The sequence below is a fragment of the Pseudomonas iranensis genome, from assembly GCF_014268585.2.
Lineage (GTDB): Bacteria > Pseudomonadota > Gammaproteobacteria > Pseudomonadales > Pseudomonadaceae > Aquipseudomonas > Aquipseudomonas iranensis.
In genome coordinates, this window is sequence record NZ_CP077092.1 from 3946975 (window position 1) to 4002356 (window position 55382).

The following is a 55382-nucleotide window of genomic DNA, read 5'->3' on the forward strand; positions in this document are numbered from 1 at the left end:
TGCAGCTTCTGGCCGACAAAAAACCGCGCGCCCTGCCCCGGCAGATACACGCCGGTTATGCGCGTGCCGGCCTGGACGTCGACAAAGGATTGCTGCATCTGCGCCTGCCAGCCGGCCAATTGCGCTGAAGTGACCCGAGGACCGGCAAGGCGTTTGATCTCATCGACGCTGGTGCTGACCAGATCGTCTCGCGAGATGTTGCGCCGGTAGATCAGCTCCAGTGCAAACGGCTGGCCGTCCGCCAGAGGCCGCGCGGCACTCCACAACCGCGCGCTGTAAACATCGAAGCCGAACACGCTGAAATCGCCACTGCCGATGATTTGCGCCCCTGGCACTGCGTCCTGCCAATTGGCCCACGTCGGCGTCAGCAACAGCGCCCACAAGCCGATGCCACAACAGCCACGTACGAGCTTGGGTGTTCTGTTCATCGCCGTATCGTCTCCGCTGCATTGTGATGATCAAAGCATAGCCGGATTCGCGCCTGAATTTTTGTATACAAAAATTGCGAACATAGGCAGCAATCTTTAATCGGCAGTGCTAACGTGGCTCATCCTGACCCGATGGAGACACCCGCGTGCTGATCCTCAAACTGCTGCTGATTCCCGGTTTTCTCCTGCTGATTTCCCTGGCGGGCAAACGTTGGGGGCCGAGCGTGGCCGGGTGGCTGTCGGGATTGCCGGTGGTGGTCGGGCCGATTCTGTTCTTTCTGGCGATCGAACAAGGTCCGCAGTTTGCCGCGCAATCAGCGGTCGCGGCGCTGTCGGCGATGTTCGCGATGATCGCGTTCTGCATCACCTATGCGCAGGTGGCGCAGCGGGCGAACTGGCCGTGGGCGTTGACCATTTCACTGGCGGTGTGGGCCGCGCTGGCGACGGTGTTGTCGGTGATTCCGGCGTCCTTGCCGTTCTCGGTGATTGCGGCAGCGGTGGCACTGCTCGCTTCGCCTTATCTGTTCCCCGAAGTGCAGCCGGTGTTGAACGGGCCAGCACCGAAGTCGGACAAACTGATTTGGCGGATGATCGCCGGTGCGGCGCTGACGCTGGTGGTGACGATGCTCGCCAGCACCGTCGGCGAACGCTGGAGCGGCCTGCTCGCGGTGTTCCCGGTGCTCGGCAGCGTCATGGCGGTGTTCTCGCAACAAACCCGCGGCCCGGCGTTTACCGCTGCGTTACTGCGCGCAACGGCGACCGGCATGTATTCGTTTTCGGCGTTCTGCCTGGTGTCGGCCTTGACGCTGCCGACCATGGGCCTCAGCGGCTTCGCAGTGGGAGTGGCAGTGTCGGTGGCCATGCTCGGGGTGACCCGGCGTCTGCTGGCGCGGCCAGTGGCCAAGGCGCAAGCGCAATAACCGCCCGGACGAATCGCGCTGGAACGCCCGGCATGCTCCATGGGATGATCGCCCGCCTCGCGCGACCATTCACCGGAGATTTCAGATGTCATTGTTAAGCAAAAAAGCCGTCGTCCTGATGCTGGCGGCCGTCGCCGGTTTCGCCGCGATCAACGCGCACGCCGCCAAGGAAAAGGTCAAAACCGAGAAGGTCTCGCTGCTCGACGGCAAGTTTGCCTTCGTCCTGCCCAAAGGCTTTGTCGCTGACCCGCTGCCCGCCAGCCCGAGCGGGGCCAAGGGCACGATGTACACCAACCAGACCACCAAGACCGTGGTCATCGCCGCCGAAAACCAGATCCCGGCTGGGCAGAACGTCAAGGACAACGACGGTGAGTTTCTCGACGGCAGCGTGTCGAGTTTCATCGACGATCAGCGCAAGGCCCTGCCGGACTTCAACAAACTCAGCGAGAAAAGCCTGACCCAGAAAGGCACCGGCCTCGGACTGCGGCAGGTTGACAGCACCGCCACCCAGGGCGGTGGCCAGACGCTGAACACCACATTGCTGGCCGGCTCGGGGACGAAGATGGCGCTGGTGCAAGTGATTTCCCGCGCCAGCGACAAAAAAGGTCACGATGCCCTGATCAAAGCCATCGTCAAGGATTGAGCCGCTGCAACCAGCCATTCAGGTCACGCAACTCGGCAGCAGTGATGCTGTGGCCGACGCCCGGATACGCGTGAAACTCGGGCTGGTAATCGAGCTTGTGCAATAGCGCGTTGGCCTCGGTGCCGTGACGGTAAGGCACCGGATCATCAGCGGTGCCGTGGCCGATAAATATGCTCAGCGGCAGTGGCGCTTGCCCGGGCTTGAGTTCGGCTTTGAGCACCGGCAACAAGCGCCCGCTCAACCCGGCAAACCCGCCCACGACCGCTGGCGCGCGCAGGCCCACTTCGTAACTCATCATCGCGCCTTGGCTGAAGCCGATCAGGTACACCTTGTCCGGCGCGGCGTGATATTTCTTCGCCGCCTGGGCGATAAAGTCGCGCAGCTTCTGGCCGCTGACCTTCAGATCATCGGTCTCGCCGTTGTAGGCGCCTTCACCTTTCTTGCGAAACCACTGGAAACGTCCTTCACCCAATGTCATCGGCGCGCGCACGGAAAGGTAGTTGTACTGCGCCGGCAGCTGAAATTTCATGCCGATCAGATCGGCCTCGTTACTGCCATAACCGTGCAGGAAAATCACCAGCGGACGTGGTTCAGCGTCGGCGTGGACCTGTTCGAGGTACTTGAGTGGCAGATCGGATTGCAGGGTGGTTTGCGCGTGAACGGCGGTGGATGCGAGCAGGGTCAGCAGGGCGAACAATTTCAGCATTGCAGCGTTCCTTCACAGAGTGTCGGGTTCGCGGGGAGCCTAACATCCTCGGCTGAGGATCCAAATTTTGTGGTGCGGCTGATGGCCCTTTCGCGAGCAGGCTCGCTCCCACCGTTGAAATGCGTTCCCCCTGTGGGAGCGAGCCTGCTCGCGAAGAGGCCCGCACCTTCACCGCAACCTGTCAGTCGTTCGTCAGCTTGCCGGTACGAAACGGCACCCGCCCCGCCACTTTCGCCTGCCAGATCCCCGGCTCGGTATAACGCCCGCGATCAATCGCGAACAGCACCCCGCTGGTGCCGGCGCGCACGGTGGTCACGCGATCCTGCAATGGGTCAACAACCTCGAACAGCGCATCGCCCTGCTCTACCCACTCGCCGGCATTGCGCAAGAAACTGACCACGCCATGGTGCGGGGCGAACAGGTATTCGGTGCCTTCGAACGGCAGACCTTCACAACATTCGCTCGGCGCCGCCGGCCAGTCGCCGCTGATGAAACCCTGCTCGGCGAGAAAACCCAGGATCGCTTCGCAATTGGCCTGAGCCTGATCGACGCGGGTGTCGCCCATGCTGCCCAGCTCCAGCGTCGTCGCCAGATTCGCCGCCGGAATCGCCGCGTCCGGGAATGCTTTGGCCAGACGCAGCCACGGCGTCGAGCAGGATTCATCGAACGAGCTGCCGCCGGAGTCCTCGCAGAGCAACGCGACGCCGGCCTGCAACCGCGCCGCCAGCGATTGCCATTGCGGCCAGTGTTGCGGCAGCGCGTAGAGGTGAATCGCAGCGTCGAAGTCGCAATGCAGATCGAGGGTGATGTCGGCGTCGCAGGCGTGGCGCAGCAACAAGCGGTGCAAGGCTTCCAGTTGCGAGGCCGGCGCCGGCAATTCTTCGAAGACCTGAGCCATAGCCTGGCGGATCAGCGCGACGTTGGCCTCGTCATCCGCGCCCAGACGCTCGCCAACCAGCGCCGCGACCGGGGCGCTGAGTTCGACGAATGCGCGGTTGAAATTCTTGCCGCTGCCCAGTTCGAAGCGGCCCATGTGATTGCCTTGCAGATGCTGATCCAGGCCGATCGGATTGGCCACCGGCACCAGTTCGATAACGCCCTGCAAACGGCCCTGCCGTTCCAGTTCGTTCAAGCGCAGCTTGAGTTCCCACGCGGTGCGCATGCCCGGCAGTTCATCGGCGTGCAGGCTGGCCTGGATATACACCTTGCGGCTGCCGGCGCCGTAGCGAAAAACGCTGAGGGAGCGCTCGCTGCCCAAGTGGCTCCAGGGCAGAACGTGGTCGATGCGTTGCATGGAAAACTCCTTAATAGCTGGGTTACGCAAATCCCTGTGGGAGCGAGCCTGCTCGCGAATGCGTCAGGTCAGACGATGACGATGTCGAATGTCAGACCGCTTTCGCGAGCAGGCTCGCTCCCACAGAGAATTTCCATCAATAAAAGAACATAAAAAAAGTGGCCACCGCGCAAACGGGGCCACTTTTTTTTCACGGCGTATTAATGGCCGTATACGTCAAAGTCGAAGTACTTGTCCTGGACTTTCTTGTACTCGCCATTGGCGCGGATTTCGGTGATGGCTTTGTTGAATTGCTCAGCCAGTGCGGTATCGCCCTTGCGCACCGCGATCCCAGCGCCGCCGCCGAAGTACTTGGCGTCTTCGTAGGTCGGGCCGACGAATTCGAAGCCTTTGCCGGCGTCGGTTTTCAGGAAACCGTCGCTGAGGTTGACCGAGTCGGCCAGCATCGCGTCGATACGCCCGGACACCATGTCGAGGTTGGCTTCCTGCTGCGAGCCGTAGCGCACCAGTTCGATCCCGGCCGGAACCAGCACTTCGGTCGCGTAACGGTCGTGAGTACTGGCGCGCAGCACGCCGACTTTCTTGCCCTTGAGTTCGGTCAGCGGGTCTTTCACGCCCGAGCCTTCCTTCATCACGAAGCGTGCCGGGGTGTGGTAGTACTTGATGGTGAAATCGACGTTCTTCTTGCGATCGTCAGTGATGGTCATCGACGACAGGATCGCGTCGATCTTCTTCACTTTCAGCGCCGGGATCAGGCCATCGAACTCTTGCTCGACCCACGTGCATTTAACCTTCATCTGCGCGCACAGTGCGTCACCGATGTCCACGTCAAAACCAGTGAGTTTGCCGTCAGGGGTTTTCATCGAGAATGGCGGGTACCCGGCTTCGATACCGATGCGGATCGGCTTGGCGTCTTCGGCCACGGCGGTCAGGGACAACATCGACAGTGCCAGGGCACCGAACATCACTAGCTTTTTCATTTATTACTCCCGTGCGGAGGCTTTTATTGGCAGCTTTCGAGTCAGCGTTCGGTCATGGCGTTCTAACGGCAAAAACCGACGTGGCCGGCAGTCTATGGCGGCGCGCAGGGAGGCAATTGTTTTTAAGCGACAATTACTTACAGAACATCGGCGCACGCATTGACGAGGGTCAACGCGTGCGCCGTGGTGGTGCGAAGGCTGTAGGACACTGCCCTTTTCAGGTCAGAAATATGCGTTTTTTTTGCTCCGGACTCTCTATGTCCCGACACGAGATGCGGAGCGTCCATGGCGGCGAGATCGAAGCGTCAGCAGGCGCAGCTGATCGCGGTGTTGGTTGCTGAAACCGCGTTCAATTCGAAACCCTCATCGAGCCATCCGGTGACGCCGCCGATCATCTCCTTGACCGGATAGCCCAATGCCGCCAGCTTCACCGCAGCCTTGTTCGCCCCATTGCAATGCGGCCCGGCACAATAGACTACGAACAAAGTGTGTTTCGGGTAATCGGCCAAGCGCTCCGCCGTGAGCAAGCGGGTCGGGATATTGATCGCGCCGGGCACATGGCCGCGCTCGAACGCCAATGGGCCGCGCACATCCACCAGAACAAAATCGACCTCCCCGGCCTCGTGGCTACTGAACACGTCGGAACAATCGGTTTCGAAGGTCAGACGATTGCTGAAATGCATCAGGGCAATCGCCGAAGGGGCGGCGGGGATTTCGCGAACGAGGCTGGTCATGCTGTGTTGCTCCTTTGTCTGTGGGGATGAACAGACTTTATCGAGACGGCGCTTGCCGCTACAGTGGCGCGCAAGACACCGACCGGGAGTTTTCCGCCAAATGCCCACTCAGCCCAATCTGGTTGCCATTCTGGCCTACGACGGCCTCTGCACATTCGAGTTCGGCATTGCCGTCGAGATCTTCGGCCTGGCCCGGCCAGAGTTCGACTTCCCTTGGTACGAACACGCGATTGCCGCGGTCGACAAAGGCCCGATGCGCGCCATGGGCGGGATTCAGGTGCTGGCCGATGGTGGCCTGGAATTGCTCGCCGCAGCGCGCACCATCGTCATTCCCGGCTGGCGCGACCGCAATGCTCCGGTACCGTCAGCGCTGATCGACGCATTGCGTCGGGCGCATGACCGAGGCGCGCGGTTGCTGTCGATCTGCTCGGGCGTGTTCGTGCTCGCCGCCAGCGGCCTGCTCGACGGCCACCGCGCCACCACGCACTGGCGCTACACCGGTGAACTGGCGCAACGCTTCCCGGCGATCGAGGTCGATCCGGACGTGCTCTACGTCGACGCCGGTCAGCTGATCACCTCCGCCGGCAGCGCCGCCGGCATCGACGCCTGCCTGCATCTGGTAACCCGCGACTTCGGCACGCAGGTCGCCAACGCCGTCGCGCGGCGCTTGGTCATGTCGCCACAACGCACCGGCGGCCAGGCCCAATTCATCCCCACCCCGGTCAGCCGGACACCCCGCAGCGACCTGTCGCGCGTCATGCAATGGGCCCGCGAACGCCTGCACGAACCGCTGGAAGTCCGCGATCTGGCCAGCGAAGCGGCGATGAGCGAGCGCACTTTTTTGCGGCGCTTCACCGAAGCCAGCGGGCAAACGCCCAAGGCGTGGCTGCAACATGAACGCCTGGCGCGAGCGCGGGAGCTGCTCGAGAGCACCCATCAACACACCGAGCAGATCGCCCAGCGCTGCGGCTATCGATCGGTGGAGAGCTTTCGAGCGGCGTTCCGCAGCGTGGTGGGCGTACCGCCGTCGGTTTATCGGGAGCGGTTTGGGCGGTCGGGTAAGGCGATTTGTTGACCTGTCTGGTCATGGATTTGATCTTTTTGCAGTTGTAACAACTGCAACACTTTCAGACGCGTCCTACATCCATCACTCCTTCGTTGCTTTAGCGTCCGCTTCGTTTTTAAACAGCGGACAAGGACGCTCATGGCTCGCAAGAAAGACATCCCCCGGATCCAGAACCCGCCAGAGGGAGACGGACACCACATCACCACCCGCTACATGACTGCCAGCGAACTTGCTGCGCGCGAGGCCGCACAAGGCGCTTATGAAGACATTCCGGCTCGGCAGCAGGCCCACGAAGATCGACTTGGCCACCAGGTCATACATGAACAGCAAAATATAAGCGGCTGTGTTTTCGTGAAAAGTTGCAAGCTGCCGAACGGCGTCATCAATGATGCCAATCCATCTGGATTTATACCGGTAGGGAAAATTTCGGATTATGGAACGCTGTCCTTGCTAGCGGGGCATGAACGCGACTCGGCCGGGAATATCGCACTCAAGACAATTGGCGCGACCAGTTTGCAAGCGTCGATCGGAGCTTTTGCTCTCGGCAGCTCTGGCAGTCTGAGCACCAGCACTGCCGCCGCAAGTACCACAAGCCTGGCCACCGGCGGTGTCGTCGCAGGCGGGTTGCTCGGGTTGGTTGCGCTGCTGTGGCCATCGAGTCTCGCCGATAGTGCTCTCTACACAGAAGAGCAACTACAGTCGCTCGAGACAGCTCGGACTCGGGTTCGATTGCATGTGGAACAGCAGCCCGATGGGACGTTGAAAGGATACGGATACAACACTCAAACGCGCAGCGACTGGGAAATGATTCCAGTCGTTCAGTTCGTCAAGCAAGGCGCCTCGCACGTCGCAGATTTTGGGAATGGGTCGACCTTACTCTGGACTCCCTCTGTAGACTCATCACGCGGATCGGCAATTCCGCCGTTGGAGGGTGCGCCGCAGGTTCCACACATCTGGATATACCCGCCGACCGAGCAGGCGGACAAAATCATCGTCAATCCGGTTTACCCGCCTGAATACCAGGACTTTATTCTGGTCTTTCCGGCGGACTCCGGAGTACAGCCTCTATATGTTGTGCTTTCAAGACCTACTCTTGGCGGTGACATCAAATATCACCGGCCTCCCGTAACTCTCCCAGCATTCCCGGATACCTATCCCGTCAAATCCAAAAGCAGTGTTCAAGGTGGTGGCGGCAAGCGCAGCAGATGGAAAGACAAGAAAGGTCGAATCTATGAATGGGATAGCAAAACAGGGGCTATAGAACTCTATAACAAGCAAGGCAAACATCTAGGTGAGTTTAATCACGAAACGGGCGAGCAAATCGATCCTGCCAATCCCGAGCGATGGACTCCAAAGTGAAGAGGAATAAAAATATGTATTTATGGATTAGTGGTTTTTTACCAGACGAAAGCGAGGACGATACGCTGAAATTCGAGCTGTCGGTCCACTCGAAATCTGAGCGTCCGATATTGGCCGTAATGGGCTGGCCAGAACTCAGTCTAAGTCCCGACGGAGAATGGCTGCTGACTGCGGACCAAACTCAACGAATCAGCGAAATACTTGGAGAGCAATTGCCGAAGGAGCTGGACTTATTCATCGGCGTCAGGGGCTAGCGTCGACGATGAGCCTCATCTATCAAGATTCATCTATTTCCCGCGACGTGGCGATGAGACTTATTGCAAGTGGTGTCGCCGAAAATATGGCAGCAGGATTAGTATCCATCGGTATGAGCGAGGAAGACCCAATGTGGGCCCAGTCTTTCTGCCTCCAATATCTCTCCAGCGAAACCGAAGCGATCGCTGCCTCTGCCATCACCGCCCTGGGCCATATCGCTCGTCGACATGGAAGACTGAATACCGAAACCGTTTTGCCGGCGCTCGAAAACGTAAGGCGTCGGATGCCCTCGTTGCAGGGCGTCATTGAGGACACGATTGACGATATAGAGATGTTCACCTGAGCATCCGAAGTTGCAAGCGTCTGGATGAGGGTTACTTCATCCAGACGCACGTCAGACCTCAATCCTCCCGCGTCAAAACCTCCAGCAACTCAATCTCAAACAGCAGATTCGAATTCGGCGGGATCTTGCCCATGGTCCGCTCGCCGTACCCCAGATGCGCCGGTACCAGCAATTTGCGTTTGCCGCCGACCTGCATGCCCATCAGGCCCTGATCCCAGCCTTTGATCACGCGGCCAGTGCCAATCACGCACTGAAACGGTTTGCCCCGGCTCCAGGACGAGTCGAATTCAGTGCCGTCTTCCAGCCAGCCGGTGTATTGGGTGGTGATCAGCGCACCTTTCACCGCGGCTTTGCCGTCGCCCGGTTGCAGGTCGATGATTTGCAATTCGTCTGTCATGTCGTTGGCTCTTGAGATGTTCGCAGGCGGCGTTTTTCGCAGAATCCGGCGTCGATGGCAATCCATGGAACCGAAAACACGCCTTGCCGCTCACATGTGTATCGACATCGTATGACGACAAGGATGCTTAGATGACCGACTCTCGATTGCTGCGCAGTTTCATCCCGCCCTACATTCTCAACCGCATCATTGCCCACGGTTCCGAGCCGCAGCGCAACGCCGCGATGCAGACGCTCAACCACGTGCGCAGCCTGCTGCCCAATCCCGGCCGCCCTTCGCAGCCGCCAGCGCGGGCGATTCTGCCGGAGGCGAGCAAGCCTGGCCTGGCCCGGCGCAGCGTGCATGATGCGCAGAACAAAATGCTCTTGCCGGGCATGCCGGTGCGCCTCGAGGGCCAGCCGGCATCGGGGGATCCGGCGGTCGACGAGGCTTACGATGCGCTGGGCGCCAGCTATGATTTCTTCTGGAAGGTGCTCGGTCGCGACTCGATCGATAATCAGGGATTCGCGCTGATCGGCAGCGTGCATTATGGCCAGGGCTACGAGAACGCATTCTGGAACGGCGCGCAGATGGTTTTCGGTGACGGCGATGGCGAAATCTTCCAGCGCTTCACCCGCTCGCTCGACGTCATCGGCCATGAACTGGCCCACGGCGTCACCGAAAGCGAGGCCGGGCTGATTTATGCCAACCAGTCCGGCGCGTTGAACGAGTCGCTCTCGGACGTATTCGGCGTGTTGACCAAGCAATACACCCTCGGCGAGACCGCCGAGCAGGCGGACTGGTTGATCGGCGCCGACCTGCTGATGCCACAGATTCAAGGCAAGGGCCTGCGCTCGATGTCGCACCCCGGCACGGCATACGACGACCCGATGCTGGGCAAGGATCCGCAACCGGATCACATGCGCAAGTTCGTCATCACCAGCGAAGACAATGGCGGCGTACACATCAACTCCGGCATTCCCAACCGCGCGTTTTACCTGGCAGCCCGAGCGTTTGGCGGCTTCGCCTGGGAAAAAGCCGGACGCATCTGGTACGACACACTGTGCGACGACCGTTTGAGCCAGGACGCAACGTTCGACGCGTTCGCAAAACTGACGATCAACCACGCCGGCGAGCGCTTCGACGAAGAAGCAGCCGACGCAGTGCAGCAAGCCTGGGCGCAGGTCGGTATCGAATAATCCGAGGAGACCGTATGAAAACGCTACCCGAGCTGGATAAAGATTCCGTTTTACGCGTATCTCGCCAGGGTGGCGTTGCAGCGATTCACAGCCTGAGCCGCCCACGGGAAATCGAATTTGCCCAGTGCGACATCAATCAGCGTTCCAGGATCTGCTCGGTGCTTGAGGGTTGCCTGCCACTCGATAGCAGTGAATCGGGCCGTGGGGATCAGCGCTTCTACCAGATTGAAGTGCGCTATCAGTCCGGGGAAATGGTGTTGAAGGTGCCGGAGGATCGGGCGCCGGGGGAGTTGGTGCATTTGTGGGACAAGGGGGAGCTGCTCTGATTCACGCTGGCGGCTCTTCTGCGTCGACAAGTGACGATGTGCGCGGGCCAAAGCCCGCGGTCTGGCCGAATACGACACCGTTGAACGTGTGCGTACAGCACTCGCAGCTCGGCGTCATGTCCTGCGCCTTCAGTTCCGGATTGACCATTTGCAGGAGATTTTGCTCGTCGACGTACAGCCCGTTGAAATAACTGGACTCACCCAGTCGCACGACTTCTTCGCGATCCTTCTCATGGATGGCAACCATCCAGAACACCGGCGCTGATTGATCCAGTCGCGCCACAGCTTCGCTGAAAATGGCATCCCAAGAACCGCCCACCCGAGACAGCAGGAAGCGAAACAACGGCGTGTAATCTCGACCGTATTGTTTGCCTGCGTGCATCGAACTTCGCATGCCTTCGTCACGGCTTGCAGCTTTGCTGTTGCGCTGATCGCGATAATGCGCAACTGATTCATGGCGACGAACACCCCACGTTCGAGTGTTCACTTTGCGGTAGAGCGGTTTCTTGTCCAATCCCTTATTCCTCATCCAGACGTCCGCTGTTTTACCGGAACGGCGTTTGAATGCAATCAGCCATCCGTGGCCAATTGTAAAACCGGGCCTATCGCTCGACCGGCTGCATCTCGACAATCGTGCCGTTGGTGATCATCACCATCACGTACTGGTCATTGATCTGCACCCACTGCGCCTGGTCGATCGGCGCTTTCAGACCTTTGGCTTTCCAGTTCTCCAGAGCCTTGTCTTTGCGCTGGTACATTTCCGGCGCGCGGTCGTTGACCTTCAGCTGGCGGTCGCTGGTCGGCGATTGCACGGCGGGTTCGCTGGAGGTTTGCGCCGCTTGAACAATGGGTGTGATTCCGGCAATGCCCGCAACAAGGGCCAGGCTGGCGATTAGGGTTTTGCTGTTCATCGGTGAACCTCTTTCGGATAGGTAGTACCTGAACTCCGACTGCGCGGCGCGGGAAACATTCCTTGTTTTTTGCCGGAGGTGGCCGTTAGAGGGCCTTGTCCATCAGAGCGCCATCGCTGACAACTCGAATCGACGCACCGCAGCTCCCACAGGGCTGGTGCTACATCACAGTTTTTGACCTGAGCTCCACTTCCACAAGACTTGGCGGACGCTGATTCTCTGATCACCACCGATCCCCTGTGGGAGCGAGCCTGCTCGCGAATACGCCGGCACATCCGCCATCGTTGCCATCTGAAAATGCGCGCCAAGCACCGGAAGCATTGATCCGCCCCACGCATCAATCCATGCCAACAATGCAATTAACAGATTGTTACATCTGCGCCACCATCCACCTCAATAAAAACCGTGCGCCGCTTCTCCGGAGCGCACGTCATAAAAGCGGTGGAGTACTTTTCAATGACAGCCTCAATTCCTACCAACGGCTCGCGGGCCGGTGCCATCTTCCGGGTGACCTCGGGCAACTTCCTCGAACAGTTCGACTTCTTTCTGTTCGGCTTCTACGCCACGCAGATCGCGGCGGTGTTCTTCCCGGCGAGCAGTGAGTTCGCCTCCCTGATGATGACTTTTGCGGTGTTTGGCGCAGGCTTCCTGATGCGTCCGCTCGGCGCCATCGTGCTCGGCGCGTACATCGATGATGTCGGCCGGCGCAAAGGTCTGATCGTCACCCTGTCGATCATGGCCAGCGGCACGATATTGATTGTGCTGGTGCCCGGATACGAAACCATTGGCCTGTTCGCCCCGGCACTGGTGCTGATCGGGCGACTGCTGCAAGGCTTCTCGGCCGGCGCGGAACTCGGTGGTGTTTCGGTGTACCTGTCCGAGATCGCTACGCCGGGCCGCAAAGGCTTTTTCACCGCTTGGCAGTCGGCCAGTCAGCAAGTGGCGATCATCGTTGCTGCCGCGCTGGGCTACGGTCTGAACCAGTGGATGGAGCCGCAAGCCGTGGCCGCCTGGGGCTGGCGCATTCCGTTTTTCGTCGGCTGCATGATCGTCCCGTTCATCTTTTTCCTGCGCCGCAATCTGGCGGAAACCGAAGAGTTCGCCGCACGCAAACACCGTCCAAGCATGCGCGAGGTGTTCCGCACCCTCGGCCAGAACTGGGGCGTGGTGCTCGGCGGGATGTTGATGGTCGCGTTGACCACTACCGCGTTCTACCTGATCACCGTGTACGCGCCGACTTTCGGCAAAACCGTGCTGCACCTGAGCACTTCCGACGCGCTGCTGGTGACGCTGCTGGTGGGTGTGTCGAACTTCTTCTGGCTGCCGATCGGCGGCGCGTTGTCCGACCGCATCGGTCGTCGTCCGGTGCTGATCGGCATGGCCCTGCTGGCACTGGCCACGACTTATCCGGCGCTGTCGTTCCTGGTGCAGGCGCCGAGCTTCACCAACATGCTGCTGTCGCTGCTGTGGTTGTCGTTCATCTATGGCTTGTACAACGGCGCGATGATTCCGGCGCTGACCGAAATCATGCCGGTGGAAGTGCGCGTCGCCGGTTTTTCCCTGGCCTACAGCCTGGCCACCGCGATCTTCGGCGGTTTCACCCCGGCGATGTCGACTTTCCTGATCCAGTACACCGGCGACAAAGCCGCGCCAGGTTACTGGATGAGCATCGGTGCCCTGTGCGCGCTGTGCGCCACGCTTTATCTGTACCGCCGTGCCGGTGGTCGTCTGCAACCTGTCGCGGCCTGAGGAAAACTCGCCATGAAAAAACTTTTTACTGTCACCGCCCTGCTCGCCGGTCTCGCCTTCAACGTCGCGGCCCAGGCCGAAGAACTCAGCGTGATGACCTCCGGTGGTTTCACTGCCGCCTACAAGATCCTCGGGCCGAAATTCGCTGCCGCCACCGGTAACACCCTGACCACCAGCCTCGGCCCGTCGATGGGCAAGGCGCCGGAAGCGATTCCCAATCGTCTGGCGCGCGGCGAGCACGCCGACGTGGTGATCATGGTCGGTTACGCTCTTGATGAGCTGATCAAACAAGGCAAGGTCGACCCGGCCTCCCGCGTTGAACTGGCGGATTCGCGGATCGGCATGGTGGTGCGTGAAGGCGCGGCGAAACCGGACATCAGCAGCGTCGACGGCCTGAAGAAAACCCTGCTTGATGCGCAGTCGGTGGCCTACTCCGACAGCGCCAGCGGCGTGTACATCGAGCAGCAGCTGTTCAAGAAACTCGGCATCGAAGATCAGTTGAAACCGAAAGCCAAGATGATCGCCAGGATCCCGGTCGGCTCGGTGGTCGCCACTGGCGACTATCAGTTGGGCTTCCAGCAGGTCAGCGAATTGCTGCCGGTGCCGGGCGTGAGCTTCGTCGCGAAGATTCCGGAATCGGTACAGTCGGTGACGCGTTTTGCCGCTGGCATTCCGGTCAAGGCCGAGCACCCGCAAGAAGCCAAGGCCCTGCTCGCCTACCTCGCTGCACCGGCCGCTCAGGCTGACGTGCAGGCCACCGGACTGGATTCGGTCAAGCGTTGATCATTGGCGGCTGGACGCGCATTTCCACGACCAGCCGCTCCAGTTCCAAAGCCGCCGGGGTCAACGTGCGATCCCGGCGCTTGATGATGCCGACACTGCGCATCACCTGCGGCTCAATCAGCGGCACCCGCGTCAGGATCGGATGATCCGGCCCGGGCATCGCCATCAACGGCACCGCCGCCACGCCCAGCCCCGCCTCCACCAAGCCGATCATCGTCGTCACATGCCGCGTCTCGCAGATGCTCTGACGCTGCGGCACTACCCCGCCCAAGGCCTGATCGAGCAGAAAGCGATTGCCCGAAGTCTTGTCCAGCGCAATGTAATCCTGCTGATAGAACTCGTCCCAACTGACGCTGCTGCGCCCGGCCAGTGGATGATCGCGACGACAGGCGACAACGTAGCACTCCTGCACAAGCGGTTCGAACTCGACTTTGGCATCCTGCGTGCCGAGGAAACTCAAACCGAAATCCGCCTCGCCATTGACCACCGCACTCAACACATCGTGGGCGCTGGAATCGAGGACTTTGACCTTGATCCGTGGGAACTGCTGGTGATAGCGCGCGACCACGCGGGGCATGAAGTAGTACGCCGCCGACGGCACGCAGGCGACGGTGACATGGCCCAGACGCGTCGAGGCGACTTCGCTGATGCCGAGCAAGGCAATGTCGAGATCATCCAGCAAGCGCTCGACGCTGGGCATGAAGCCGCGCCCGGCCTGGGTCAGGCTGACCTTGCGCGTGGTGCGCTGGAACAGTTTCACGCCGAGGGCGTCTTCGAGCTTTTCGATGCGCCGGCTGAGCGCCGGTTGCGACAGGCGCACGGTGTCGGCAGCCTTGCGAAAACTGCCCTGCTCGACCACCGCGCGAAAGGCTTGCAGGTCGTTGAGGTCGAAGTTGATGGCCATGGTGTTTCCGGAAATTGATGCGCAGGGGTTATAAATGTAACCAGTTGATGCAAATTATTACAGGCCTGATAGAAGCTGCCCTCGTGGGCGCGAGCCTGTTCGCGAATGCGGGGCATCAGTCAATGCATAGGTGACTGACCCACCGCATTCGCGAGCAGGCTCGCTCCCACATTGGATCTCGAATGGTCTGGAGACCGCGTAACCCTTATCCTTGTCACCCTCGCCGTACCCGCAGTCAGGAGTCGTTCCAATGCCCCATGAAGGCAATCTGTTGCAAGCCGCTGTCGTGTTTCTGTTCGCGGCAGTGCTCACCGTGCCTTTGGCCAAACGTCTGCAACTGGGCGCGGTGCTCGGTTATCTGTTTGCCGGGGTGATCATCGGCCCGTCGGTGCTCGGCCTGATCGGCAATCCGCAAAGCGTTGCGCATATCTCCGAGCTGGGCGTGGTGTTGCTGCTGTTCATCATCGGCCTGGAGCTGTCGCCGCGCCGCTTGTGGGTGATGCGTAAATCCGTGTTCGGCGTCGGTCTGGCGCAGGTGCTGTTGACTGCATCGGTGATCGGCGTGCTGGCGCTGTCAGTGTTCGGCCAGCCGCTGAACAGCGCCATTGTGCTGGGCCTCGGTCTGGCGCTGTCCTCCACGGCGTTCGGCCTGCAAAGCCTCGCCGAACGCAAGGAACTGACCAGCCCCCACGGGCGTCTCGCGTTTGCGATTCTGCTGTTCCAGGACATCGCCGCGATTCCATTGATCGCCCTGGTGCCGATGCTCGCCGGCGTCGATCACCACACCAGCACCGCCGACGATATTCGTCACAGCTTGCAGGTGCTCGGCGGCATTGCCGTTGTGGTGATCGGCGGGCGGTATCTGTTGCGTCCGGTGTTCCGCGTGGTGGCGAAAACCGGGCTGCCGGAAGTGTCCACCGCCACCGCGTTGCTGGTGGTGATCGGCACCGCGTGGCTGATGGATCTGGTCGGCGTGTCGATGGCGCTGGGCGCGTTTCTCGCCGGTCTGCTGCTGGCGGACTCGGAATATCGCCACGAGCTGGAAGCGCAGATCGAACCGTTCAAGGGCCTGCTGCTCGGGCTGTTTTTCATCAGCGTCGGCATGGGCGCCAATCTCAGCCTGTTGTTGAGCGCGCCGATCACCGTGTTGGGACTGACTCTGCTGCTGATCGGTCTGAAATTGCCGCTGCTGTTCGTCGTCGGACGTCTGGCAGGAGGATTGAACAAAATCAGCGCAATTCGCCTCGGCATCGTCCTCGCTGCCGGCGGTGAGTTTGCGTTTGTGGTGTTCAAGATCGGCCGCGATCAAGGCCTGTTCGAGCCGCGTCTGTACGACATGCTGGTGCTGACCATCACCCTGTCGATGGCGCTGACGCCGTTGCTGCTGTTGATCTGCGCACGGCTGGTCAGCCCGAAAGTGCAGCCGGTGGAAGTGCCGGAGAAATTCCGCGAAATCGACACCGAAGCGCCACGCGTAGTGATTGCCGGCATGGGCCGGATGGGCCAGATCGTGGCACGGATTCTGCGCGCGCAGAACATCAAGTTCGTTGCGCTGGACACCTCGGTGGAAACCATCGAACTGTCGCGCAGCTTCGGCGGTGTGCCAGTGTTCTACGGCGACCCGATGCGCCCGGAAATCCTTCACGCGGCGAAGGTTGGCGAAGCGGAGTATTTCGTCATCGCCACGGACGATCCGGAGACCAACATCAAGACTGCCGAGGTGGTGCACAAGCTCTATCCGCACATGAAAATCATCGCCCGCGCGCGTAACCGTCAGCACGTGCATCGCCTGGTGGATGTCGGCGCGGAAGCGATTCGTGAGACCTATTATTCGAGCCTGGAAATGAGCCGGCGCACGCTGGTCGGCCTCGGTCTGACCCAAGCCCAGGCCGATGCGCGGATCAAGCGTTTCAAGCATCACGACGAACAGGTGCTGGAGGCGCAACACGCCGTCTACGACGACGCCGCCAAAGTCCTGCAGACCGCCCAGGAAGCCCGGGCGGAACTGGCCAAATTGTTTGAATCGGATCAGCTCGAAGAAGAAGCGCGCAAGTCCTGATCGTGCCTTGCGCAGATCCAACTGTGGGAGCGAGCCTGCTCGCGAAAGCGTCGTGTCAGTCACCCAATACTTCACTGACAGATTGCATTCGCGAGCAGGCTCGCTCCCACAGGGGATTGGGTCAGGCCCGTTCCAGCGCGGGGGCGGGCTCGACCGGCGCGACTGCAAACCGATCCGCCAGAAACGGTGTGATATCCAGCGGCAGCGGCTCGTCATTCACCAGTTTATCCAGCAGCACACCGGTAATCGCCGACGTCAGAATGCCGGTGCGGAAGTGCCCGCAAGCATTCAGATAACCCTCCACCCCACGCATCGGCCCGAGGATCGGCAACTCATCCGGCGACCCAGGACGCAGTCCCGCCCAGGTGCGCTTGAGGTTGACGTCCACAAGCTTCGGCAGACAGCGCACCGCGCCCTGCACCAGCCCGGCGATTTCCGGGTAGGTGGTGGTGACGTCGAACCCTTTGTCTTCGGTGGTGCTACCAATGAGGATTTCGCCGTTGTCCTTTTGCGCCACGTAGCAATCGCTGGTGGTCAGGCAGCCATTGAGGATTTTCGGCATGCGCTCGGTCAGCAGGATCTGCCCTTTCACCGGTTTCACCGGAATGCGAATCCCCGTGGCCCACTCGCTCAAATCCGCCGCCCAGGCACCGGCGGCGTTGATCAGCGTCTTGCAGTGAAACACGCCCGCTTCTGCCGTCTGCACGCCGGTCACACGAGTGCCGTGATGCAACACGCCGGTGACGTTGGTGTTGACGAAGATGTCGACGCCGTTCTGCCGCGCGCCTTCCATGTAGGCATCGGCGAGGCGGAACGGACTGACCTGATGATCGCAGAGAAACTCCAGCGCCCCGCGCGCCTCATGGCTGACACTCGGTTCGGCCGCGCGCAACGCCGCTTGATCGAGCCAGCGCACCTGATCGGCCAGATGCGGAATGCAGCCGACGATGTGCTCGGCATACAGCCGATCTTCGTCGTCATAGATCACGAATTTCAATCCGGTCTTCTCGAACTTGCAATCCGTGCCGTGGTTGTCTTTCAGCTCGCGATGCAGCGCCGGGTACAGCGCATTGGATTGCAAGGCAAAATCGAAAAACGATGCTGGCAAAATATGCGGCGTACTGGCGTCCACCGCTACCGCAGCGCCCTGGGTCTCGCGCTTGCGGTTGGCCGACATCATGCGAAAGAAAATCACCCCGCAGCCGAGGCCGACCGATTCGCCGATCGCCCATAAACCACCCGCCGAAGCGCGGGTCGCGTTGCCGGGGCGCTTGGCGTCGATCAGCGCAACTTTCAAATCTTTGCGCTTGGACAATTGGTAGGCACAGGAGGCGCCGATCACGCCGCCACCGGCAATGACCACGTCGTAGAACTTACTCATGGCAAGCGCCCTCCGTGCCGAGAGACTGGAACGCGGAAAACGGTACCGGATCGATTGGAAAGCGTGGGCGCAGCCAACCGACATCCTGACGTCCGGTGGCCTGGCGCAAGCGATCGCTGCAATAGCCGACGCACATCCGCCCCTGACAATCGCCCATGCTCACGCGGGTGCGCATTTTCAGGCTGGCGATGTCTTGCACACCCTGCTCCAGCGCCAGATCGATGTCGGCGCGGGTTGCGTGCTCGCAGCGACAGATCACCGTGTCGGCTGCGGGCAAAGCAATCTGCCCGACACCGCGTTCGGTGTAGCGATCCACCGCCGCACGAAAGCGCACGATGGCTCTGAGTTTGCTTGCGTAGCGATCACGGCGCACCCGGGCGAGCTCGGCGTCGAGCACGCCGCGTTGCAGCAGGATCGAAGTGGCGGCGATCTTGCCGGCGAGCATCGCCGCTTCGCCGCCGCGGATCCCGCCCATGTCGCCGGCCAGATGCACATGCGCCACGCTGCTTTGCTGCCAGACATTGGCGTGCGCACGCAGGTAGCCATCGGCGCTGAAGCCGTGATCAAGGCCCATCTGCTGGCTCAATTGCGTGCGCGGAATAAAACCGTAACCGACCGCCAGCGTCTGCGCTTCGAAACGCTCGACCCGCGAGAGATCCGCCTCCCACGTCGGCGAATACGGCGCGACGCTGACGCTTTTCAATTCGCCGTCGCCATGGGCCTCAACCACGCCCCAGCCGTAGTTCATCGGGATGCCGTGCAACTTGAGGTAAGCGAGCATGCTCAACCCGTCGAGGAACAGCTGCGGCTTGTTCAGCAGCGCCAGACTCTCGCGGGCGATCTTGCCGAATGCGCAAGCCTCATAGACGCCGGCGACGCGCACGCCAGACGCATGTAACTGGGTCGCGACAAGCGGCAGCAACGGCCCGGTGCCGGCGATGATCACCGGCCCTTGCGGCTTGACCACGCCACTCTTGATCTGCAACTGCAGGCCGCCGAGCAGGTTCACCCCCGGCAACGTCCAGCCGGGAAACGGTACGCTGCGTTCATGGCAACCGGCGGCCACCAGCAGTTGCGGATAAGCCATCTCGTGCAGTTGCTCATCACCGTCGAGCACCACCACTGCGCGGGTGCCTTCGGCGCCGACCACCCGATGGTTGAGGCGCACGTCGATCAGCCCGGACTGCTGCTGGAATTCACCGTACAGTTTGTCCAGTGCTTCGGAATAACGCGGCCCGAGATAATCCAGTTGCACGCCATCGCGCAACGGCCCGCGATAAACCACACCGCCGAGGCGCGAAGCCTCTTCGAGCAAGGTGCAGCGCACGCCGTGGCGCGCCAGTTCGATGGCCGCCGCCATCCCCGCCGGCCCGCCGCCGACAATCAACGGTTGCAGGCTCATACAACCTCCTGCGCGACGACGCGGTTGACTCGGGTTTCGATCTGCATGCCGTCGCGTACCACGGTCTGGCAGGCGCGGCGCTTGTGGCGACCGTTGATTTTCACCAGACAGCACTGGCACACGCCCATGCCGCAATAGGCGCCGCTGATCTGATCGTGGTCATTGCGTGCGATCTGGCGCACGCCGAGGGACTGGATGACGCTGAGAACGGTTTCGCCAATGGCGGCGCTGACCGCTTGGCCGTTGATGTGCACGGTCATATCCGCCTGCACCAAGGGCTGGATATCGAAGGTTCTTTCTAGGCAGTTCATTACGGTGTTCGTCCGTGAAGATTCAGTTGAGGTTGTGTCAGCTCCTTGCTGCACTACGCCTCGTCGACGCTTTTATTGCTGTGTTTTCAACGTCGACGCGGATACTTCGTCAGCGCAACAAGGTGCGCGACAAGCACTGTAGCTCATACCTCAGCAAAGGCCTGGATCATTTACGGTAGGCGATATCGCCAGGCGAAATATTGATCCAGGCCAGTGAAAATGGCGGGATGGAAACGGTTAGTTGGAGAAGACGAACTGGCCTTTGATCTTCTTTGCGCCGAACAACGCAAGGTCCGGGAACAGCAGGTTTTTCAGCCAAGCGACGTAGAAGATCATCGCCAGCGTGATCGCCACGCCGACCACCGTACCGATCGGGTCATCCGCATATTCCTTGAACATGCGCGGCATCTGGCTGATCGAGAGCATCACGTACACCGTATAGGCATGGGCCGCGTTGCGATAGAAACCCCAGGCAAAAAGCAAAGGCACGCCACCGGCGAACAAACCAAGTCCGATGGCGAAACCGGTGCTGATGGTCAGCCCGAGGAGATAGCCGCCCACCAGACCGATCAGCGCCTGAACGTAAGTCAGTCCAAGAAGGATTTTGATCTTGCCGGCGTGTCGTTCAATCAGATTCGGATCGGGGCGTGAGCCGATCAGGTACGCCAGCGCCTTGTCTTTCAGCGCACCACCGGAGAATGCCTTGAACGTCTCGGTTTTCGAGCGACCGGCATCGAGCATTTCGCTGACCTGGCGTTTGGTTTCCTTCTTGTCCAACGTATTCTTCCTTAATTGAAAAATCGGGGGAGTGAAGCTAGGGCACTTCGCGAACCGATTGTCGCTTTGTTGAGTTGCCGAAAGCAAAAGGCTCAGGCATGCCGGCCCTTGCGCAGTGGATAAACGCAATTTGTCGATCATGTTTAAATCACACGTGCTGTTACGGCATCGGACCTACAACGCCTTGCGTCGCTGCCTACGGGTGCATCAGAATCCGCCGGCTTACACGGCTATCGGTAGGGCTATATCGTTTCCCTGTCACTGCAAAACAGTGATCGGGTTTGGTAGCCCGTTTCTTGATAGTTGTATGGCGTCCCTTTAGGCGGCCCCTCTTTTGAGGCTCAGCTCTTCATGGTGACCATGCGTGGGGCTCATTCGTGAGCGCCGGGGTTAACTATCTTGACCGGTCTACCAACCTGCGCATGGCCGCCACCCTTCGTTTGGTAGCGATAGTGACGGCTCTTCATTCCTTCAAGATAGAGAGTCATCCATGTTCAAAGTAACGCCAAACCCGCCAGAAGCCGATTCGATCCCGTACGACCCCGCTCTGGAGCCTCAGCGCATAAAAGACGCCGCCGCTCGCGCCATCAACTTTTATCTCGATCCTCAAACCCTCAAGACTACGATTCCCAATCGTCAACCGGGCCGGATCTTTCTCGTCGACCCAACGGTGGACGAGGAAACCTTGCTCCTCGAAGCCTGTGAATCGCTGGCTGCGGCGAACGACATGGCCCGCGAAATAAGCAACGTCATCGAGCCTGCACAGCGCCGTTCGCTGCTGATGTTGCAGCAATTGATCATGTTGAGTGAGCTGGTCGTCAATCGCGTGCTCAACAGCCGACGCGTGTCGAACTAGCCGCAACCGGGGTATGAGGGGGCGTGCTCCCTCACTGCCAGCGTGCACGTCACCCCGTGGCGCTCTCTCTCACACCAAGCGGCTCTCATCGGAGTTTCAGCTGATGTCACACACACCTTCCAATCCGCCGGCCAGGATCAACGCCACGCCGTACAGCCCCAATACTCTGTTCATGGTCAACCCGCAATCCGACACCGAATCCCTGCTGGTCAACGCGTGCGAATCCCTGGCGTCCGCCACGGTGATGCTCGGTGACTTTGCCGGGATGCTCGAAGGCTCACGGCGCAATACCCTGTTGGGCATTGCGCAAGTGGTCATGTTGGGAGAACTGGCCGTGAACAAAGCGCTGGATAATGTCGTGCCGACCGAGTGATTCGCCAAGCTTGCGTTTGCAGTTCCCAAACGCAAAAAAGCCGCTTTCACCCGAAGATGAAAGCGGCAGAGGCATCCTGCCTCAGAGGGATCAGTGCACGAACAGGGCGATCAGGATGATGATCGGGATCGGTACGCCGAGGAAGAACAGCAGTAATGAGCGCATGGTGACTCTCCTTTTTAACGGACCGGAGTGGTAGTGGTGTAGGTGTCGACTTCAACGTACTCGACCGCATCGCGACGACGACCGCCGAAGGTGGCTGCCAGGCTGGCGAAGAACGCACCGGCCAGCAGCGCGACGAACATCCACAGCGAGGTGTAGGCAGCGACTTTCGCGGCGGTGTCGGCAGCTTGCTGGGCTTTCAGTTTCGCGTCAGCGATGGCTTTCTGGGTGTTGGCGTAGATTTCGTCGACACGACGTTCAGCATCGGCCTGGCTCAGGTTGGTACGTTGCGACACCAGTTGTGCGAGGTAGGTGCGGTCTTCGGCGCTGAGCTGACCGTTGGCCAGGCTCTGGGCGAAGATGCGGGTCACGGTGCCGCGTGCGGCGTCATCGCTGACGGCAGCCGGACGGTCGTCACGGAACAGGCTGTCGACGAAGTAGCCGTACTGATCGCTGTCAGTATTGGCTGCGGCAGAACCGGCGGCCTGGCTCATGGCACCGGCAGCACCGCCGACGACGTTAGCCCCAGCCTGCACACCGCCGCTGACGACGCTGCTGACCGAACCGACCACCAGCACAGCGGTGACCAGCGTGGCGACGCACCAGGCGAGGAAGCCGTGGGCGGTGTCGCGGAAGTAGACTTCGTCACCGTGCATGTTGGCCCATTTCACCCGCAGACGACCGGCAATGTAGCCGCCCATGCCGGAAGCAATGATCTGCGTCACAGCCAGCCAGACAATCGTCGAAATGCCCAGGCCCTTGGCGCTGACGCCCTCTCCGGCCCACGGTGAAACAGCCGAAAAGCCCAGACCGAAACCGAGCAGCACGAGAATCATCGACAGCGCAGCGGCCGCCGCAGCACCGGCGAAGATCGCGCCCCAGGACACGCCTGAGACGCTGCTCGACTCTTCCACGGCAGGATAATAGCCATCAGGGGATCTATTCATTGTTGTACTGCTCCAGGCATGAAAAATGGTGTTACAACTCGTCAGGTGAGGAATTGCAGTGACCGTGCCAGTTATAGAAACTAAATAAACTGTTTATTTTCAACAGGTTAGAAATTTTGAACTTCGCTGGTCCGTGCAATTTGCAATAAACCGTCAGCGCCTGCGGGTTTTCTGCATTGATGAATGACTGGCAAATCCGATCAGTTCCGATTCACCGTCGCGACGAAGATGAAAGTTAATTTAAAGCGTCACGGTAAATTCTTGGCAAAATGCTGCCATTCCGTTTGAACCGATCAGCAGGCCTGCCTATGACTCGTATCTTGACCATCGAAGACGACGCCGTGACCGCGCGGGAAATCGTTGCCGAACTGAGCAGCCACGGGCTGGATGTCGACTGGGTCGACAATGGCCGCGAAGGCCTCGACCGCGCCGTCAGCGGCAACTACGACCTGATCACCCTCGATCGCATGTTGCCCGAGCTGGATGGTCTGGCCATCGTCACCACCCTGCGCACCATGGGCGTGGCGACGCCGATTCTGATGATCAGCGCCCTCTCCGATGTCGATGAGCGAGTGCGCGGTTTGCGCGCCGGTGGCGATGACTACCTGACCAAACCGTTCGCCACCGATGAAATGGCCGCGCGGGTCGAAGTGTTGCTGCGTCGGCAAAACAGCGTCGCCACCCAGGCCACGACATTGAACGTCGCCGACCTCGAACTCGACCTGATCAGCCATGAAGCCCGCCGCGCCGGACAGGTGCTGACGCTGCTGCCCACCGAATACAAACTGCTCGAGTTTCTGATGCGCAACAGCGGCCAGATTCTCTCGCGGATGATGATTTTCGAAGAGGTCTGGGGTTATCACTTCGACCCGGGCACCAACCTGATCGACGTGCACATCGGCCGTCTGCGCAAGAAGATCGACGCAGCTGGCAACGTTCCGCTGATCCGCACGGTACGGGGCTCCGGCTATGTCATTGCCGAACCCGTCTGACGGCTGGCGCTCTTCCAGCAGCCGCTTGCTGGCGCTGTACAGCACGCTGTTCGTGGCGTGGAGCGCGATCCTCATGGGGGTCATGTACTACGAGGTATCCGGCTACCTCGACAAACTCGCCAAACATTCGTTGATGCAACGCCAGCATCTGTTCTCGCATTTTCGCGGCGAGCAACTCGAAGACGCCCTCGCGGCGAGCATGACCTTCGATATTCGTGGTATCGACGCCTATGGTCTGTTCAGCGCTGACGGCGTTTACCTGGGCGGCGCACTTCAGCAAATTCCCGAAGGACTGCCGCTCGACGGCAAGATCCATATGCTCGCCGAGTGCGCCGATTCCGATGACCCGACCCTGCCGAACGACAGCTGCGATGCTGTGGCCACCCAGACTCGCGACGGGCGCTGGCTGGTGCTGCTGCGTGACAATGGCTCGCTGTTCGCGGTGACGCGGATCATTTTGCACGCGTTGTTCTGGGGCGTGTCGCTGACGATTATTCCCGGGGTCGCCGGTTGGCATCTGCTGCGGCGTCGACCGTTGCAGCGCATCCGCGCGATTCAGAACAGCGCCCAGGCCATCGTTGCCGGCGACCTTACGCACCGCTTGCCGCTGTCCAATCGCCGCGATGAACTGGACATGCTCGCCGCCATCGTCAACGCCATGCTTGAGCGCATCGAGCGCTTGATGAACGAGGTCAAAGGTGTCTGCGACAACATCGCCCACGATTTGCGCACGCCGCTGACCCGCCTGCGCGCGCAGTTGTATCGCATGCAGCAACAGGCGGGTGAAGGTTCGCAAGAAGCGGCGCAACTGGATCTGGTACTGGCTGAGGCGGACACGCTGATGGCGCGGTTTCGCGGACTGCTGCGGATTTCCGAACTGGAAGATCGCCAGCGCCGTTCAGGTTTCGTCGAACTTGATCCGGTGCGTTTGCTGGAGGAGTTGCACGAGTTCTATCTGCCGCTGGCCGAGGAAGGCGATCTGCGCTTTCAGTTGAACATGCCGGAGACGCTGCCGCCGCTCAATGGCGACCGCGCGTTGCTGTTCGAAGCGTTGGCGAACCTGCTGAGCAACTCGATCAAATTCACCCCGCCCGGCGGCACGGTGATGTTGCGTGGGGTCAATGCAGGTGGCCAGACGCGGATCGAGGTGCACGATTCAGGCCCGGGGATTCCCGAGGCGGAACGTGAGGCGGTGTTCCAGCGGTTTTACCGCACCGAGGGTGGCCAGCCGCAGAGTGGATTCGGTCTAGGGCTGTCGATTGTTGCGGCGATTGTCAGCTTGCACGGCTTCAGTCTTGAAGTCGGCAGCAGCGATCTGGGCGGGGCGAAACTGGTGCTGGATTGTCGGCAGAGTTTGATCAGTCAGGCCTGACGTCTCGCGCCGATCGTTCCCACGCTCCGCGTGGGAATGCCTCAAGGGACGCTCCGCGTTCCGGCTTTCGAAATGGGACGCAGAGCGTCCCGGGCTGCATTCCCACGCAGAGCGTGGGAACGATCTGCGTCTCAGGTTGGGTAATTCGCCCGCAAGGCTTCGAGCCCGCCCTGGTAGATGCCGTTGAACAACGCCACCACCTCTTCATCGCTCACGCCGACCGCATTAAATCGCCCCGACCACGTCACCCGCGCGCCCTGCCCTTGGGCTTCAACCTTGATCGTCGCGAGATAATCGCTGGCCGGGAACGGTGCCTGTTCAATCGAATAGCTGTAGGTTCGGGCGGCGTTATCGAAGGTCTGCAGACGTTCGACGACCACGCCGCCGTCAGCGGTTTGCAGGGTGCGTACACGCCCGCCTTCGCTCAGTTCACTGTTGGTAATCAACGGCAGCCAGTCCGGCAGCGTGTTGAAGCCGCCGATCAATTGCCAGACCTGATCGGCCGCGGCCGGGATGTCGATGGTTGCAGATGCTGTTGGCATAAAACCTCTCTTTCGGAAATTTCAGATAGTCAGGCTGTCGACCACACCGCCATCGACGCGCAACGCTGCGCCCGTGGTGGCCGAGGACAGCGGTGAAGCAATGTACGTGACCAGATGCGCCACTTCCGAAACATCCGCCACGCGCTGGATGATCGAAGTCGGACGGGCCTTGCGCACAAAGGCGTCGGCTTCGTCGCGCAGGTCGCGCCCGGATTCGGCGGCCGCGTCTCTGAGCATGTCCTGCAGGCCATCGGTGAAAGTCGGCCCCGGCAGGATCGCATTGACCGTGACCCCGGTACCAGCCAGACGTTTGGCCAGGCCGTGGGACACCGCGAGGTTGGCGCTTTTGGTCACGCCGTAATTGAGCATGTCTGCCGGCGTCGCCACCCCGGATTCCGATGACAGAAAGATCACCCGGCCCCAACCCTGCTCGACCATTGCCGGCACGTAATGCCGCGCCAGGCGCACGCCGGAAATCACGTTGACTTCATAGAAGCGCTTCCACTCACTGTCGGGAGTCTCGAAGAAATCGACGTCGTTGAAGATGCCGAGGTTGTTGACCAGAATGTCCGCGCGCGGCTCGGCGGCGAAAAGCTTTTCCGCCCCCTCGGCCGTGCCCAGATCGGCGCTCAGACCACGCAACTGCGCGCTGGGCACCGCTTGGCGAATGCTCGCCAGCGCCTGCTCGACCTTGGCCGTGTCGCGACCGATGACCACCACCGTCGCCCCGGCTTCGGCCAACGACTGGCTGATGCCCAGACCGATGCCGCCGGTACTGCCGCTGACAATGGCCAGTTTTCCACTCAGATCGATCTTCATGCGTTTACCTCGTTAGCAAGGAGTTCCACCGCGCTCGACTTTGGCGACGATTTCAGAAGCATGGATCAGCGTAGTTGCGATATTGCCGGCATGGTTGAGCTGCCGACCGGTGACGGGGATGTTGTTTGATTGACGATCCCCTGTCTCTGGCAGACCGTAGCCCCTCACCCTAGCCCTCTCCCGGGGGAGAGGGAACCGACCGAGTTGTGCTGAATTTGCCGTCGACCTGAAAGACCATAGCGATTATGGATTCAGAGAAGACCTTTCACGTCGGCGTATTACCTGAATATCCCCCGGTCAGTCCCCTCTCCCTCCGGGAGAGGGCTAGGGTGAGGGGCATTTCGGAACAGATCAGATTTCCGTCAGACGAAGCAGACCATCGGCGCCGACCCTGACGCCGATCGCATCGTAACTGGCCAACGTCGCATGCGCCGTTTCGATCGGGTGCTGGTGCGTGGTGGTGATGATCATCAGTGCAGCGCCCGCCGCTTCCGCAGCCTGAATGCCAACCGTGGCGTCTTCAAAAATTAGACAGTCTGCCGGCTCGACACCGAGCTTTTTCGCCGCCAGCAGATACCCCGCAGGATCAGGCTTGCCAGCCTTTACATCTTCCGCCGTGATCATTACCGCCGGCTCGGGGATACCCGCCGCCGCCATGCGCCGCAACGCCAGATCGCGAGGCGCCGACGTCACCATCGCCCAACGATTTTTCGGCAGCGCGTTGAGAAAGGCTGCCGCCGCAGGGATCTCGACAATGCCTTCAACGTCATTGATTTCCGCTGCGGTGATGAACGCCGCCTGTTCCTCAGCATCCAGCCCCGGCAGATTCAGCCGAGTGATGGTGTCGATCGCCCGCGCGCCATGGATGGTCGGCAGGAACGTCTCGACATCAACGCCATGGCGCACCGCCCACGCTGACCAGATGCGCTCGGCGGCGGCGATGGAGTTGAGGACGGTGCCGTCCATGTCGAACAGGAACGCGCCGAACGCGCGATCAAAAACCGATGCTTGTGCAGACAAGAGAGCAAATCCTCTGACAGTTGGCCGGGCAGGCTGGCCCGGCAATGTAGCACTTGTCAGTGCAGCTGCGGGGCCTTGGATTTGAACGCACTTTCCACACAATCGAGCAACTGACCGATCGCCCACGGCTTCTTGATGAACGCCACCGAGTGCTTGACCCCGGAGGTCTCGGGCGTTTCATAGCCGGACATGACCATCACCGGTTTTTCCGGCCAGCGGTCGCCGAACAGATTAGCCAGGTCGGCACCGTTAAGCGTGCCGGGCATGGTGATGTCGGTCAGCAACAGCGCGACGTCCGCTGCGTGCTTTTCCAGATACAAGGATGCGGCGTCGGCGCTGGTTTTCGGTTCGACCTTGAACCCTTCCTCCTGAAGAATTTCGCAGAGAAACTCCAGAATCAACGGATCGTCCTCGACAATCAGAATCAACCCGCCAGGAAGGTGCGCGCTCGACGTAGGTGTAGGGCACATGAACAGCACTCCCCCGAATTACATTTTTGATAAGCGGTTTTGAATCCGCTGCTTATCTGGTATGAGCAGCGCGCCCTGTAGAAATTCATTTTTGATACAGAGGATTTCGCCAAGGTGTTGTTTTTCGAAGCGCAGCGCCCGTCGAAAACCTTCATTTGTGGTTAAAATGCCGGCCCTTTGACTGGCCGATCCTGATCCATGACCCCTGAAGCCCTCGCGACCCTCCACGCTCATTTGCTGCCCGCACTGGCGGCGGCACCCAGCGAAACCCGTCGGTTGTTTCACGGGCGCGGACGCTGCTGGCCGGGGCTGGAGCAGCTGACCGTGGACTGGTTGCAGGGCGTGGTGCTGGTGTCGCTGTTCAAGGAACCGGCGCCTGAGCAGCTGCAAGATCTGCGGGATTCGCTGCTGCACATCGCCGTCTCGGCCGAGTGGCAGCAGTCCGGCGCGCACACTTTGCTGATCCAGCACCGTTATCTGCCGCAGAGCACGGCCGAATGGCTGATCGGGGAGGAAATCGAAGAAATGACCATTGTCGAGGGTGGCTTGCAGTACCGCGTTGACCTGGGGCGCAAGCAGAACGCCGGGCTGTTTCTCGACATGCGCTACGGCCGTAACTGGGTGCGCGAACAGGCGGCGGGCAAGCGGGTGTTGAACCTGTTCGCCTACACCTGCGGTTTTTCCGTAGCGGCAATCGAGGGTGGCGCCAGCCATGTGGTCAACCTGGATATGTCCCGCGCCGCGCTGAGCCGTGGACGCGACAATCACCGTTTGAACGGCCACGACCTGAGCAAGGTCAGCTTTCTCGGTCACGACCTGTTCAAATCCTGGGGCAAGGTGATCAACAGCGGCCCGTACGATCTGGTGATCATCGACCCGCCGTCGTTTCAGAAAGGCAGCTTTTTGCTGACCAAGGATTATCAACGGGTGTTGCGCCGCTTGCCGGAACTGCTCACCGCGCAAGGCACGGTGCTGGCGTGTATGAACGACCCGTCGTTCGGTTCCGACTTTCTGATTGATGGCGTGACCCAGGAAGCGCCGAGCCTGCGCTTCGAGCATCGGCTGGACAACCCGCCGGAGTTTCCCGATATCGATCCAGAGAGCGGCCTGAAAGCCCTGGTCTTCCAGCGCAGCCACTGACACAGCGTATGTTCCCTGTGGGAGCGAGCCTGCTCGCGAAAGCGCAGTGTCAGATAACAATTTTGTTGACTGATACACCGCTTTCGCGAGCAGGCTCGCTCCCACACAAGTTCTGTGTTGATCAAAAAGATGTCGGCCGCAGCACCAGTGCAAACAACTCACCATGCCCGGTGACGTTGAGCTTGTGATAGAGATTGCGTCGATGCACCTTCACGGTCTCCGGCGAAATCCCCATCTGCTGGGCCATCGCCTTGCTGGAAAAGCCCTGCAGGATCAGGCGCGCCGTGTCGATCTCGCGCGCGGTCAGCCGGGCATCGAAACGGTCCAGCAACGTCGCCAGATCACCCACCACCGCTTCAGCCACCGGTCCTTGCGGTGGCAGCAACTGCATGTGGCGATGCATCGCCGCCAATACCCAGTCACGTACGCACAACAGGCGACCCTGCTCGGCCATGCCAAACGCGGTCGAGCGGCCCAGGGACAAGCCGAGTACCGCGCCTTCGACGTTGATCAGAAACTGCAATTCATCCTCGCCAACCACGGCACGAAAATAGCTCTGGTAATACTCGCTGTGCAGAAACTGATCCGGCGCAACGGACGCCAGGCTGTGCAGGCCGTCGCTGATCCCGCTGACGGCGGCTTGATAAAACGGATCGAGCAGGTACATGCCGGCGGTATAACCGGCCAGCTCCTGCTGGTCGTCCACGTAGCCCTTGCTGTCGAAGTCGATCAGCAAACGCGGCGGCTGGCCGGCCTGCATCAGGGCGACGAGGGCATTGTCCAGCGGCACCAGCAGGCGCAGGGTGTCGACCAGCGCGCGCCAGAAACCGTCCTGCCCGAGCTGGGTAAATACCCGCGCCAGCCCCTGATGCACCGGCAATTCCTGCAACAACGCGTCCACGCACTACCCCTTTCGAGTAACCCATGATGGGAATGGGGCTGGTGTGACCGGCCCGTTAGCCTGACCACTCCAGTTCATCACCGGCCTGCGACAGGCCAGGAGTGCCGCATCATGCGTCGTCACCGTGGATCTATCAACCCGGGCCTGCTGGCCTGTTTTTGTCTCTCCTCGGTCGCCATGGCGGCAGACGTACCGAGCGTGCATGTCTACAACTGGTACGACTACATCGGGCCGAACACCCTGCATGATTTCCAGCGCGACAGCGGCATCCGGCCGGTGTACGACACCTTCGACAGCGCCGAAGTGCTCGAAGGCAAACTGATGACCAGCCGCAGCGGCTACGACGTTGTCGTGGCGAGCAACTTCAGCCTGCCGACCCTGATCAAGGCCGGCGCCCTCGCCCCATTGCCTCGCGATCAACTGCCAGGCTGGCAGAATCTCGACCCCGAGCTGTTGAAGAAACTCGCGGTCAACGATCCGGGCAATCAATACGCCGTGCCTTACCTGTGGGGCACCAACGGCATCGGCTACAACGTCGACAAAGTTCGCGCCGCGCTGGGTGACAAAGCGCCGGTGGATTCCTGGGAGTTGCTGTTCAACGAAACCAATCTGGCCAAACTGGGCGAGTGCGGCGTGGCGATGCTCGATTCGCCGTCGGAAATGCTGCCGGTCGCCCTGCATTACCTGGGCTTGCCGCCCAACAGCACCAACCCCGAAGACTACAAAAAAGCCGAAGCACTGCTGCTCAAGCTGCGCCCGCACATCGCCTACTTCAACTCCTCGAAGTTCATCAGCGATCTGTCCAACGGCAATATCTGCGTGGCGGTTGGCTGGTCCGGGGCGATGCTCGAAGCCAAGACCAATGCCGAGCAGGCCAACAACGGCGTAAAGATCGCCTACAGCCTGCCCAAGGAAGGCGCGCCGGTGTGGTTCGACACTCTGGTGCTGCTCAAGGACGCCCCCAATCGCGCCCAAGGCCTGGCGTTTATCGATTACCTGCTGCGACCGGAAGTGATCGCGCCGGTCAGTGATCACTTGTCGTACCCGAATGGCAATCGCGCCGCGACAACGCTGGTGGCAGCAGCCACTCGCGACAACCCGGCGGTGTACCCGTCCCCTGCCGCCATGGCCACCCTCTACACCCTCGAACCCTTGCCCAAAGCCGTCGAACGCGTGCGTACGCGGGTGTGGAGCAAGGTCAAGAACGGCCAGTAACCCGCGCAAGAAATCTGCCTGCCTCATCCGAGCGGTAAGCCGCCCGACCTTTTCAATGAAGAGACTGAATGTTATGAATCCGCGTGCCCGTGATCTCGATATCCTGATTGGCCAGATGCAACCTGGCCCGCTCAACGCCATTACCGATGTGCCGGGGGTGCGCGTCGGTCACAGCAATGTACGTGGTCGCAGCAGCAGCGGCCGTGACATCTGCACCGGCGTCACGCTGATCGAGCCGCGCCCCGGCTCGACCAGCCAGCAACCGTGCTTTGCCGGCGTGCATGTACTCAATGGCAACGGTGATGCGACCGGCCTGGAATGGATTCGCGAGGCCGGTCTGCTGACCAGTCCGATTGCCTTTACCAACACCCACAGCCTCGGTGTGGTGCGGGATGCGCTGATTGTGCTGGACCGTGAGCAACAGCCGGATGACGGGCGGCTTTACTGGAATATGCCGGTGGTGCTGGAGACCTTCGATGGACTGCTCAATGACATCAACGGCTTTCACGTCAAACCCGAGCATGTCGCCCAAGCGCTGAACGGCGCCGTGGATGGGCCGGTGCGCGAAGGTGCGGTGGGCGGTGGCAGCGGCATGATCTGCCATGAATTCAAGGGTGGCATCGGCACCGCATCGCGCCGTTTGAGTGCTGCCCAGGGAGGCTGGACCGTCGGCGCGATCGTGCAGGCCAACCACGGTATTCGCAGTGAATTACGCGTCGATGGTTACCCGGTCGGGCGCTATATGGAACAGAAGGATTCACCGTTCCTGCGGGCAGCGCTGCCGCACCCGGGCATGGGCTCGATCGTCGTCTGCCTGGCGACTGATGCGCCGCTGCTGCCCCATCAATGCACGCGTCTGGCACAGCGTGCCAGCCTGGGCCTGGCGCGTACCGGCGGCGGTAACGAAGACCACAGCGGCGACATCTTCATTGCCTTCGCCACTGGCAATGATCACGTCCCGCCTGCGGCTTACGAGGCTAAACGCGCAGCCACCTGCGACGGTTTGCGCATGGTCAACAACGACCACATCAGCGAGCTGTTTCTGGCCGCGACCGAAGCCGTGGAAGAAGCGATCATCAATGCCCTGCTCGCCAGCAACAGCAGCGAGGGCAACGGTCATTCGGTGCCGGGCCTGGATGGACAGACGCTTCTGGCGGCACTGAAAAAATCCGGTTGGCCGGGATCGCGTCCGGCATAAACCGGCATTGTGCAGGGACGACTGGCGGTACTTGAGTCGTCCATTGCACGCTCCTAGGATGAAGCTAAGCGGTGACTGGATTGATCCGGCGCTGCGTAGGCGTGGGTGTTCTGAACCCCAATCAAGCCCACGCCTTGCTTCACACGCCTCTTGAGCCTCACGGGCTCTACTTCCTCCCCATCAAAGAGCTTTGAGGCTCTTTTTTTGTCTGCGTATTTCAGTCCTCGCCGAGACCTTCGGCACGAATCGAACGCCACGCCGCTTGCGCGAGCACTTGGCGATAGGCGCTCGGGCTGCCTTTGACTCGCCCTGCCAGCCAGGCTCGGCAGTAGCTGTCCGCTTGGCCAATGATCAGCGATGGCAGCAGCTCGGCAGGCAAATCCTGCAGTTCGGCGGCGCGACCCGATTGCGTCAGCCATTGGCGCAGACGCAGGTTGCGCGTCTTGTTGCGCTCGGCCAGCTCGTCCTTGAACGGGCCTTTGGTCACGGCGAACCGCGCGTGGTACTGGAATCGCGCCCACTGCGGCTGTTGCTCGACCCAGTCGACATAGCTGAAGACCAGCGCCTGCACGCCTTCTTCAGTGGTATTGGCCGCGTCCAGATACGCATCACGCAAACGCGCGTGATCCTCCAGCGCGGTGAAAAACAGCGCCGCGACCAGCCCTTCCTTGTTGCCGAAATGGTGATAGATCGCGCCGACGCTGGTGTCGCACTCGGCACGGATCATTTCGATGGTGGTGGCCTCGATCCCCTGTTCATTGAACAGGCTCAGGGCCTTGCGAAAGATATCGCGTTTGAGTTCGGCGCGGCGGCCGGGGTAGCTGCGTTCCAGTAGATCGGCGGTGTCCATGCTGCTCGGGTCCAAAAACGGAGGTTGATAAAGGCGTCACGTGCCCGTGAACAAATCGCGCCTAGGTTGACAGATTTACCGTGAACAGAATACCGTTCCGTTACAGAACATTATTCTGTAACGGAACATCATTCTGCAAACTACCCAGCGAGGCTTCCCATGAGTCAATCTCTCAGCATGTTCAACAGCGTCGGCCCGGATGCATTCAGCAAAATGGCCTGCCAGTTCGCCCCGTACTTCAGCAGCATCAATCCGCTGATTTCCGAGTTGCGTCCGAATGCCGCTACCGTGCAAGTGCCGTTTCGCAAGGAAATCACCAACCACCTCGGCACGGTGCACGCGATCGCCATGTGCAACGCGGCGGAACTGGCCGGCGGAATGATGACCGACGTGTCGATCCCGGCCGGCGCGCGCTGGATTCCCAAAGGCATGACCGTGGAATATCTGGCCAAGGCGAAAACCGACGTCACCGCTGTGGCCAGCGCTGAAGGTGTGGATTGGCAAAGCGATGGCGACAAGATAGTCAACGTCGACATTCACGATTGCGAGGGTAAAAAAGTGTTCACCGCGCGCATCACCATGAACGTCAAGCTCGGTTGAGAAGCAGGCGCAAAAAAGCCCTTGCCGCGGGATGCGCAGCAAGGGCTTTTGATTGGCCGACGATCAGTGCAGGGTCAGGCGCTGACGGACGAATTCTTCTACGTGGCGGCTGGTCTGGTCCAGATGGCGATCGCGTTGTTTTTCCGCATCGAGCATCGCGCGCTTGCCGTTCTTCTGCAGCAGATAGGTGTGAATCTGCTGCACTTCCAGCGAGCGATAGATCGGCGTGGTGTCGATGAACCCGCGCAGGCCGTTGCTGCGGTAATGCCGCGTGCTCATCAGCACCTGCGTTTCGCGCTGGCCGATCACTTCAAAACCCAGTGCCTCGAAATACGGCACCTTGCCAATGCTGCAGGCCAGTTCCGCATGCGGATAGCGCCCGGCCATGTCCGCGAGCATCGCCCGCGCCACACCCTGACGCCGATGACCTTCCCGCACCGCCATGTACGCGACGCTGCACGCCTCCCAATCGCCCTGCACCGGCAGACAGATGAGAAATCCGATGACTCGCTCCGGGTCTTCCTCGTTAGTGGCCACCAGCAATTCCACCTCGGTGCCCTTCTGGCCGTTCAACGCCTCGAGGTAGAGATGCACCTCATAACCCACCGCGTACTGATAAACGTTGTACAGCAGATTGCTCGGGCCGAGGCCGACCGCACTGATGTCGGTCAGGTAATCGACGACCATTTGCAGGATCTGGCTGTTGACGCTTTCCGGGCATGGGGAGGTGTAGCGGGTGATGCGTGGCATGGGCAAACTCCGGCGATAAAAAACGTTGCCGATGATCAGAGCCGTCGACGAACCGCGACATCATACCGTGCCGGATCTATTGAACCGTCACTGTTGTGGCGCCACCACCCTGAATTTGATGTTGATGTCCCTCGACACCACGCTGTCAGCCCACTCCCCTGCGCCGAGGCCGAACTCCTCTCGATTGAGCACCAGCTCACCGTCGAAGATGCCGATGGCGTTGTCCGGTTTCAACTCCACCGGCACCTCGACCTCGCGAGTGATGCCCTTGAGCGTGAGCTGACCGGCGACTTGGTAACGATGCTCGTCCACTTGAGTAAAACGGCTGGACTTGAACACCGCGAGCGGGAATTTCCCGGTGTCGAACCACGCCGGTTTCACCAGTTCGGTATTGGCGTCTTCACTGCCAGCATCGATGCTGGCGAGATCGATATGCAGCATGGTCTGGGCTTTGCCGAGGTCGTCGGTATCGAAGTCCAGCGTCGCCTCGAACTTGCCGAAGGTGCCGTACATTCGCGAGCCCATCTGCTGATAGGTGAAGCTGATCTGGCTGGCGCTGGTGTTGACCCGGTTATATTCAGCCGCCTGCGCACCGACCATGACGCACGATGTAAACGCGGCAACCAGCAGCAATCGCAACGTCATGACATTCTCCTGGCGGCGTGCGTCGTCGAGGGCCTTGGTTGACTTAAGCAAACAACCCGTTGTTATGCCAGCGCCTATATCAACCGCTCTATCTTCTGATGCTTCCACACCAATTTGTAATACAGGGTCTGCAAAATCAGCATCCCCAAATAGGCAACCGGGAACGCCATCCACACACCCTGCAAACCGAACTGCCCGTCGAGCCAGTAAGCCGCCGGCAACTGCACGCCGACCACACAGATAATCGAAATGACCACCGGCACCAGGACGGTGCCGCTGGCACGCATGATCCCGCCGATGATGGCCTGGAAGCCGAACACCAACAGGCTCCAGAGCATGATATGCAGCAGATGCTCGGCCATCGCCCGGGTCGAGTCCTCGGTCAGGAACAGACCCAGCAACCAGTGCGACAACCCATAACCTAAGACAATCAGGCCACCGGTCAGGCACACGTTGATCAAAAGCCCGGTGCGCAGGATCGGCCCCATTCGTTGCAGATCCCCAGCGCCGATCGCCTGAGCACCGAGGATCGACGCGGTGATCGCAATCGACAGCGCCGGAAACTGCACATAATTGACGATCTGCGTTACTGCGCCATAGGCCGCTGTCGCTTGCGAGCCGTGCTGATTGACCAGTGCCAGGATCACCAGCTCCGATAACGACAGCACGATCATCTGTACTCCGGTGGGCAGGCCGATGCGCAGGACCTTGCCGAGAATGACCCGATCCAGTCGCAGCGCGGCGAAGAACTCTCGATCCGGCGCCAGCGGATGGCCCTTGCGGATCAGCCGCCAGGCCAGCCACGCCATTGCCGACAGATTCCCCGCCAGCCCGGCATACGCCGCGCTCTGAATGCCCAATGGCGGCAAACCCAGCCAGCCGCGAATCAACGCCGGCGTCAGCGCCAGCCCCACGGCGGTGGAGACGATCAGCGCGAGCAGTGGCGACAGCGTATCGCTGACCCCACGCAGCAATTGGGTGAACAGCACGAATACCAGTAGCGATGGCAGAATCCACAACATGACGTGGGCATAGTCCACCGCATCGTCAAGCACATCCGCCGGCGTGCCCAACCCCGTCAGTGCCTGGCGCGCAAACACCGTGCCCAGCACCGCCGCGACCAAACCGATCAACACACCCAGCAGCAGCGTCGCTCCGGCAATCGCCTTGACCATGTGCGTCTCGCGCGCGCCCCACGCCTGGCCGATCAACACGCCTGCGCCAGCGCCGAGGCCGATGACCAGGGCGATGAAAAAGAACACGACCGGAAACATGCCGGACACTGCCGCCAGCGCTTGAGTGCCGAGCATCTGGCCAATGTAGATGCTGTTGACCGTCCCGGACATCGATTGCAGGAAGTTCGACAGCACCATCGGCGCGAGAAACAGCAGATAGGTTTGCCAGAGCGGTTTGGCGAAGGGGGCGCTATGCATTGAATGGAGGTCCATCTCGATGGCGGCAGGCCTGATTGACGATAGCTTCGGTGAGTTGCGTGCAGCGTGCAATCAACATTTCCAGACGGTGTTGATTGTCTGTTTTGCATTTGTGTAAATGCCGTGCATCGCTTTGTGTCAGTGTTGCGGCTGTGGTAAATCAGCGACTCTGTCGACACGTACTATTGAGGCTCGGTTCATGCGTAACGTTGCAAATTTTCTGCTTGGCTCCCTTCTCGCTCTGTCGGCCGCCTACACTCAGGCAGCCGCACCCGCAGCGGCGCCTGCTTCGTTGAAACCGCTACTGGCCACTTTAAATGAACGCCTGAGCATCGGTGATCTGGTTGCGTTGACCAAATGGGACAGCGGCAAGCCTATTCAGGACAGCCCGCGTGAGGCGCAGGTCATCGCCAATGCCCGAACTCTGGCCACCGAACACAAAGTCGATCCGGACGACGTCGCGCAACTGATCGCCGCACAAATGGAAGCGAACAAACTGGTGCAATACGGTCTGCTCGCGCAATGGCAAGCGGCAGGTGCTGCACCGGACACACCGCGTCCGGATCTGGGCAAACAGATCCGCCCGCGCCTGGATGAACTGCAAAAGCGCTTGTTGCAGCAGTACGCCGCCTTCGCGCCCTATCGCCAGGATCCGAATTGCCCGGCATGGCTGGCCGATGTCCGCAACGGTCTGGCCGCCGATTCGCTGCATGACCTGGCGCTGATTCGTGCCAGCGGCGAGTTGTGCATCCGCGCGAAAGCGCTCTGAATCACCGCTCCTGGCAAACATCATCGGCGTCGATGTTCACCATCATGTCAATGAAGTTCTCATAAAAACTGCGCGGCGTAACATCGGTTCCAGACAAACAAACAACTTTCTGGAGCACACGATCATGAAACGCCAAACCCTTCTCGGCATCGCTTTCTCGGTTTTCGCAATTAACGCTTTTGCAGTAACGCCTGCTCACACCCTGGTCGCTGAAGGCGGCTCGGACAAGCTGATCGAAAGCCGTCTGGCTGAAGGTGGTTCAGATCGTCTGATCGAACGCCGCGTTGCCGAAGGTGGTTCGGATCGTCTGCTCGAACGCCGCGTTGCCGAAGGTGGTTCGGATCGTCTGATCGAACGCCGCGTTGCCGAAGGTGGTTCTGATCGCTTGATCGAACGCCGTGTTGCCGAGGGTGGTTCTGATCGCTTGATCGAACGCCGTGTTGCCGAGGGTGGCTCGGATCGTCTGCTCGAACGCCGCGTTGCTGAAGGTGGCTCTGATCGTCTGATCGAACGCCGCGTCGCTGAAGGTGGCTCTGATCGTCTGATCCAGCGCCGCGTCGCTGAAGGTGGCTCTGATCGTCTGATCGAACGCCGCGTTGCATGAATCTACTGCATGACCGCGCAACACCCATGAAAAAGCCCGGCCTGATCAGTCGGGCTTTTTTGCATTCAGCCGTCGCTTATTGCGCGGTTTTCAGCTTGACCACGTCACCGGAGATGGTGGTGGTGTAGCCGGTCAGAACCCAGGCCCAAAACCAGTTTTCCTGAACCTGCGTGTTGATCATTGCATCGCCGCCCTTGGCTTGGATGGCCGCGTTTTGCGCGCGCACAAATCGGCTGTTCTGGCGGATCGGGATAATGCCAAACAGCAGCAGGCCGGTGGCCGATGCTTCGCTGTGGCCAACCACGGTGTATTGGTTGCTGTCGTAATGGGCGGTTTTCATCGGGGCGCCGGTGCAACCTGCCAGAACCACACCGAACAGTGCGGCGGCGACTACTTTGCTGAGGTATTTCACAGTAAAACTCCATGGGGAAACGCCCGGGATCCGTCTCTCGGGCGGCGCGCATTCTAAACAAAATGATGGCTCATTGGCATCAATCTTCTTTGTATTTACTTGAACCCGTTCGCTGGCCCGCCGTCGGCGATGTCGCATACCATGGCGCCACTTCAATAAAGACAGACACCCGCCTCCATGTTCAAAGCCAGTCTGCGTAGCCATCTCACCCTGTGGTTCGGCGGTTTGTCCCTGCTGACGTTATTGAGCGTCGGCTTTTATGTCGGTCACATCGCCACCGAACAAATGAAACAGGCCAGCGGCAACGCGTTGCTGAACACGGCGCGCGCGGCGGCGACGCTATTGGGCGAACAACTGCGCGAACGGCAGCTAGAGGTTTACCTGCTCAGTCGCGCGCCGCATCTGGAGCGCGGTGATCTGGACAATCCAGCCATCCTCAAGTCGATGCAGTTACGCACCCAGGCGCGCGCCGAATATGCGTGGATGGGCGTCACCGACGCCCAGGGCAACGTTCGCCAGGCGGTCAATGATCTGCTGATCGGTCAATCGGTGCAGAAACGCCCATGGTTCCAGATCGGCCTGCGCCGGCAATACACCGGCGATCCCCACGAAGCAGTGTTGCTGGCCAAGTTGTTGCCGGGCCTGCCCAATGGCGAGCCGCTGCGCTTCATCGATTTCGCCGCGCCAATCCACAACGCCGAAGGGCAGGTGATTGGCGTGTTGGGCGCACATGCACACTGGAGTTGGGTGACGCGCATCGTCGAGTCGGCAGCGTTTTCCCACAAAAACTCGGCGCCGGATATCCAGGCGCTGATTGTCGACCACGATGGCAAGGTGCTCTACCCCGAAGCGCTGATGGGCCAACAACTGGCGATCGGCGATTCGGTATTGCCGGGCTGGACAGCGGCCAACGGTTACCTGACCAGCATGGTCACCGTGCCGACGCCATCGGGCACGGCGCTGTCATGGTCGATCGCCATTCGCCAGCCATTGGAGACTGCGCTGCAACCGGCGCGCACGCTGCAATATGAACTGTTGATACTCGGCGTTTTCGCCGCCATCGTTTTCGGTCTCGTGGCTTATTATCTGGCGCTGTACCTGAGCCGGCCGATCGAACAACTGGCACGCTCGGCCAAACAAGTGCAAAACAACCAGGCCGGCGCACAGTTCCAGCTCCAGCATCCGGTGCTGGAAATCGCCCAGCTCGGCCAGTCCATCGACGCAATGACGCAGTCACTGCTCGGCAAGGAGCGCGAACTGCAAGAAGCCAACGCGTCGCTGGAAGCCACCGTGGCGCAACGCACCGCCGCACTCACCGAGGCCAACGCCGAGCTGCTGAGCCTGGCCACTCACGACGGCCTGACCGGCGTTTACAACCGCCGCCGGTTTGACGAAAAAATCACCGAGTATTCGCTGCTGTCCCGACGCACCGGACGCCCGTTTGCCCTGCTGCTGATCGATGCCGACCACTTCAAACGCATCAATGACAGCCACGGCCACGCGGTCGGTGACGAGGTCCTGCAACAACTGGCGACCTTGATCCAGAACAGCGTACGCAGCACCGATTTCGTCGCCCGCTACGGCGGCGAAGAGTTCGCCGTACTGCTGCCGGAAGTCGCGCAACCCGACACCCCGGAAGTCGTTGCCGAAAAGATTCGCGTAGCGGTGGCCGAAGCGCAGTTTCCCGGCGTCGGCAACGTCACGGTGAGTATCGGTCTCGCCCTGGCAGATCCGGCCGACAACAACCACACCGCCCTGATCAAACGCGCCGATCAGCAGCTGTATCAGGCGAAAGCTGCGGGGCGCAATCAGGTTGCGTTTCATGCCCACTGACACCGACGTATATCAACCAGAAACAGGTCGGCCCGCAGCCGCCATCGCTGGCAAGCCAGCTCCCACAGGGATGGGGTAAAAGCGGAAATTTGGGTCGGCCGGAGAACCGCTTTCGCGAGCAGGCTCGCTCCCACAGAAAAGCAAAGCAGCGAAGCCGCCCCACTCAACAATGAGCGTTAGCTCGAGTGCTTTTGATCTTGATCCACCGGCGACGTCGGAAGGCTGAGCGAAGGGATTGATCCGGGCGTGGGAGCGCAGCGACCGTTCGACGCAGTCGAACACAGCGGAAGGAGGTGCAGCGAAGCAAACCGTAGCCGCTGCGCCCGGATCAGTCCCGCAGCGAAGGAACCCGAGCCTGCGAGGGCCGAACGCAGGAGCAAGCGTTTTTTTGCTTACTTTTTTTAGGCGTTTGTAAAAAAAGTGAGTCGCCGTAAGGGCGAAACCCTAAGCAGCCGTTACCGCAGCAATGGATATGTACTGAGTTAGCCGGAAAACCATCGCCCGACTAGGGCTCGGCACTGAACATCTGCAGATAAGCCAACAAATTATTCAACTTCTCCTCATCACTCAGCCCCCAGAAAATCATCCGCGTCCCCGGCACCACACCTTTCGGATCCTCGAGATAAGCCTTCAACGTCGCCCGATCCCAGGTAATCCCCGAGTTCTTCATCGCATCGGAATAAACATAATTGGCCGAAGTCCCCGCAGCCCGGCCAATGATGCCGTTCAACTGCGGACCAAACCCCGAACGAGCCGACTCGCCAACCTGATGGCAACCGCCGCACAGACGCGGGAAGATTTTCGCCCCGGCCTCAGGATCGCCCTCAGCCTGTGCACTGGCGCTGAAGATCAAGGCGAGAAACAGTGTCGTGGTGAATTTCATTGAACAGTCCAAACCTGACTTTGCATGGCGTGGGCGCAGTTTACAGATAAGCGCCGATGATCGTTCTGACGGTGATCAACGCCTGACGCAACACGTGCATGTCCACCGAGCCGAGAGCCAGACGAATCGCATGGGGCGTAGGGGCCGACAGCGAAAACGGCTCGGCGCTGGTGACGGAAATCTGCTGCTGCATCAACTCGACCACGATCTGATCGGCACGCACATCTTCGGGCAGCGGCAGCCACAGAAAATACGAAGCCGGATGAGCAATGTAGCGCAGCCCTTTCAGCACCTCGGCGGCCAAGGCCTGTCGCGCCGTAGCATCACGACGTTTCTGCGCCTCAAGCACGGTGACGGTGCCATCGTCGAGCCAGCCGCACGCGATGGCGGTCATCACCCCAGGCGTGTTCCATGTCGTCGCACGAACGATTCGCTCCAGTGCGGGCACTTGAAGCAGCGGCGCGGCAATGAAGCCGACCCGCAATCCGGTGGCGATGTTTTTCGACAGGCCCGATACGTAAAACGTCCGTTCCGGTGCCAGTTCAATCAACGGACATGGCGGGTTTTCGACCAGAAACGCGTAGGCAGCGTCTTCAATGATTGTCAGATCGTGCCGCCGGGCAATCGCCACCAATTGCTCGCGCTGTTCCAGTGGCATGACCCAGCCCAGCGGGTTGTGCAGCGTCGGCATGCTGTATACGGCGCGCACTGCACGCTGGCGGCAGAGTCTGTCCAGTGCCGGCAAATCCGGGCCGTGCTCCGTCATCGGGATCGCCAGCACTTCCAGATGCAGCGCGTCGGCCAGCACCTTGAATCCCGAATAGGTCAGCGCATCGGCGGCGATCACATCGCCGGGTTTGAGCAGGGCCATCAGCGTCACCGCCAAACCTTGCTGAGCGCCATTGACGACCAGCACTTGGTCGGCTTCAACCGCCACGCCGCGTGTCGACAAATGTCGCGCCACCGAGGCGCGTTCGTGGGCACGTCCGGCGTGGGGTTGATAACGCAGCAGTGCTTCCAGATCACCGCACAACGCCAGTTGGCGCAACGCCGTGCGCAACAGTTCAGCCTGACCTGGCAACGAGGGATAGTTGAAATTCAGGTCGATCATGCCGACCGCCACGTCTTTCTGATCGATGCCCTGCCCCGGCGCCAGCGACGTTTCCCGAACAAACGTGCCGCGTCCGGCTTCGCCACTGACCAGGCCCATCGCTTCAAGCTCCGCATAAACCCGTGAAGCGGTAACCAGCGCCAGACCTTCCTGGCTCGCCAGCTGCCGATGCGTTGGCAGTCGCGTGCCCGGCGCCAATCGTCCGCCACGAATGTCTGCCGCATAGCGATCAACCAGGGTCTTGTAACGGGAACGCGGCATGTCGGCTGTATCCATGACAATTTTTTGATTGTGCTGATTCTCCGCCCTAGGATCACGGCGACACAAGCCAATTTTTGAGCGCGACCGACATGCACACAACATCGACCGCGGCCCACCCGGCACTGGAAAAAACCAGTGGCTGGATCAACGGTTTTATCGGCGTGCTGATTTTCAGCGGTTCGCTGCCGGCCACACGTTTGGCGGTGCTGGAATTCGATCCGGTGTTTCTGACCGTGGTGCGAGCAGCGATCGCCGGCGCACTGGCCGTCGGACTTCTGCTGTTGTTCAAACAGCGGCGACCGGCGCATCATCAGTGGCTGTCGCTGTTGATCGTGGCGCTGGGCGTGGTGTTGGGTTTTCCGCTGCTGACTGCGTTGGCATTGCAGCACGTAACGTCAGCGCATTCGATTGTGTTTGTAGGATTGCTGCCGCTGGCCACGGCGATATTTGCCGTGTTGCGTGGCGGTGAGCGGCCACGGCCGGTGTTCTGGATCTTCTCGATCCTGGGCAGTGCGCTGGTGGTGGGCTTTGCCCTGTCCCAAGGCTTGAGCGCCTCGCCCACCGGGGATCTGCTGATGCTCGCGGCGATCCTGGCCTGCGGCCTCGGTTACGCCGAAGGCGCGAAACTGTCGCGCAGCCTCGGCGGCTGGCAGGTGATCTGCTGGGCGCTGCTGTTGTCATTACCGCTGATGGCGCTGCTGAGCCTGTGGCTGGCGCCCGCCTCGTTTGCCAACATCAGCGTGTCGGCGTGGCTGTGCCTGGGATATGTGTCGTTGTTCAGCATGCTGATCGGCTTCGTGTTCTGGTACCGCGGCCTGGCTCAGGGCGGGATCGCCGCGGTCGGGCAGCTGCAGCTGCTGCAACCGTTTTTTGGTCTGGCACTGGCGGCGACATTGCTGCATGAGCAGGTCAGTGTCGGCATGCTCGGCGTCACGCTGGGGGTGATTCTTTGCGTGGCCGGAGCGAAAAAATTCTCCAGGTAATGTTCAGTGTTCGGCTTTACATTGCCTTGGACTGAGACCGGTCTTGCGCCGAAACGCCCGGGCCAGCGCCGACGGACTTTCGTATCCAACCTCCTCGGCAATCAATGCAATCGGGCGGCCTTCGCGCAGGCGTTTCTGCGCAAGACTGACGCGCCAGCTCAGCAGGTAATCGGCCGGCGTCTGCCCGACCACGCGGCGAAACTGCTCGGCAAAACCGGCGCGGGACTGGTTCGCCGCTGCCGCGAGATCGGCCACACTCCAAGGCTTGTGCGGCTGCTCGTGGATCAGGTTCAAGGCGCGAGACACGCGCGGATCCGCCAGCCCGGCCATGATGCCCGGTTGCTGATCACGACTGCCGATGAGATGGCGCAGCAGCAGAATCACCAGCAATTCAAACAGGCGATCCATCACCGCCACGCGCCCGCAATGCCCTTCAAAAGCTTCGTTGAACAGCCAGTCAAGGGTGCTGCGCAATTCCGGGATATCGGTGAGTTTCAACACCAGATAGTCCGGTAACGCGGCGGCCAAGGCATTGCCCGAGCCACCGTCGAAGGTCAGCGAGGCGCACACCACTTGGCTGGCCATGGCCTCGTCGGCAAACATCCGGTGAGTGAAAGGCCGGGGAAAGAAAATCAGCGACGGTTCTTCCAGGCGAATTTCCCGCTCGTTGCCCGGTTTGAGCAGCAACGCCCCGGCTTGCAGAACATGCACATGGCCGACCGGTTCGCCTTCGTGAACGCTCACGCCGCAAAACGAGCCGCTATGAAAGGTGCCGGCGTTCACACCGAAATGACTGAGTAATGTGGAAAGGCGATCCATGGCTGACTCCCGAAGGCATATCTGGACGATCTGCCGCATATCCTCGACGATTCGCCGCCAAAGCGCCATTGGCAGCCCCTAAGATCTCTCCATCGCCGCTGCACTTCGCTGCGGAATTTCGGAGAATCACCATGAGCCGCATCCCTGCAATCAGCCTCGACACCGCCACCGATGCCACCCGTCCTGCACTGGAAGGCGTGAAGAAAAAAATCGGTTTCCTGCCCAACGTCTTCACCACCCTCGCCCAGGCGCCGGTTGCATTCGACACTTACCTGCAAGCCTCGGCCATCCTCGGCAAGACCTCATTGAGCGGCAAAGAGAAAGAAGCCATCTACCTCGCCACTTCGCAGGTCAACGGTTGCGACTATTGCCTGTCCGCACATACCGTGTTTGCCGGCAAAGCCGGGCTGTCGGCGGAGGACATCATCGCGGCACGTCACGGCGAACTGAATGCCTACGCCGCCCTCGCCCGCCAACTGACCGAAACCCGTGGCCACTTGAGCGATGAACAGTTGGCCGCTGCCCGCGCTGCCGGTATTGATGACCGCAAGATCATCGAAGTGATTGCCCTGGTGGCCGTGCAGACATTGACCAACTACCTGAACAACACGGCGCTGACCGACATTGACTTCCCGGCCGTCGAGGCCTGAGCAGTCGCTCACGATCCGAAGATAAAACCGGTGGCGAAAAGGCGCTCTTTTCGCCACCGCTGTTTTTTGCTGCCATGATGTACGTCAGAATAATTCGCAGCGCAAACAGTGTCTGGTGCGCTGAAACCAAACAGCCTGTGCGCAGGTCTTTGTTCTCAGACAAATGCCCCGGAAAGACACGAACCCCATGACAGACTGGTTGCAAGACAACGGCGAGATGGCCGGGCAGATCCGCCGTCACGACTGGGCGAATTCGCCCCTCGGCCCGTTGGAAAACTGGCCCGATGTACTCAAGACCACTGTCTCGCTCAGTCTCGCCTCGCATTTCCCTCAGGCGATCGTCTGGGGCCCGCAACTCATCACTCTCTATAACGACGCCTTCGTACCGATTCTCGGCGACAAGCCGCACGCGTTGGGACGCCCTTTCAGCGACATCTGGAAGGAAGCCTGGCACGAGATCAGCCCGATTGCTGAGGCCGCGTACGCCGGCCAGGCCACCTACATCGAAAACTTTGCTCTGCAGATCGAACGCGGCAAAGGCCCGGAGCAGGCGTTCTTCACTTTTTGCTATAGCCCGATTCGTGATTCCCACGGCAATGTCGTCGGCATGATCGACACCGTCACCGAGACCACCCAGACCGTTTATCTCAACCGACGCCTGGCGGTCCTCGATGCCATCGGCGAAGCGGTGACCAATGCCACGGATGCGCAAGCAATCCTGGCGGCAAGCACGCGGCTGATGGTCGAGCAACTGCGTCTGTCCAATTGCGCCTACGCCGACATGGATGCCGACGAAGATGGTTTCACCATTCGCGGCGACTATGCAGCGCCGGGTTCGCCGAGCATCGTCGGCCACTACCATTTGCGCGATTTCGGCGAGAAAGCCGTACGCCTTCTGCGCGCGGGTCAACCGTTGGTGATCCACGACAACCGCAGCGAATTGCCGCCGGAAGAATCAGCGACCTTTCAGGGCATAGGCATCACCGCCACCATTTGCGTGCCGCTGATCAAGCAAGGCCGTCTTACCGCGTTAATGGCCATTCACGACAAAGTGCCGCGTGTCTGGTCGAGCTTCGAACAGGCGCTGCTCAGCGAAGTCACCGAACGTTGCTGGGCGCACATCGAGCGAGTGCGCGCCGACGCCAACGTGCGCGAGGGCCTGCTTGCATTGGCTGAACTCAATGCCACGCTGGAGCAACGGGTCGAAGAGCGCAGCCTGCGTCTGGCCCAGGCCGAGTCGGCGTTGCGCCAGTCGCAGAAGCTCGAAGCCATCGGCCAATTGACCGGCGGCGTCGCCCATGACTTCAACAATTTGCTGACGATCATTCGTTCGTCGGTGGATTTTCTGCGCCAGCCCAACCTGCCGGAAGAACGCCGCCAACGCTACATGCGCGCGGTGTCCGACACCGTCGAGCGGGCCTCCAAGCTGACCAGCCAGTTGCTCGCCTTCGCCCGCCGTCAGCCGCTCAATCCGCAGGTAGTCGACGCCGGCGAACGTTTGGCCAACATCGGCGAAATGCTCGAATCGGTCACCGGCGCGCAGATTCACGTGTGCGTCGAGCGCCCGGATCACCCCTGCTACATCCGCGTCGATCTCAGTCAGTTCGAAACTGCATTGATCAACATCGCCCTGAACGCTCGCGACGCCATGAATGGTCAGGGTGAGCTGAAATTGCGCCTGGAGTGCCATAAAGCGCTGCCGCCGATTCGCGGCCACGCTGGGTCGAGCAGCCATTTCGTGTCGATTGCCCTGGCCGACACCGGTGCCGGCATCGACGCACACACCCTCGAACACATCTTCGAGCCGTTCTTTACCACCAAGGCTGTCGGCAAAGGCACGGGTCTGGGGCTGTCGCAGGTGTTCGGCTTCGCCAAGCAATCGGGCGGCAACGTCGATGTCTCCAGCGTCCTTGGCCAAGGCACCGAGTTCACCTTGTATTTGCCGCAAGTGCCGGCGATCGAGGCAGAAGAGGATGAGGCAGAGGACAATGGCGAGGTGCAGCCGGCGTGCGAAAAACGCCGGGTACTGGTGGTAGAAGACAATCTCGACGTCGGCCGTTTCGCCAATCAGATCCTCCAGGATCTGGGCTATGAAACCGCGTGGGCGACCAACGCTGAAGAAGCCCTGCAGTTGGCCGGTAGCGATGCCAGCGCGTTCGATGCGGTGTTTTCCGACGTAGTCATGCCGGGCATCACCGGCGTCGCGCTCGCCAAAGAACTGCGCCAGCGCCGCCCCGATCTGCCGGTGATTCTGACCTCCGGCTACAGCGAAGAACTGGCGCGCAGCGGGTACGAAGGTTTTGAATTTCTCGCCAAGCCCTACTCCGCCGAACAGGTCTCGCGGATTCTCGGCAAGACCTGGCTCAAGGACGCAAAACCAGCGGCGTCAGTCGTGATCGACGCCGGCGCGCTTGAGTAATTTCTTGCAGCGTTCCGACAGATGAAACACCTGTAGATGCTTGCCCGCCTTGGCGTAGCGTTCACGCAGGGTTTTCAATGCGGCGATCGCCGAGTAATCGACAAAGCTCAGGTGTCGGCAGTCGAGAGTGACTTTGGCCGGGTCGTTGGCCGGGTCGAACTGATTGAGAAACGGCGTGGTCGAGGCAAAGAACAGCGTGCCGTGCAGGCGATAGAGCTTGCTGCCATCGGCTTCAAGATGTTCATCGGCATACAGTTCGCGGGCCTGCTGCCAGGCGAAGTTGAGCGCGGCGATGACGATCCCGCATAGCACGGCCGTGGCCAGATCGGTGAACACGGTGATGGTGGTCACCGCGATGATCACCAGCACATCGTGCAGCGGCACCTTGTTTATCACCCGCAACGACGCCCAGGCGAAGGTCTGCTGCGACACCACGAACATCACCCCCACCAGCGCGGCGAGCGGAATCCGCTCGATCAGCGGTGACAGAAACAGAATGAACAACAGAATCAGCACACCGGCAACCACGCCGGACAAGCGCCCGCGCCCGCCGGAGCTGAGATTGATCACTGTCTGCCCGATCATCGCGCAACCGCCCATGCCTCCGAACGCCCCGGACACCATGTTCGCCGCGCCGAGCGCCACGCACTCGCGATCCGGGTAGCCACGGGTCTCGGTGATTTCGTCGGTCAGGTTCAGCGTCAGCAGGGTTTCCAGCAGGCCGACCATCGCCATCAGGATCGCGTACGGGGCGATGATGCGCAGCGTTTCCAGGCTCCACGGAATGTCCGGCATGGCGAAAGTCGGCAGACCGCCGGCAATGTGCGCCATGTCGCCGAGGGTACGGGTCGGCAGCCCGAACAGGTAGACCAGCAGGCCGACACCAAGGATCGCCACCAGGGCCGGCGGTACCGCTTTGGTCAGGCGCGGCAGGATGTAAACGATGGCCATGGTCAGCAGCACCAGCCCGGACATCAGATACAGCGGCGTACCGCTGAGCCAGTGCTCGCCGCTTTTGAAGTGCTCGAGTTGCGCCAGGGCAATGATGATCGCCAGGCCGTTGACGAAACCGAGCATCACCGGATGCGGCACCATGCGCACCAGTTTGCCCAAGCGCAACAGCCCGAACGCCATCATGATCAGGCCGCCGAGCAGCACCGTTGCCAGCAGATATTGCACGCCGTGTTGCACCACCAGCGCGACGATCACCACCGCCATCGAACCCGCCGCACCGGAAACCATGCCCGGTCGGCCGCCAAACAACGCCGTCAGCGTGCAAATGATGAACGCGCCGTACAGGCCCATCAGCGGATTGAGATGCGCGACCAGCGCGAAAGCAATGCATTCGGGCAACAGGGCGAACGAGGTGGTGAGTCCGGCGAGGACATCGGCGCGCAGACGAATCGGTTTCATGGCTTACCTGACTGAGCGGCCGCTGGGCACGGCTGCTGTTTTCGCAAAAAAAGAGGGAGGCGAATGGTACGGAATTGTTCGGCCTCGGGCCAGTGAAACGCTGACATGGGGTGGCGCGGGCCTTATCCTTGCAGGCCTGTCCATCGAATCGAGTCGCAGCATGTCAGCGTATTTGTCCGCCCGGGATGTGTGTCAGCGTCTGCGCGAAGCTGCGCTGGGCGTGCTTGCGTTCGAAGTCTGCGGGGTAATGTCCGAGTCCGGGCTGATTGCCGTTGATATCGAGGGCTGGCTTGTGCTGCTGGACTTCGCCGACGGACATTTGCATCACTGTGAATACGCGCGCAACTGCGCCGGGGACGAAGCGACGCTCAACACGTGGCAGCGTTATGGCACGGACCCGGTGAGTCTGCTCAGCACATGGGAACTGGCGCAGATCGAGCGGTTATTGCGTGAGGCGGATGGAGTTGTGGCTCAGGGCATCATTTCCAGAACCAGAGACGACTGACTTTCGTGCATGCGGTCATACCAGCCCTGCAGCACATCGGGCAGCCGCTTCTTCCACTTCGCCACGTTGGTGTAGTACCGCAGATGTTCATGGCTCTGGTCATCGTAGCTTTTGAAGATCAGCCAGACCTGTGCGTCGGCAGCACTCATCAGGATGCCGATACCACCCAGACCGCGCATCCACATTTCTACCACCTGAGCATCAGGCAAATCTCTTGAGGCCTCGCCGACCTGCAACGAACCGGAGGTTTCCACCAGTTTCTGGTAGTCGGTCTTGAGCAGCGAACGCAGTGCCTGATCTTCTGCGGACGTGCGAGCCAGACCCAGGCTGAGCAGATCGTAATTCAGCGTCAGCGGTTGTTCGGAGGCGACATACCGACCGGCGTAATACACGCCCATGCCGCCGCCGCAGTCGGAGTCCGCACCGGTTTGCGTGACGTTCAGTACGCCATTGATGGGCGTGAAGGCGAGTTTGCAGGCGTCCTCGGCGTACACGGCTGTTCCATCCTTGAGTATGGCAACGCCGGTCAAGTCTCCGGAATTGGCGCCCTCGCCTGCTGATATATCGATGGCGATATGCGTGGCATCACGACGTTGGGTAACGACGGTCGCCGATGTCGAGGTGCCGCGCGGAATCAGTTGCCAAGTGGCATCCCAACTGAAGGGCTGAACCGCGTGCTCGAGCTCAGTGACGCGCATCAGGTATTCGCGCCGCAGACACGCGCTGAGGGCACCGCAGGCGTTGCGGTTTTTCAGCCACTGACGCTGGTCGGTTTTCAGGGTTTTGGGATCGACAACTTTGCCCAGCGTGGTCCGCCATTGCTCGGCGAGTTTGTCGTCGAGGGTCGAGAGGTAGGGATCAGTGCAGATGGCTTTTTCGGTTTTGCCGGAGGCGTCGGTGCAATCGAAACTGCTGGCATGGGCGGTGCAGGCAAGGACGAGAGATGTCAGCGCCAAGGCGTGACGCAGGGAGATAGCGAACATCGAGAGATTCCATTCTTCGGATGGCGGGGATTATGCCAGTGCCGCTGCTGTAAATCGCCTTTGTCGTAGACCCTGCTCGCTCCCACAGGGGTTTTGTGTGAGTTCAGAAAGTGATTTGGGCTGCCGGTTTGACGTCGATTCGTGCCACGGAACTGGTCAGGGCGGCGAAGTCCTTGTTGTGTTCGGCAATGATGTCCTCGGCGCTCATGTTGCCGTTATCGACCGTCGAATGCGCATCCCGCGCGACGACGATGTCGTAGCCCAGCTTATGCGCGCTGCGCACCGTGGCGTTGACGCAATAATCGGTCTGCAGACCGCAGATGATCAGACGTTCGAAGTCTTCGCTGGGCAGCAGCTTGCCGAGATCGGTCTGGTAGAAAGAGTCCCCGGTAGTTTTGCCTACACGCAGGTCTTTCGTCGAAGTCAGCAGACCGTTAGCCAGTTGCCAACCGTCCGCCCCATGCACGAATGGACCGTCCTTTTCCTCGTGCTGAATCAACACCACCGGAACGCCAGCGTCGCGGGCGCGTTGGCTCAGATCATTGATCGTGGCGATCACGCGGTCGATTTCAAAGCACTGATATTCACCAGCACACAGCACCTGCTGGACGTCGATGATCAGTAATGCGGTGGTCATGTCGAGCCTTCCTTGATCAATCCTTGAGAATGGGGCGGACCTGCGCCCGCCCCTCTTTTACTCCGCTCAGTAACCCAAAGACAAGCCGGTATTGCGCCGTGGATCATTGGCGCCGTAGAAGCGATTCTTGCCAACCGGTTTGCCGCCCAGTGACGGCGCGCCGACCAGAATCGCGGCGATGTGGTTGGCATCCTGCGGGCCGGCAAACTTGTGGCCCCAGCTTTCCAGGAGCTTTTTCGTATCCGGGCTGGCGGCGAAGTCTTCGAGGTTGGTTTCCTCCGGCATCCACTGCTGATGGAAGCGCGGCGCGTCGACCGCTTCCTGCAAGCCCATGCCGTAATCGATGACGTTGAGCATGGTCAGCAAGGTCGCGGTGATGATCCGGCTACCACCCGGCGTGCCGACCACCATCACCACCTTGCCATCCTTGGTGACGATGGTCGGACTCATCGAGGACAGCGGCGCCTTGCCCGGTGCAATGGCATTGGCTTCACCCTGAACCAGGCCATACATGTTCGGCACGCCGACCTTGGAGGTGAAGTCGTCCATTTCGTCGTTGAGAATCACCCCGGTCTTGCTGGCCATCACGCCCGCGCCGAACCAGTCGTTGAGGGTGTAGGTGACCGAGACGGCATTGCCCCACTTGTCGACGATCGAATAATGCGTGGTGTTGCTGCCTTCATGCGGCGCTACACCGGGCTTGAGCTCAGCCGAGATGCCGGCCTTCTGCGGCTGGATGGCGTTGCGCAGTTTGGTCGCGTAATTCTTGTCCAGCAGGTGCTCGATCGGATTCTTCACAAAATCCGGATCGCCGAGGTAGCTGTTGCGATCAACGTACGCGTGGCGCATCGCTTCGATCTGGTAATGCATGCCCTGAGCGGAATGGAAGCCCAGGTCCTTCATCGGATAGCCTTCGAGGATATTCATGATCTGGCAGATCACCACCCCGCCGGAGCTTGGCGGTGGCGCCGAGACCACGTGATAGCCGCGATAATCGCACTCAACCGGGGCCAGTTCGCGAGTCTTGTATTTGTCCAGGTCAGCCTGAGTGATGATGCCCTTGTTGGCCTGGCTGGAGGTGACGATGGCATCGGCGACCCAGCCTTTGTAGAAGCCGTCGGCGCCCTTCTCGGAAATTGTCCGCAGGGTTTTCGCCAGATCCTTTTGCACCAGTTTCTGCCCGACCTGCATCGGCTCGCCGTTGCTGAGGAAGATCGAGCCGGAATCGCGCATGTCCTTCTTGAACACATCCGTCGCGTATTCGAGCAGCTCGACATCGCCCTGCTGCAGCTCGAAACCGTCTTCGGCCAGTTTGATCGCCGGGGCAATCATCTCCTTGCGCTGTTTGGTGCCGTATTTGCTCAGCGCCAGCTCCATGCCGGACACGGTGCCCGGCACCCCGACGGCCAGATGGCCGCGCGTGCTCAGTTCCGGAATGACGTTACCGTCCTTGTCCAGATACATGTTGGCGGTCGCCGCCAGCGGCGCTTTTTCGCGGAAATCGAGAAAGGTCTTGCGCCCGTCAGCCAGTTGAATAGTCATGAACCCGCCGCCGCCAAGGTTGCCCGCAGCCGGGTAGACCACCGCCAGTGCATAGCCCACCGCGACCGCCGCATCCACGGCATTGCCGCCGTTTTTCAAAACGTCGACGCCGACATGGGTCGCCAGATGTTGCGCGGTGACCACCATGCCGTTTTCCGCCGCCACCGGCGCCACCGATGCCGCGTGAGCCATGAGACAGCTGAGCGCCAGGGAGGTCGCAATGAGCGATCTGGCCAAAGGTTCGTACTTCATGAGTCGATCTCTTTTTGTTTTTGGGGACTGCGCAAAACGCAGGGCAACGCTTCAGGAGCAACAAGCAGTATGGTCGGCTTTGCGTATTGCGCCTCCCCGTTCAGCCAGTATGCTGAGCCATCGCAGCCGTTGGCAGCTCCTGCCCGAATCAAGCGAAGAGGTTATTCATCGCTGCGTACTGCAACAGCATGATGGTCTTGGCATCGCAGATCTCGCCGCGTTGAAATGCTGCCAGTGCCTCATCGAAGCCCCATTCGAGCACTTCCAGTTCTTCGGTTTCCTCTTCCAGCCCACCACCGTCGCTGACTTTGGACGCGGCGTCGTATTCAGCGATAAAGAAGTGCAGCTTCTCCGTCACCGAACCGGGACTCATGTACGCCTCGAATACTTTTTTCACGTCGTGCACGCGATAACCGGTTTCCTCCTCGGCTTCGTCACGAATGCGCTGCTCGGGCGCGGCACCTTCCAGCAACCCGGCGGCCACCTCGATCAACAATCCATCGTGGCCGTTGACGAACACCGGCAAACGGAACTGGCGGGTCAGCACCACCGTGCGCTTTTCGCGGTTGAACAGCAGAATCGCCGCGCCGTTGCCCCGGTCGTATACCTCGCGAGTCTGGCGCTGCCACTCGCCGTTGTTGCGGTGGTAATCGAAGGTGATTTTCTTCAGCAGATACCAGTCGTGGGACAACACCTGAGTGTCGACGATGTTGACCCGTTCGGCTGTGTTGGACATCGCGTCTGATCCTGTCTTCATGGGGGACTGCCATGGTCGGACAATTGCGCCGACAAAAAAAGCCCGGCAGCGCTACCGGGCTCGTTCCGCTCCCGCGGTTACTGGAAGTCGACGTCGAAGGCCTGGTAGAAAGCGTTGCCGGTGTTGGCGACGATCCACATCAGCACAATGACGTGATGACCCTGCTTGTTCGCAGGCAGCTTCACTTGATGATCGACCTTGGCCTTCAATTCATCAGCATGGCTGTAATACGGCACTTGCGGGTAGAAGTCTTCGAAGAACGGCTGGGTTTCCAGCTGCGCACGGCTGATGCGTTGCTGGGGATCCCAGCCGTCTTTGGTGATCAGCCAGCGATAACCTCGGGTGGTATGCGGCGCGGTGTACGCCCAACTGACCTCAAGAATCTGGCCCGGATTTACGTTGAGCAGCGGCCAGTTGAATGAACGGCCGAGCTTCTTGCTCATCTCGTCGGCGGTGTAATTGACGCAATCGCGGGCATCGGTCTTGCCGCCGCTGAGAATGTAGCCATCGGCCGGCGGCGCGACGCTGTCCGAGTCGGTCTCGAAAGGTTGCGGGAAAGGTCCGGCGTCTACGGCCGGAAAGTTCTTGCCACCTTCCATTTCATTGACTTGCCAGGCGCCGAGCAGGCCGAGGTCGATGGCCACTGCGCCGCGACTCGCTGGCGAGATGACACGACCGTGTTTGAGTTGGGTTTGTGGGATTGCCTGATTCATCGTCTTCACTCCGTTGATTTGAGAACTCTCCTTCCCGAGGAGAGGCCTTCAAGCTAACGGAGGTGAATTTTTTGTCCATCGGCGCTTTTGTCACAGTCCCAGTGTGCAAGACGTAAAAAGCCCGGAAACACTGGATGCATAAACAGTTCTCGACGACACATCGCACTCAACGTGTAGCTGAACACCTACACGCCGAGTCGCCTTTGGTCATTCAGACAGTTGCGCCTGATACTCCTTTTCGTACTGCCCGGCGAGTTGGGTTTTCTGTTTATCGTCGAGCAGCTTGCCGGCCATCTGGAAGAATTTGTGCTCTTCTTCCTCGAGGTGGTGATGAACCTTGTCGGAAAGCTTTTTGGCCGTGGCCAGCCAGGCCGGACTGGACATTTCGGTCTCGTCGAGCTCTTCCATCATCTCGTCCATTTCGTGGTGTTCGGCGATGGCGTGGCGGCTCAGGTCCACGCCTTCATCGATTTCCATCAACGGAATGTAGAAATGCCGCTCTTCAGCGGTTTCATGCGCTTGCAGTTCTGCTTTGAGCTGCTTGTAGGCCTCGACCCGCTCAGGGCTGTCGCCGCTGGTCGCGATCAGAGCCTTGGCGTAAGTGCGCTGGCGCTCGTGGCTTTCGCGCAGGGCTTCAAAAATATT

The 55382-nt window shown here is 60.4% G+C and carries 60 protein-coding genes (2 of these 60 only partly in view); 26 read left to right on the top strand and 34 right to left on the bottom strand.

Annotation, left to right across the window (positions count from 1 at the left end; all coding sequences use genetic code 11):
• Positions 1-428, bottom strand: partial view of a chalcone isomerase family protein gene (locus tag HU724_RS17595; protein WP_024013354.1) — the 5' portion only. 109 nt of this gene lie to the left of the window's left edge; only the first 428 of its 537 coding nucleotides appear in the window; the start codon lies at positions 426-428; the stop codon falls past the left edge of the window.
• A gap of 146 nt (positions 429-574) precedes the next feature.
• Between HU724_RS17595 and HU724_RS17600 the strand changes: the two genes are divergently transcribed.
• A complete protein-coding gene (locus HU724_RS17600; protein WP_186566499.1) occupies positions 575-1348 on the top strand; it encodes a hypothetical protein in 774 nt (257 codons plus the stop codon).
• An 85-nt stretch (positions 1349-1433) separates the two neighbouring features.
• Positions 1434-1991 carry a DcrB/PsbP domain-containing protein gene (locus tag HU724_RS17605; RefSeq protein WP_186566497.1) on the top strand — a complete coding sequence of 186 codons (558 nt, stop codon included), beginning with the start codon at positions 1434-1436 and terminating at the stop codon, positions 1989-1991.
• On the opposite strand, the gene HU724_RS17610 is transcribed toward HU724_RS17605, so the two are convergent.
• The 4 genes from HU724_RS17610 to HU724_RS17625 all read right to left on the bottom strand — a co-directional run bounded on the left by HU724_RS17610 (position 1981) and on the right by HU724_RS17625 (position 5705).
• Positions 1981-2697 carry an alpha/beta hydrolase gene (locus tag HU724_RS17610; RefSeq protein WP_186566495.1) on the bottom strand — a complete coding sequence of 239 codons (717 nt, stop codon included), beginning with the start codon at positions 2695-2697 and terminating at the stop codon, positions 1981-1983. The two genes, HU724_RS17605 and HU724_RS17610, sit on opposite strands and share 11 nt — an antisense overlap.
• A gap of 181 nt (positions 2698-2878) precedes the next feature.
• Positions 2879-3991 (bottom strand): succinylglutamate desuccinylase/aspartoacylase family protein, encoded by a 1113-nt coding sequence (locus tag HU724_RS17615; protein ID WP_186566493.1) that lies wholly within the window; start codon positions 3989-3991, stop codon positions 2879-2881.
• A 200-nt stretch (positions 3992-4191) separates the two neighbouring features.
• Positions 4192-4971: an ABC transporter substrate-binding protein gene (locus tag HU724_RS17620; RefSeq protein WP_024013359.1), complete on the bottom strand. Its 780-nt coding sequence runs from the start codon at positions 4969-4971 to the stop codon at positions 4192-4194.
• Positions 4972-5276: 305 nt separating this feature from the next.
• A complete protein-coding gene (locus HU724_RS17625; RefSeq protein WP_122747264.1) occupies positions 5277-5705 on the bottom strand; it encodes a rhodanese-like domain-containing protein in 429 nt (142 codons plus the stop codon).
• A gap of 100 nt (positions 5706-5805) precedes the next feature.
• Between HU724_RS17625 and ftrA the strand changes: the two genes are divergently transcribed.
• From ftrA to HU724_RS17645, 4 genes are all read left to right on the top strand, one after another.
• Complete coding sequence (ftrA, locus tag HU724_RS17630; protein WP_186566491.1) at positions 5806-6780, top strand: transcriptional regulator FtrA; 975 nt, start codon at positions 5806-5808, stop codon at positions 6778-6780.
• Positions 6781-6909: 129 nt separating this feature from the next.
• Positions 6910-8130, top strand: coding sequence for a colicin E3/pyocin S6 family cytotoxin (locus HU724_RS17635; RefSeq protein WP_186566489.1), 1221 nt, complete (start codon positions 6910-6912; stop codon positions 8128-8130).
• Between the two features lie 14 nt (positions 8131-8144).
• Entirely contained in the window at positions 8145-8384 is a 240-nt protein-coding gene (locus HU724_RS17640; protein WP_073471254.1) for a pyocin S6 family toxin immunity protein, read from the top strand.
• An 8-nt stretch (positions 8385-8392) separates the two neighbouring features.
• On the top strand, positions 8393-8728 hold the full coding sequence (locus tag HU724_RS17645) for a hypothetical protein (RefSeq protein ID WP_130899243.1): 336 nt from the start codon (positions 8393-8395) through the stop codon (positions 8726-8728).
• A gap of 58 nt (positions 8729-8786) precedes the next feature.
• Here HU724_RS17645 and HU724_RS17650 read toward each other — a convergent pair whose 3' ends face one another.
• The gene (locus HU724_RS17650) at positions 8787-9125 is read right to left on the bottom strand and encodes an FKBP-type peptidyl-prolyl cis-trans isomerase (protein WP_110600909.1); all 339 of its coding nucleotides are present in this window, start codon (positions 9123-9125) and stop codon (positions 8787-8789) included.
• A gap of 131 nt (positions 9126-9256) precedes the next feature.
• On the opposite strand from HU724_RS17650, the gene HU724_RS17655 reads away from it, so the two are divergent.
• Positions 9257-10303, top strand: coding sequence for a M4 family metallopeptidase (locus HU724_RS17655; RefSeq protein WP_186566487.1), 1047 nt, complete (start codon positions 9257-9259; stop codon positions 10301-10303).
• 14 nt (positions 10304-10317) lie between these two features.
• The gene (locus HU724_RS17660) at positions 10318-10629 is read left to right on the top strand and encodes a protealysin inhibitor emfourin (RefSeq protein ID WP_110645529.1); all 312 of its coding nucleotides are present in this window, start codon (positions 10318-10320) and stop codon (positions 10627-10629) included.
• Position 10630: 1 nt separating this feature from the next.
• Here HU724_RS17660 and HU724_RS17665 read toward each other — a convergent pair whose 3' ends face one another.
• Entirely contained in the window at positions 10631-11143 is a 513-nt protein-coding gene (locus HU724_RS17665) for a hypothetical protein (protein ID WP_186566486.1), read from the bottom strand.
• An 88-nt stretch (positions 11144-11231) separates the two neighbouring features.
• Positions 11232-11540 (bottom strand): RcnB family protein, encoded by a 309-nt coding sequence (locus tag HU724_RS17670; RefSeq protein ID WP_186566484.1) that lies wholly within the window; start codon positions 11538-11540, stop codon positions 11232-11234.
• A gap of 456 nt (positions 11541-11996) precedes the next feature.
• Here HU724_RS17670 and HU724_RS17675 point away from each other — a divergent pair, with 456 nt between their 5' ends.
• The gene (locus HU724_RS17675) at positions 11997-13289 is read left to right on the top strand and encodes an MFS transporter (protein WP_016775219.1); all 1293 of its coding nucleotides are present in this window, start codon (positions 11997-11999) and stop codon (positions 13287-13289) included.
• 12 nt (positions 13290-13301) lie between these two features.
• On the top strand, positions 13302-14072 hold the full coding sequence (locus HU724_RS17680; protein ID WP_024013368.1) for a substrate-binding domain-containing protein: 771 nt from the start codon (positions 13302-13304) through the stop codon (positions 14070-14072).
• On the opposite strand, the gene HU724_RS17685 is transcribed toward HU724_RS17680, so the two are convergent.
• On the bottom strand, positions 14062-14976 hold the full coding sequence (locus HU724_RS17685) for a LysR family transcriptional regulator (protein ID WP_186566481.1): 915 nt from the start codon (positions 14974-14976) through the stop codon (positions 14062-14064). The genes HU724_RS17680 and HU724_RS17685 overlap by 11 nt on opposite strands.
• 250 nt (positions 14977-15226) lie before the next feature.
• Here HU724_RS17685 and HU724_RS17690 point away from each other — a divergent pair, with 250 nt between their 5' ends.
• Entirely contained in the window at positions 15227-17035 is a 1809-nt protein-coding gene (locus HU724_RS17690) for a monovalent cation:proton antiporter-2 (CPA2) family protein (RefSeq protein WP_122612172.1), read from the top strand.
• Positions 17036-17156: 121 nt separating this feature from the next.
• Here the strand turns inward: HU724_RS17690 and hcnC are convergent, their stop codons facing one another.
• From hcnC to HU724_RS17710, 4 genes are all read right to left on the bottom strand, one after another.
• Positions 17157-18416, bottom strand: a complete 1260-nt coding sequence (hcnC, locus tag HU724_RS17695) for a cyanide-forming glycine dehydrogenase subunit HcnC (RefSeq protein ID WP_186566479.1) — start codon at positions 18414-18416, stop codon at positions 17157-17159.
• Entirely contained in the window at positions 18409-19818 is a 1410-nt protein-coding gene (gene hcnB / locus HU724_RS17700; protein ID WP_186566477.1) for a cyanide-forming glycine dehydrogenase subunit HcnB, read from the bottom strand. Before hcnB ends, hcnC begins: the two co-directional genes overlap by 8 nt.
• Positions 19815-20129 (bottom strand): (2Fe-2S)-binding protein, encoded by a 315-nt coding sequence (locus HU724_RS17705; RefSeq protein ID WP_016775225.1) that lies wholly within the window; start codon positions 20127-20129, stop codon positions 19815-19817. Before HU724_RS17705 ends, hcnB begins: the two co-directional genes overlap by 4 nt.
• A 237-nt stretch (positions 20130-20366) precedes the next feature.
• Positions 20367-20906, bottom strand: coding sequence for a hypothetical protein (locus tag HU724_RS17710; protein ID WP_186566475.1), 540 nt, complete (start codon positions 20904-20906; stop codon positions 20367-20369).
• A gap of 490 nt (positions 20907-21396) precedes the next feature.
• On the opposite strand from HU724_RS17710, the gene HU724_RS17715 reads away from it, so the two are divergent.
• Positions 21397-21762 carry a DUF6124 family protein gene (locus HU724_RS17715; protein ID WP_186566473.1) on the top strand — a complete coding sequence of 122 codons (366 nt, stop codon included), beginning with the start codon at positions 21397-21399 and terminating at the stop codon, positions 21760-21762.
• Between the two features lie 13 nt (positions 21763-21775).
• On the top strand, positions 21776-22135 hold the full coding sequence (locus HU724_RS17720) for a DUF6124 family protein (protein WP_225927629.1): 360 nt from the start codon (positions 21776-21778) through the stop codon (positions 22133-22135).
• A gap of 179 nt (positions 22136-22314) precedes the next feature.
• On the opposite strand, the gene HU724_RS17725 is transcribed toward HU724_RS17720, so the two are convergent.
• Positions 22315-23244: a hypothetical protein gene (locus tag HU724_RS17725; protein WP_016775227.1), complete on the bottom strand. Its 930-nt coding sequence runs from the start codon at positions 23242-23244 to the stop codon at positions 22315-22317.
• 308 nt (positions 23245-23552) lie between these two features.
• On the opposite strand from HU724_RS17725, the gene HU724_RS17730 reads away from it, so the two are divergent.
• Together HU724_RS17730 and HU724_RS17735 are read left to right on the top strand one after the other, a co-directional pair.
• Entirely contained in the window at positions 23553-24236 is a 684-nt protein-coding gene (locus HU724_RS17730; RefSeq protein WP_016775228.1) for a response regulator transcription factor, read from the top strand.
• Entirely contained in the window at positions 24214-25608 is a 1395-nt protein-coding gene (locus HU724_RS17735) for a sensor histidine kinase (RefSeq protein ID WP_186566471.1), read from the top strand. The genes HU724_RS17730 and HU724_RS17735 overlap by 23 nt, the downstream gene beginning before the upstream one ends.
• A 131-nt stretch (positions 25609-25739) precedes the next feature.
• Here the strand turns inward: HU724_RS17735 and HU724_RS17740 are convergent, their stop codons facing one another.
• From HU724_RS17740 to HU724_RS17755, 4 genes are all read right to left on the bottom strand, one after another.
• Positions 25740-26150 (bottom strand): SRPBCC family protein, encoded by a 411-nt coding sequence (locus HU724_RS17740; protein ID WP_123442154.1) that lies wholly within the window; start codon positions 26148-26150, stop codon positions 25740-25742.
• A gap of 21 nt (positions 26151-26171) precedes the next feature.
• On the bottom strand, positions 26172-26969 hold the full coding sequence (locus HU724_RS17745) for an SDR family NAD(P)-dependent oxidoreductase (protein ID WP_186566469.1): 798 nt from the start codon (positions 26967-26969) through the stop codon (positions 26172-26174).
• A gap of 351 nt (positions 26970-27320) precedes the next feature.
• Entirely contained in the window at positions 27321-27989 is a 669-nt protein-coding gene (locus HU724_RS17750; RefSeq protein WP_186566467.1) for an HAD-IA family hydrolase, read from the bottom strand.
• A 56-nt stretch (positions 27990-28045) separates the two neighbouring features.
• The gene (locus HU724_RS17755; RefSeq protein ID WP_071171792.1) at positions 28046-28459 is read right to left on the bottom strand and encodes a response regulator; all 414 of its coding nucleotides are present in this window, start codon (positions 28457-28459) and stop codon (positions 28046-28048) included.
• Positions 28460-28657: 198 nt separating this feature from the next.
• On the opposite strand from HU724_RS17755, the gene HU724_RS17760 reads away from it, so the two are divergent.
• A complete protein-coding gene (locus HU724_RS17760) occupies positions 28658-29599 on the top strand; it encodes a class I SAM-dependent methyltransferase (RefSeq protein ID WP_186566465.1) in 942 nt (313 codons plus the stop codon).
• 121 nt (positions 29600-29720) lie between these two features.
• Here HU724_RS17760 and HU724_RS17765 read toward each other — a convergent pair whose 3' ends face one another.
• The gene (locus HU724_RS17765) at positions 29721-30500 is read right to left on the bottom strand and encodes a helix-turn-helix transcriptional regulator (RefSeq protein WP_186566463.1); all 780 of its coding nucleotides are present in this window, start codon (positions 30498-30500) and stop codon (positions 29721-29723) included.
• Between the two features lie 111 nt (positions 30501-30611).
• On the opposite strand from HU724_RS17765, the gene HU724_RS17770 reads away from it, so the two are divergent.
• Together HU724_RS17770 and HU724_RS17775 are read left to right on the top strand one after the other, a co-directional pair.
• Positions 30612-31715, top strand: coding sequence for a polyamine ABC transporter substrate-binding protein (locus HU724_RS17770; protein WP_186566461.1), 1104 nt, complete (start codon positions 30612-30614; stop codon positions 31713-31715).
• A 73-nt stretch (positions 31716-31788) separates the two neighbouring features.
• Complete coding sequence (locus HU724_RS17775; RefSeq protein ID WP_186566459.1) at positions 31789-32913, top strand: DmpA family aminopeptidase; 1125 nt, start codon at positions 31789-31791, stop codon at positions 32911-32913.
• A gap of 217 nt (positions 32914-33130) precedes the next feature.
• On the opposite strand, the gene HU724_RS17780 is transcribed toward HU724_RS17775, so the two are convergent.
• The gene (locus HU724_RS17780) at positions 33131-33763 is read right to left on the bottom strand and encodes a TetR/AcrR family transcriptional regulator (RefSeq protein WP_186566457.1); all 633 of its coding nucleotides are present in this window, start codon (positions 33761-33763) and stop codon (positions 33131-33133) included.
• 159 nt (positions 33764-33922) lie between these two features.
• Here HU724_RS17780 and HU724_RS17785 point away from each other — a divergent pair, with 159 nt between their 5' ends.
• Entirely contained in the window at positions 33923-34363 is a 441-nt protein-coding gene (locus tag HU724_RS17785; RefSeq protein ID WP_186566455.1) for a hotdog fold domain-containing protein, read from the top strand.
• 63 nt (positions 34364-34426) lie between these two features.
• Here the strand turns inward: HU724_RS17785 and HU724_RS17790 are convergent, their stop codons facing one another.
• The 3 genes from HU724_RS17790 to HU724_RS17800 all read right to left on the bottom strand — a co-directional run bounded on the left by HU724_RS17790 (position 34427) and on the right by HU724_RS17800 (position 37191).
• Positions 34427-35113, bottom strand: a complete 687-nt coding sequence (locus tag HU724_RS17790; protein ID WP_186566453.1) for a GNAT family N-acetyltransferase — start codon at positions 35111-35113, stop codon at positions 34427-34429.
• 87 nt (positions 35114-35200) lie between these two features.
• Positions 35201-35758 (bottom strand): YceI family protein, encoded by a 558-nt coding sequence (locus HU724_RS17795; RefSeq protein WP_186566451.1) that lies wholly within the window; start codon positions 35756-35758, stop codon positions 35201-35203.
• Positions 35759-35832: 74 nt separating this feature from the next.
• Positions 35833-37191, bottom strand: a complete 1359-nt coding sequence (locus HU724_RS17800) for an MATE family efflux transporter (RefSeq protein WP_186566449.1) — start codon at positions 37189-37191, stop codon at positions 35833-35835.
• Positions 37192-37390: 199 nt separating this feature from the next.
• Here HU724_RS17800 and HU724_RS17805 point away from each other — a divergent pair, with 199 nt between their 5' ends.
• Both HU724_RS17805 and HU724_RS17810 read left to right on the top strand, forming a co-directional pair.
• Entirely contained in the window at positions 37391-37960 is a 570-nt protein-coding gene (locus tag HU724_RS17805; protein ID WP_186566447.1) for a chorismate mutase, read from the top strand.
• Positions 37961-38084: 124 nt separating this feature from the next.
• A complete protein-coding gene (locus HU724_RS17810) occupies positions 38085-38564 on the top strand; it encodes a phage infection protein (protein ID WP_186566445.1) in 480 nt (159 codons plus the stop codon).
• A 76-nt stretch (positions 38565-38640) separates the two neighbouring features.
• On the opposite strand, the gene HU724_RS17815 is transcribed toward HU724_RS17810, so the two are convergent.
• Positions 38641-38976, bottom strand: a complete 336-nt coding sequence (locus HU724_RS17815; protein WP_024013386.1) for a hypothetical protein — start codon at positions 38974-38976, stop codon at positions 38641-38643.
• 177 nt (positions 38977-39153) lie between these two features.
• On the opposite strand from HU724_RS17815, the gene HU724_RS17820 reads away from it, so the two are divergent.
• Positions 39154-40809, top strand: coding sequence for a sensor domain-containing diguanylate cyclase (locus HU724_RS17820; protein WP_186566443.1), 1656 nt, complete (start codon positions 39154-39156; stop codon positions 40807-40809).
• 505 nt (positions 40810-41314) lie between these two features.
• Here the strand turns inward: HU724_RS17820 and HU724_RS17825 are convergent.
• Positions 41315-41692, bottom strand: coding sequence for a c-type cytochrome (locus HU724_RS17825; protein WP_136493722.1), 378 nt, complete (start codon positions 41690-41692; stop codon positions 41315-41317).
• Positions 41693-41732: 40 nt separating this feature from the next.
• The gene (locus HU724_RS17830) at positions 41733-43064 is read right to left on the bottom strand and encodes an aminotransferase-like domain-containing protein (protein WP_186566441.1); all 1332 of its coding nucleotides are present in this window, start codon (positions 43062-43064) and stop codon (positions 41733-41735) included.
• Positions 43065-43153: 89 nt separating this feature from the next.
• Between HU724_RS17830 and HU724_RS17835 the strand changes: the two genes are divergently transcribed.
• On the top strand, positions 43154-44047 hold the full coding sequence (locus tag HU724_RS17835) for a DMT family transporter (RefSeq protein WP_186566439.1): 894 nt from the start codon (positions 43154-43156) through the stop codon (positions 44045-44047).
• Positions 44048-44050: 3 nt separating this feature from the next.
• On the opposite strand, the gene HU724_RS17840 is transcribed toward HU724_RS17835, so the two are convergent.
• Positions 44051-44866, bottom strand: a complete 816-nt coding sequence (locus tag HU724_RS17840) for an AraC family transcriptional regulator (RefSeq protein WP_186566437.1) — start codon at positions 44864-44866, stop codon at positions 44051-44053.
• A 131-nt stretch (positions 44867-44997) separates the two neighbouring features.
• On the opposite strand from HU724_RS17840, the gene HU724_RS17845 reads away from it, so the two are divergent.
• Positions 44998-45516, top strand: coding sequence for a carboxymuconolactone decarboxylase family protein (locus HU724_RS17845; RefSeq protein WP_123442138.1), 519 nt, complete (start codon positions 44998-45000; stop codon positions 45514-45516).
• A 187-nt stretch (positions 45517-45703) separates the two neighbouring features.
• A complete protein-coding gene (locus HU724_RS17850) occupies positions 45704-47935 on the top strand; it encodes a response regulator (RefSeq protein ID WP_186566435.1) in 2232 nt (743 codons plus the stop codon).
• Here the strand turns inward: HU724_RS17850 and HU724_RS17855 are convergent.
• Positions 47903-49348: a SulP family inorganic anion transporter gene (locus tag HU724_RS17855; RefSeq protein ID WP_186566433.1), complete on the bottom strand. Its 1446-nt coding sequence runs from the start codon at positions 49346-49348 to the stop codon at positions 47903-47905. The genes HU724_RS17850 and HU724_RS17855 overlap by 33 nt on opposite strands.
• 160 nt (positions 49349-49508) lie before the next feature.
• Here HU724_RS17855 and HU724_RS17860 point away from each other — a divergent pair, with 160 nt between their 5' ends.
• The gene (locus tag HU724_RS17860) at positions 49509-49853 is read left to right on the top strand and encodes a DUF7693 family protein (protein ID WP_186566704.1); all 345 of its coding nucleotides are present in this window, start codon (positions 49509-49511) and stop codon (positions 49851-49853) included.
• On the opposite strand, the gene HU724_RS17865 is transcribed toward HU724_RS17860, so the two are convergent.
• The 6 genes from HU724_RS17865 to HU724_RS17890 form a co-directional block, all read right to left on the bottom strand.
• A complete protein-coding gene (locus HU724_RS17865; RefSeq protein ID WP_186566431.1) occupies positions 49820-50836 on the bottom strand; it encodes a lysozyme inhibitor LprI family protein in 1017 nt (338 codons plus the stop codon). The two genes, HU724_RS17860 and HU724_RS17865, sit on opposite strands and share 34 nt — an antisense overlap.
• A gap of 103 nt (positions 50837-50939) precedes the next feature.
• On the bottom strand, positions 50940-51473 hold the full coding sequence (locus HU724_RS17870) for a cysteine hydrolase family protein (RefSeq protein ID WP_186566429.1): 534 nt from the start codon (positions 51471-51473) through the stop codon (positions 50940-50942).
• Between the two features lie 66 nt (positions 51474-51539).
• Positions 51540-53267 (bottom strand): gamma-glutamyltransferase, encoded by a 1728-nt coding sequence (ggt, locus tag HU724_RS17875; protein ID WP_186566427.1) that lies wholly within the window; start codon positions 53265-53267, stop codon positions 51540-51542.
• A 148-nt stretch (positions 53268-53415) separates the two neighbouring features.
• Entirely contained in the window at positions 53416-54003 is a 588-nt protein-coding gene (locus HU724_RS17880) for an NUDIX domain-containing protein (RefSeq protein WP_024013397.1), read from the bottom strand.
• A 98-nt stretch (positions 54004-54101) separates the two neighbouring features.
• Positions 54102-54737 (bottom strand): lytic polysaccharide monooxygenase auxiliary activity family 9 protein, encoded by a 636-nt coding sequence (locus tag HU724_RS17885; protein ID WP_186566425.1) that lies wholly within the window; start codon positions 54735-54737, stop codon positions 54102-54104.
• Positions 54738-54944: 207 nt separating this feature from the next.
• Positions 54945-55382: the 3' portion of a hemerythrin domain-containing protein gene (locus HU724_RS17890; RefSeq protein WP_016775257.1), read on the bottom strand. It continues 3 nt past the right edge of the window; the window shows 438 of its 441 coding nt (coding positions 4-441); its start codon lies beyond the right edge, outside the window; the stop codon is at positions 54945-54947.

Coding starts and splice junctions, on each gene's coding strand:
- HU724_RS17690 (WP_122612172.1), top strand. CDS start 15,227: ATGCCCCATGAAGGCAATCTGTTGCAAGCCGCTGTCGTGTTTCTGTTC.
- HU724_RS17870 (WP_186566429.1), bottom strand. CDS start 51,473: ATGACCACCGCATTACTGATCATCGACGTCCAGCAGGTGCTGTGTGCT.
- HU724_RS17835 (WP_186566439.1), top strand. CDS start 43,154: ATGCACACAACATCGACCGCGGCCCACCCGGCACTGGAAAAAACCAGT.
- HU724_RS17610 (WP_186566495.1), bottom strand. CDS start 2,697: ATGCTGAAATTGTTCGCCCTGCTGACCCTGCTCGCATCCACCGCCGTT.
- HU724_RS17885 (WP_186566425.1), bottom strand. CDS start 54,737: ATGAATCAGGCAATCCCACAAACCCAACTCAAACACGGTCGTGTCATC.
- HU724_RS17850 (WP_186566435.1), top strand. CDS start 45,704: ATGACAGACTGGTTGCAAGACAACGGCGAGATGGCCGGGCAGATCCGC.
- ftrA (WP_186566491.1), top strand. CDS start 5,806: ATGCCCACTCAGCCCAATCTGGTTGCCATTCTGGCCTACGACGGCCTC.
- HU724_RS17655 (WP_186566487.1), top strand. CDS start 9,257: ATGACCGACTCTCGATTGCTGCGCAGTTTCATCCCGCCCTACATTCTC.
- HU724_RS17845 (WP_123442138.1), top strand. CDS start 44,998: ATGAGCCGCATCCCTGCAATCAGCCTCGACACCGCCACCGATGCCACC.
- HU724_RS17675 (WP_016775219.1), top strand. CDS start 11,997: ATGACAGCCTCAATTCCTACCAACGGCTCGCGGGCCGGTGCCATCTTC.
- HU724_RS17605 (WP_186566497.1), top strand. CDS start 1,434: ATGTCATTGTTAAGCAAAAAAGCCGTCGTCCTGATGCTGGCGGCCGTC.
- HU724_RS17620 (WP_024013359.1), bottom strand. CDS start 4,971: ATGAAAAAGCTAGTGATGTTCGGTGCCCTGGCACTGTCGATGTTGTCC.
- HU724_RS17650 (WP_110600909.1), bottom strand. CDS start 9,125: ATGACAGACGAATTGCAAATCATCGACCTGCAACCGGGCGACGGCAAA.
- HU724_RS17635 (WP_186566489.1), top strand. CDS start 6,910: ATGGCTCGCAAGAAAGACATCCCCCGGATCCAGAACCCGCCAGAGGGA.
- ggt (WP_186566427.1), bottom strand. CDS start 53,267: ATGAAGTACGAACCTTTGGCCAGATCGCTCATTGCGACCTCCCTGGCG.
- HU724_RS17760 (WP_186566465.1), top strand. CDS start 28,658: ATGACCCCTGAAGCCCTCGCGACCCTCCACGCTCATTTGCTGCCCGCA.
- HU724_RS17855 (WP_186566433.1), bottom strand. CDS start 49,348: ATGAAACCGATTCGTCTGCGCGCCGATGTCCTCGCCGGACTCACCACC.
- HU724_RS17800 (WP_186566449.1), bottom strand. CDS start 37,191: ATGCATAGCGCCCCCTTCGCCAAACCGCTCTGGCAAACCTATCTGCTG.
- HU724_RS17740 (WP_123442154.1), bottom strand. CDS start 26,150: ATGCCAACAGCATCTGCAACCATCGACATCCCGGCCGCGGCCGATCAG.
- HU724_RS17825 (WP_136493722.1), bottom strand. CDS start 41,692: ATGAAATTCACCACGACACTGTTTCTCGCCTTGATCTTCAGCGCCAGT.
- HU724_RS17795 (WP_186566451.1), bottom strand. CDS start 35,758: ATGACGTTGCGATTGCTGCTGGTTGCCGCGTTTACATCGTGCGTCATG.
- HU724_RS17820 (WP_186566443.1), top strand. CDS start 39,154: ATGTTCAAAGCCAGTCTGCGTAGCCATCTCACCCTGTGGTTCGGCGGT.
- HU724_RS17730 (WP_016775228.1), top strand. CDS start 23,553: ATGACTCGTATCTTGACCATCGAAGACGACGCCGTGACCGCGCGGGAA.
- HU724_RS17680 (WP_024013368.1), top strand. CDS start 13,302: ATGAAAAAACTTTTTACTGTCACCGCCCTGCTCGCCGGTCTCGCCTTC.
- HU724_RS17685 (WP_186566481.1), bottom strand. CDS start 14,976: ATGGCCATCAACTTCGACCTCAACGACCTGCAAGCCTTTCGCGCGGTG.
- HU724_RS17810 (WP_186566445.1), top strand. CDS start 38,085: ATGAAACGCCAAACCCTTCTCGGCATCGCTTTCTCGGTTTTCGCAATT.
- HU724_RS17860 (WP_186566704.1), top strand. CDS start 49,509: ATGTCAGCGTATTTGTCCGCCCGGGATGTGTGTCAGCGTCTGCGCGAA.
- HU724_RS17775 (WP_186566459.1), top strand. CDS start 31,789: ATGAATCCGCGTGCCCGTGATCTCGATATCCTGATTGGCCAGATGCAA.
- HU724_RS17735 (WP_186566471.1), top strand. CDS start 24,214: ATGTCATTGCCGAACCCGTCTGACGGCTGGCGCTCTTCCAGCAGCCGC.
- HU724_RS17880 (WP_024013397.1), bottom strand. CDS start 54,003: ATGTCCAACACAGCCGAACGGGTCAACATCGTCGACACTCAGGTGTTG.
- hcnB (WP_186566477.1), bottom strand. CDS start 19,818: ATGAGCCTGCAACCGTTGATTGTCGGCGGCGGGCCGGCGGGGATGGCG.
- HU724_RS17805 (WP_186566447.1), top strand. CDS start 37,391: ATGCGTAACGTTGCAAATTTTCTGCTTGGCTCCCTTCTCGCTCTGTCG.
- HU724_RS17670 (WP_186566484.1), bottom strand. CDS start 11,540: ATGAACAGCAAAACCCTAATCGCCAGCCTGGCCCTTGTTGCGGGCATT.
- HU724_RS17840 (WP_186566437.1), bottom strand. CDS start 44,866: ATGGATCGCCTTTCCACATTACTCAGTCATTTCGGTGTGAACGCCGGC.
- HU724_RS17625 (WP_122747264.1), bottom strand. CDS start 5,705: ATGACCAGCCTCGTTCGCGAAATCCCCGCCGCCCCTTCGGCGATTGCC.
- HU724_RS17725 (WP_016775227.1), bottom strand. CDS start 23,244: ATGAATAGATCCCCTGATGGCTATTATCCTGCCGTGGAAGAGTCGAGC.
- HU724_RS17785 (WP_186566455.1), top strand. CDS start 33,923: ATGAGTCAATCTCTCAGCATGTTCAACAGCGTCGGCCCGGATGCATTC.
- HU724_RS17615 (WP_186566493.1), bottom strand. CDS start 3,991: ATGCAACGCATCGACCACGTTCTGCCCTGGAGCCACTTGGGCAGCGAG.
- HU724_RS17865 (WP_186566431.1), bottom strand. CDS start 50,836: ATGTTCGCTATCTCCCTGCGTCACGCCTTGGCGCTGACATCTCTCGTC.
- HU724_RS17645 (WP_130899243.1), top strand. CDS start 8,393: ATGAGCCTCATCTATCAAGATTCATCTATTTCCCGCGACGTGGCGATG.
- HU724_RS17745 (WP_186566469.1), bottom strand. CDS start 26,969: ATGAAGATCGATCTGAGTGGAAAACTGGCCATTGTCAGCGGCAGTACC.
- HU724_RS17830 (WP_186566441.1), bottom strand. CDS start 43,064: ATGCCGCGTTCCCGTTACAAGACCCTGGTTGATCGCTATGCGGCAGAC.
- HU724_RS17790 (WP_186566453.1), bottom strand. CDS start 35,113: ATGCCACGCATCACCCGCTACACCTCCCCATGCCCGGAAAGCGTCAAC.
- HU724_RS17640 (WP_073471254.1), top strand. CDS start 8,145: ATGTATTTATGGATTAGTGGTTTTTTACCAGACGAAAGCGAGGACGAT.
- HU724_RS17705 (WP_016775225.1), bottom strand. CDS start 20,129: ATGAACTGCCTAGAAAGAACCTTCGATATCCAGCCCTTGGTGCAGGCG.
- HU724_RS17770 (WP_186566461.1), top strand. CDS start 30,612: ATGCGTCGTCACCGTGGATCTATCAACCCGGGCCTGCTGGCCTGTTTT.
- hcnC (WP_186566479.1), bottom strand. CDS start 18,416: ATGAGTAAGTTCTACGACGTGGTCATTGCCGGTGGCGGCGTGATCGGC.
- HU724_RS17720 (WP_225927629.1), top strand. CDS start 21,776: ATGAGGGGGCGTGCTCCCTCACTGCCAGCGTGCACGTCACCCCGTGGC.
- HU724_RS17780 (WP_186566457.1), bottom strand. CDS start 33,763: ATGGACACCGCCGATCTACTGGAACGCAGCTACCCCGGCCGCCGCGCC.
- HU724_RS17715 (WP_186566473.1), top strand. CDS start 21,397: ATGTTCAAAGTAACGCCAAACCCGCCAGAAGCCGATTCGATCCCGTAC.
- HU724_RS17755 (WP_071171792.1), bottom strand. CDS start 28,459: ATGTGCCCTACACCTACGTCGAGCGCGCACCTTCCTGGCGGGTTGATT.
- HU724_RS17660 (WP_110645529.1), top strand. CDS start 10,318: ATGAAAACGCTACCCGAGCTGGATAAAGATTCCGTTTTACGCGTATCT.